A 57,671-nucleotide genomic window follows, 5' to 3' on the forward strand; every position below is an offset into this window, starting at 1 on the left:
CGCATGGCATCGGCACGGCGCGCGCTTTTCAGGTCAGCGAGCAAATGGGTGCGTTCGCGGGGCTCGGCATGGGTCTCAATGGTGTGTTCACCGCGTTCGTGGTTCCCGTGCTGATGCCGTTCATTGCGCGCTGGATCGGCGGCTGACCGCAAGATGTTCATTGTCTCGACGACGCAGAAAAGCCCGCAAATTGCGGGCTTTTTTTCAAAGTGCCGCTAATGCGGCACTCGACGCCACTGCTTAGAAGCGATGGCGGATACCGACGGTGCCAACCACTTGCGAACTGGTGGACGAAGCGCTCACGCCGACGATGTCCGCAGTAATACCCGAGTTGCCGGTGCTGCCGACATGCTGGTATGCCGCTTCAGCATAGACGTCGGTACGCTTGGACAACGCGTAGTCCGTTTGCACGGTGACCTGATGGTACTTCGGGCTCACGCCGTCCAGACGCGCGTCGGTAAACGTGTACGCGCCCGACACCGACAACGCTGGCGTCAACGCATAACGGCCGTTCACTTCATAGTTCGTGAAGCGTGCGCTGCCGCCCGTCAGAGCCAACCCGCTGCTCGTGCCCGATGCCGACGAACTGATCGCGCTCGCGCCGTTCAGTTGCGTTTGCGTCACGACGAGACCGACGTTCGCCGGGCCGAACGCATAGCTCAAACCGGCGCCGTACGTGCGTTGGCGCGCCGCCGTGAAGGTCGAGTCGCCAGTCGCAACGGCGCCGCTGGTGTTCGTCGACGAGCCGCCGCCGTTCAGTTGCAGATAGCCCGCCGCGACCTTCAGGCCGCCGAATACGTACGACGCGCCGACGCTGTACGCGCGGCTATCGGCGAAGCTGCCCGCTGCGTTCGAGAATCCGTATAACGCACCGAATTTGAAGCCGGCGTAATCGACGCTCTGGAATTTGACCGCGTTGTTGATACGCACCGAGTTGTTCAGGTTGTCGTTGTCGTACGGGTGTGACGCCAGCGTGCCGCCATACTGCGTGCCGTTTAGCGCAAGCGGCGCGAGATAATCGACCACGCTGTCGTACTGGCGACCCAGCGTGACGGCGCCGTACTGGTTGCTCGACAAACCGACGAACGCCTGCCGCCCGAACTCGCGGCTGTTCTGACCAAGCTTGCCGGTAGACAGATTGAAGCCGTTTTCAAGCACGAAGATTGCCTTCAGGCCGTTGCCGAGATCTTCCGCACCGCGCAGGCCCCAGCGATTGCCGTTCAGAATGCCGCTTGCCTGCTGGAAGTTGCTGCTGCCGCCGGAATTGCTCGTATAGGTCAAGCCTGTATCGATCAGGCCGTACAGCGTGACGGAGCTTTGTGCATGAGCGACGCCCGCGGCGCCGGCAAGAGCGAGCGAGAGGCTCGACAATACGTATTTGTTCATTGAATATCTCCTGAATCCAATAGCGGCTGCTATTGAGCGGCGGAGAATACCGCAGAAATTCAAAACCTATTTTTCACTATATTACGACGTTGCTTTTTAGCGACGTCATTGCGATTTAACTTTCGTTTTATTTCCTTTAACACGCTTAACCTCCGCGCCAAATGAAATGGGGCGGGTCTCGCGGAAGACGCGCCCCAAGTGCCTGATCTAGAAAAGCGCTCGGAATCTCAGGCAAAATCGAGAATAGCATATGGACAGTCTCACAACAACGCAGATCCAATCGCTTTATTCTTCCACATTATTGCATTCGTAAGTTATGGGAATAATGAATCAGCGATTGAAACAATTCCATTGCTTTTTCTTTAACATAAAAGACATTTCGCCTGATTCGAAAAGCGGCGAAAGATGTGGGCGCGTCAGTGGCAGCAGCTACGGCGTCGATCAAAGTTCGCCGACACAGACATTCGACGCAATCGTTTCGGCATCCGAACTAAACGAACGTGAACCATAACTCTTCGACGATGCGCGAAGCGCATTCACCATGCATAGTTTGAAGCGCGCCCGGTTTTATGCCATGCTAGCCACGCCCCAACGCGGGCCATGAAAACAGAGGGCGTAAGAGGCAGACCAATCCTGTTGTCCATTCCTCAGGAGGAGACATGATTGTGTCATCGCAAGTGCGCAGCATTAGCCGTGCCGGGAATGTGTCCGGCGTTCCCGGCGTCCTCGTTCAGCCCTCCCTCCCCGCCGCGCGATTGAAGTACTTGCATCGCGCGGTTGCTGTTTCAGGCTTTGCCTTCCTCGTTGGGCTGTCATCGGTCTGTCGAGCCGACACGCAAGTAGGCGGCACTCTGCCGCCCGCGCCCGATATTCTGTACGGCGACCTCTTCGTTGCCGTGCAAACCGCGCAGATCTATCCGGACCAGAAGACCTTCGTCGATGCAACGCCAAATGCGGACCCCGCCGTCATCGTGCAGCTTTATCAGCAGCAGCGAGGCAAGCCCGGGTTTTCGCTGGCGAATTTCGTGAACCAGTACTTCACGCCGCCGAGCGAGCCGGTCATCACACCGCCCGCCAATCAGACGCTGCGTGAGCACATCAACTGGCTATGGCCTGCCCTCACCCGCACGACCACGAGCGCGCCGCCGAACAGTTCGCTGATTCCGTTGCCGAAGCCCTATGTCGTGCCGGGCGGCCGTTTTCGTGAGGGCTACTACTGGGACACCTACTTCACGATGCTCGGCTTGCAGGAAGCGGGCCGTGAGGACCTCGTCGACAACATGCTCGACAACTTCGCGTACATGATCGACACGTTCGGCCATATTCCAAACGGCAATCGCACCTACTACCTGGACCGCTCGCAGCCGCCCTTCTTCTCGCACATGGTGGAACTCGCGGCGAAGGTGGAAGGCCACGGCGTCTATCAGAAGTACCTGCCCGCGCTGCGCAAGGAGTATGGCTACTGGATGCAGGGCGAAAAGTCCACGCCGGCCGGCTCGGCGACCCGCAATGTCGTAGTGATGCCCGACCGGACCGTGCTGAACCGCTATTGGGACGAACTCGACACGCCTCGCGACGAATCGTATCTGGAGGACATACAGACCGCGCAGAAAGCCACCGGGCGCAATCCGAACGACGTCTACCGCGAACTGCGCGCCACTGCGGAAAGCGGCTGGGATTTCAGCTCGCGCTGGTTCGGCGACAACATGACGCTCGCGACGGTGCGCACGACGTCGATCATCCCTGTCGATCTGAACAGCCTGATGTTCCACCTGGAGATCAGCATTGCGAAAGGCTGCAGCGAGACGCGCGACTTCCGCTGTGTCGGCGAATTCGCAGGACGCGCCGCGAAGCGCGCGCTCGGCATCAATCGCTACCTGTGGAATCCGAACGGCTACTACGGCGACTATGACTGGCAGCTCGCGAAACCGCGCGACAACAAGACCGCCGCCATGGTGTTCCCGTTGTTCGTGGGCGCGGCATGGCCGGAGCGCGCGCAAAAGACTGCACAGCAAGTGCAGTCGACGTTATTGCAGCCCGGCGGACTCGCGACGACAACCTACAACACCACCCAACAGTGGGACGCGCCGAACGGCTGGGCGCCGCTGCACTGGGTCGCGATTCAGGGCTTGAAGCGCTATGGCCACGACGCCCTCGCGCAACAAATCGGCACGCGATTCCTTACCGACGTGAAAGGCGTCTATGCGTCGGATAAGAAACTGGTCGAAAAATACGTGGTCGAGGGAGCGGGCACGGGCGGCGGCGGTGGCGGTGAATATCCGCTTCAGGACGGCTTCGGCTGGACCAACGGCGTAACGCTCAAACTGCTCGACCTGTACAGCCCCGGCGAGTAGCGGCGTTCCAGGGACGCAAACAGGCTCAAGCGCGGACACGGGCAAGAGGTCCAGCCTGCGGGCAAGAATACTGTATAAAAACACAGTATAATGCTTTGCATGAACCGACTATTTGCCGGCCGGGCCGCTCGCGCCCGGCATTGAACCATGGCGTCCCAGCAAGGCCTGTTTGCTCCTGAACCCGTTGCGCTACTCGGCGACAGCGACGGCGGCATACGCTACCTGCCCGACTCTGTCCCGCCCGAGCTCGCGCAACGGTGGTTCGACGAGGCGTTACGCAACATAGGCTGGAGCAGCTATCAGCGCATGATGTACGAGCGCGAGGTGCTCGTGCCCCGTCTGATCGCGACCTTCCTGCGCGAAGCGGCGGACCTGCCCGCGCCGCTTGGCGAAGCGTTCGAGATGGTGCGTTCGCTGGTCGGCGCGCCGTTCAATCGCGTGGGGCTCAACCTTTATCGCGACGAGCACGACAGCGTCGCGCCGCATAGCGACAAAACGGCGAATCTGGTGCGCGGCGAGCCGATCGCGATCGTGTCGCTCGGTGCAAGCCGCCGCATGACGGTCCGTCCAAAGAAAGGCCCGGGCCGCGCAGTGCATGTCGAACTCGAACCGGGCAGTTGCCTCGTCATGAGCTACGCATCGCAGTTCACCCATGACCACGGCATTCCCAAGCTCAATGAGCGCGTTGGGCCGCGCATCAGTCTTGCGTTCCGCTGCTACAGCGGCTAGCGGCACTGGCTACACGCCGCATGCGCGGCGCACTGAGACGCCGTCAATCAGACCGCGTAAATGTTCGGATTCTCGAGCAGCGGCACGAATTGGCCGGTGCGGCCGTCGAGTGCAAGCATTACGCCGCTTTCAATCTGGAAGATCCAGCCGTGCAATTGCAGCGTCTTGTTCGCGAGCCCGACAGCGACCGACGGATGCGTGCGGATATTGGCCAGTTGCACGACCACGTTGTCCTTGACGAGCGCGTCCAGACGCTCTGTGGGCGACTGATAGGTGCGCGACGCATTGATCGCCTTCGCCGCATCGGCGTGACGCAGCCAGCCGGCCACTGCCGGCAAATGGTCCAGGTTCGTATTGGTCGTAATTGCGGTCATCGCGCCGCAGTTCGAATGGCCGCATATCACGATGTCGCGCACCCCGAGCACGGCGACCGCGTACTCGACTGTCGCCGATACGCCGCCAGGCTCCGGACCATACGACGGCACGATATTGCCCGCGTTGCGGATCACGAAGAGCGCGCCCGGCTCCGCTTGCGTCAGCAGTTCAGGAACCACGCGGCTGTCCGAACACGTCACGAAAAGCGTGCTCGGACTTTGCGCGGTCGAAAGGCGCTTGAACAAAGCACTTTGCTGTGGAAACACTTCACGTTGAAAGCGGATCAAGCCCTCGATGATTTCCTGCACGATGTTCTCCCGATAATCGAAGATACGCGGCACGCCTTGCATGGCCGCGGCGGTTCGCGCGAACTATACCGCGTTGCCGTGGCGTCGGCAGGATGGCGGTGTGCTATCGGGGCGGCGCAATCGGCCAGGCACTCGTGAACTCGCCGCTTGGCGCATGGACTGGCTACAAGTGCTGCAACGGCTCGCAGCATAAGCGCCGCCGAGCCGCTGAGCCGCATCGCCAAGCCACCGCAGATTCATCGGCGAGAACAACCGTCGAGCCCGACGCATGCCGGACCCGTCGACGGCAATGACCGCGGCAGCGCCAATGCTAAGGCCCCGTCTTGTCGAAGTCGCGCGTCTCCAGTTCCACCGACTGCCCGCCGTTCTTTTCCAGCACCCGCTGGGTAGCCTTTTCAATCTGCGCGCGATTGGCTTCGAACGTACCTACGAGATCGTGAGCCGACGGCCCGCCGTTGCCGAAATGGTCGTTTAGCGCGTCGAGCGAGACGCTGCACCAGACGTCTTTTCCATCGACATTGGCTTCGAAGGCGACGCGTGCCGCCGCCACCACTTCACGGCGTCCGGTGAATTCGATCCTCATAATGACCCTCCATGTGTCGAAAGAACCTTGCAAGTCGCAAGTGCTGTGCCAAACGGCGCAGGGCGCCGATGGCGCCGCTCGCATGCGAAGATTCTGTGCAAGGTGCATACTCGGGGTCGGCCGCCTCCGAACGGCCGTGCTCATGCGTCGCCGCGTGCAGGTCGAGCGCCAGGCGGCCGGACGCACCCACTATTCTGATCCAACTTCGCCCCATGTCCCGCAATCCGCAATCGTCGCGTCCTTTAGTCATTGCCGCCGTGATGGCTTCCATGGCGATGGTCGCCATCGAAGCCACCATCGTTTCCACCGCCATGCCGCAGATCGTCGCGCAACTCGGCGATCTGCATCTGTATAGCTGGGTATTCTCTTCGTTCCTGCTCACGCAAACGGCAATGACCGTGGTGTTCGGCAAACTCGCCGATCTGTACGGCCGCAAGCCGGTCATGCTGGCCGGCATTGCGATCTTCCTGATCGGCTCCGTGCTCGCGGGCTTCGCGTGGTCGATGCCGGCCATGATCGCGTTCCGGCTGATTCAAGGCATCGGCGCGGGCGCGATCCAGCCGGTCACGCTGACCATCGTCGCGGACCTCTACCCTGCGCGCGAACGCGGCAAGGTGCAAGGTTATCTTGCAAGCGTGTGGGCGATTTCAGCGGTGGTGGGACCGATGGTGGGCGGCTTCATCATCCACAACTTGTCGTGGGCGTGGATTTTCTGGATGAACGTGCCGATCGGCCTCGCATCGGCAGCAGGATTTATCGCGTTTCTACGAGAGTCCGAGCGGCATGCGCGCCCTTCTATCGACTTCGCGGGCGCGGCGCTTTTCATGGCCGCGATAGCCGCGTTGATGACTGCGCTTACCTGTGCGGGCGACGACGACCTCGCGCACGCATCGATGGCCGGCGGTGCATTCGTCGTGTGCCTGCTGCTGTTCGTGCTGCAGGAGCGCCGCGCAAAAGAACCGATGATCTCATTCGCGCTCTGGAGCCGCCGCCCGATTGCAGCGTGTAACGGCGCGACCTTGCTGTCCGGCATGATCCTGATGGGATCGACCACGTTCCTGCCGATGTATGTGCAAGGCGTGCTCAATCGCTCGCCGGTGATAGCGGGCCTCGCGCTCACGATGATGATGGTCGGCTGGCCGGCCGGCGCCACGCTCGCCGCCAAGTCGTTTCATCGCATTGGCTTGCGGCGCATGCTGATTGGCGGCAGTGCTTTCATTCCCATCGGCGCGGTGCTGCTGCTGTTTCTCGCGCCGGGCGGCTCGCCGCTCGTCGCCGCATTCGGTTCGCTGATCATGGGTTTCGGCATGGGCACGTCGAGCGTCAGCTGTCTCATCCTGATTCAGGAAATCGTGAAAATGGACGAACGCGGCAGTGCAACGGCGTCGAATCTGTTCTCGCGCAATCTGGGCAGCACGCTAGGCGCCACGCTATTCGGCGCCGTGCTCAACTTCGGCCTCAGCCACTCGCACGGCGTCGCCGTCGTAACGTCGGACCAACTGAAAAGCCTGCTGCAAAATCAGGCCGCGAGCCTCGGTGGTAGCGAAGCAATCCGCATGGTGCTGCATCAATCGCTGCACCTCACGTTCATTTCGATCTTCGCAATCGCGATTTTCGTGGTGCTGCTGCTGACTCTCGTGCCGGCCATCATCATCGGCACGGAGAAAAAGATGCCGGTCGAAGCGCTTGCGCCGCTCGAAGACTAGCTGCTGCCGGTAGAAGGACGGACGTGTATGTCGACTGGCCGACGCGCGAACGCAATCGAAAGCCTTCCGATACGTCAGGCTTTCGCGTACAGCGTCGAATTCGCAAAGCCTTCGGCCGCGAGCACCTGTCCGACCAGAATCAACGCGGTGCGCTCGATCTGCGTGGACTGGACCTTCCCGAGAATGTCGTCGAGTGTGCTCGTGATCTTTTCCTCGTCGGGCCAACTCGCGCGATAGATCACCGCGATCGGACATGCGCCGCCATAATGCGGCCGCAGTTCTTCGACGATGCGCGCAAGGTGCCGCACGCCGAGATGAATAGCCATCGTCGCACGATGCCGCGCCAGATCGGCAAGCTGTTCACCCTCAGGCATCGTGGTTTTGGTCGCGTACCGCGTGAGAATCAGCGTCTGCGAAATGTCTGGCAATGTGAGTTCGCAGCCGAGCGCCGCCGCGCAAGCAGCGGTTGCGGTCACGCCCGGTACGATTTCGTACGGAATCGCGAGCTCGCGCAACCTGCGAATCTGTTCGCCGATCGCGCCGTATAGCGAAGGGTCGCCGGAGTGCACGCGCGCTACGTGCTGACCTTTATCGTGCGCGCTTTTTAGTAACGCCACGATCTGGTCGAGGTCGAGTTCGGCCGTGTTCACCACCTGCACCGCCGAATGCCCTTCGAGCACCGCAGACGGCACTAACGAACCCGCATAGAGAATCACGGGACAACTGCGCACGAGACGCTGCCCCTTCACCGTGATCAGCTCCGGATCGCCAGGACCCGCGCCGATAAAAAACACCGTCATTCAATACTCCATTGATGCAAGCGGACGACTCAACTTGACAGATGCAGCGCGTCAAGCAACTCCGCCACGCTTTCGAATTCACGATCCGCCGCGGGCAACGAAGGCCGGCGCAGCATCACGACAGGCAGGCGGCGCTCACGTGCGACTTCGAGCTTGGCCTCGGTTGCACTGCCGCCGCTATTTTTGCTGACCACGACGTCGACGTGTTGCAGCGCGAAGAGCGCACGCTCGCCTTCGAGCGTAAACGGTCCGCGCGCCGCGATTATGCGGGCGCGTTCCGTGTCTTCGTGCGAGTCGAGACAGCGCACGAGCCAGAATTGATGTGGCGGAATCTCGTTGAGATGCGAGAGCGGTTCGCGTCCGAGCGTGAAGAGCGGTCGCCTGAACGGCGCGAGCGCCATGGTGAGTTCGTCCCAGCCGTCGACCATGCGCCAGTCGTCGCCGGCGCGCGGCTGCCACGCCGGTCGACGCAGCGCCCAGCACGGCACGCCCGCGTGACGAGCCGCATTCACAGCATTCGCACTGATCTGCGCCGCGTACGGATGCGTCGCATCGATCACGAGGCCGATCTCTTCATCTGCGATATAGCGTGCCATGCCTTCGCTGCCGCCGAAGCCGCCGACCCGCACGCTGCATGGCAGATCGTCGGGCACCTTGCCGAGTCCCGCGAGACTGTACACGTCGACGGAAGTAAGTTGGCGGCCAATGCGTAAAGCGTCGCCGGTGCCGCCGAGCAGCAGAACCTTTGTCATCGCGCGACTCCGATCAGCTTGCCCGCGCGGTCGATCGCGAACATCTCCACGTTCACCTGCGGCGGCACGATTTCGCGTGCGACGGCAAGCGCGTGCGCACAGACAATGTCGCCGAGCGGCACCTGCTCCGCGTGCGCTAGCGCGACGGCTTGCTGACTCGTATTGGCCGCGCGGATCGCGGATTGCAACGCGTCGTCGGCGCCCTGTTCGGCGGCCCATGCGGCGAGCCGTTCAAGATCGATGCTCGAGTTGCGGCTATGCAGATCGAGATGGCCCGCCGCGAGCTTGCTCAGCTTGCCGAAACCGCCGCAAATACTCAGGCGCTCGACCGGCGCGCGCTTCATATGCTTGAGCACCGCGCCGACGAAGTCGCCCATTTCGATCAGCGCGATATCGGGTAATGCGTAGTGCGAGCGCATCGCGTCTTCGCTCGCGTTACCTGTACACGCGGCGAGATGCATATAGCCGTTAGCGCGCGCAACGTCGATGCCCTGATGAATCGACGCGATGTAGGCCGAGCACGAAAACGGCCGCACGATGCCGGTCGTGCCCAATATCGACAGGCCGCCCACAATCCCGAGCCGCGGGTTCATCGTTTTGAGCGCGAGCGCTTCGCCGTCCTCAACGCCGATCGTCACTTCGAAACCGCCGCCATAGGCATGCTCGGCAGCGAGTTCTGCAAGATGCTCGCTCATCATTTTGCGCGGCACCGGGTTGATCGCCGGTTCGCCGACGGCGAGCGTCAACCCCGCACGCGTCACCGTGCCCACGCCCGGCCCGGCGCGGAACACCACACCTGGCTCAGGGACCAGACGCACGCGCGCGAACACCACGGCGCCGTGCGTGACATCGGGATCGTCGCCGGCATCCTTGATCGTGCCCGCTTCGGCGCCGTCATCGGTCAACCGGCAGAAGACGAGCGGCATCGGCACATGCTGGCCCTTGGGCAACACGATTTCGGCCACCTCGCTGACCACACCCGCGAGCAGCAGACGCGCGGCCGCCAGCGACGTGGCGGTTGCACAACTGCCGGTCGTGTAGCCGCTGCGCAGCGGTGCGGGTTGTTCAGGCGTTTCGTCGCGCATGAGCGTCACGCCGATGAAGCAGCGTTGGTGTTATCGGCAACACTATGGACACCATCGGCAGCGCAACGCTTCACCACATCGTACAAGGTGATCGGCAGCGCTTGCCGCCACGTATCGAAGCCACCGAGCGGCTGAGCGTCCGCAAGCGCAATTCGCGTGAGCGTGCCGCCATGTTTGTCACGCCATGCGGCGAGCGCCGCCTCGCCTTGCAGCGTGACCGCGTTCGCGACCAGCCGGCCGCCGTCGCGCAAATTGTCCCAGCACGCTTCGAGCACGCCGGGCACCGTCACGCCGCCGCCGATAAACACCGCATGCGGCGCGGCCAACCCTTCGAGCGCTTGCGGCGCGCGGGCCGCTACGAGTTGCAAGCCCGGCACGCCCAACGCATCGCGATTGTGCTCGATGAAGCGCTGACGCTCAGCGTGCCCTTCGATGGCGATCGCCCGGCAAGTCGGATGCGCGCGCATCCACTCGATGCCGATCGAGCCGCTGCCCGCACCCACGTCCCACAACAATTCGCCGGGCGTCGGTGCGAGTCGCGCGAGCGTGATCGCTCGCACATCGCGTTTGGTGAGCTGGCCGTCGTGACGGAACGCGTCGTCGGGCAGGCCGCAGGTGAGCGGCAGGCGCGGCGCGCCTTCGGTGGCGCGGCATTCGAGCGCGACCAGGTTCAGCGCGGCGACATCGCCCGGGGACCATTGATCCGCACGGCCGTCGATGCGCCGCTCATCGTCGCCGCCAAGGTGTTCGAACACGGTCATCCGCGTTGCGCCGAAACCTCGCGCGCTCAGCAGGTCGGCAAGCGCGGCGGGTGTGCGCCCGTCCGCGCTGAGCACGAACACGCGCGCGCGGTCATGCAAATAAGCGTTCAGCGTGGGCAACGGCCGCCCAACCACCGACACCGTGGCCACATCCTGCAACGGCCAGCCGAGGCGCGCCGCCGCGAGCGATAACGATGACGGCGCGGGCAACACGCGCAGTTCGCTGGGCGGCAACTGTCGAGCCAGCGTCGCGCCGACGCCGAACAGCATCGGATCGCCGCTCGCCAGCACGCAAACGGGGCCGCCGCGCTCGGCCAGAAGCGGCGCGAGATCGAATGGGCGCGGCCACTCGGCGCGCCGCGCGGCCAGCCGCGCGGGCAACATCGACAGATGACGTTCGCCGCCGTAAATCACCGACGCCTCGAGCAACGCACGCCGTGCGGGCCGCCCCAAACCGGCGAAGCCGTCGTCGCCAATGCCCACTACCGTCAGCCACGCCGACATGCACCCTTCCTCATTTTGTATCTCAAACAATGCACTGCGCCACGCCGGTCAAAGCGTCCAGCCTCGTTGTGCTATCCGAAAAAAGGCATAATACAGCCGCCGGTGCCCTTCGGGGCCTAACAGGGAACACAGCGGGAAGATTGCCGCTGTGGCTGCCCCCGCAACTGTATGCAGCGAGTCCGCCTGCGCTTGGCGCCACTGGTTAAACCGGGAAGGCCGCGGCGGACGACGACCTGCCAGCCAGGAGACCTGCCGGCCAGACTGTTCGTGCCAGCCAACATCGGGCGGGGTGTACCGATGCCGCAGCAATGCCGTTTTGACCGCTTGCTCGGGCCGTCGCGCGACGCTAACCCGGTGTCCGTCTTGAATCCAGCTTCGCCCTCCACTGTCTTGCCCGACGCGGCATCTGCGCTGCGGCCCTCGGCGTGTCCGGGCCTGCTGCGGATCGTGGCGGCGCGCGACGGCGGGATTTGCCGGATCAAGCTGCCAGGCGGCGAATTGAGCGCGGCTCAGGCCGAGGCGATCGCCAACGCGAGCGCGCAGCATACGGCGGGTGTGATCGAACTGACGAATCGCGCGAATCTGCAATTGCGCGGTGTTCGGGCCGGACATGAAGGTGCGCTGGTCGCCAAGCTGATTGATGCGGGGCTCGGACCGGGCGCTGCAAGCGGCTCTGAAAGAATGGGCGATAGAGCGCCGACCGATTCCGCCGAAGACGATCACCGTCACGATCGCGATCACGGTCACGATCGAAAAGCGCACGCCCTCGATGCCGCCGCCGCTGACGACGTGCGCAACGTCATGATCAGCCCCGCTGCCGGACGCGACCCGTGCGCACTGTTCGACACCAGACCTCTGTGCACCGCCCTTCTCACGCTATTGCAAAGTGAACCGCGTTTTGCGGCGCTATCGCCGAAATTCGCGTTGTTGCTCGACGGCGGCGAGCGGCTCGCGAGAGTGGACCACCCGCATGACGTGTGGCTCGCGGCAGCACAAGATTCGGCCGGTGCGGCGCGCTTCGTGTTCGGGCTCGCAGGCTGCCCGACCGTGGATGCAAACGCGAGCGCAAACACGCACATCGGCGGGAAGTCACCATCGTCATCAGGCAACGCTGCGAACTCGTCCGAAAGATCGCATGCGGATGCGACAGGCGCGCTGGCCTCGGTGCTGCCGTCGCAAGTTCCGGCGCTCGTGCGCGCGCTGCTGCATACGTTTCTAGATCTTGCCGCTGCCGACGCCACGCGTATGCGTCATCTGCTCGACACGCATTCGGCGGACGCAATATTGCAGCAGGCGCAAACCTACATGGATTTTCCATTGACACGCGACGCGACGCTCGCCGGCTGGCGTCGCAGCACCACTGCCGATGCCTCGCTGCGCCTCGGCGCACATGCGCAACGCGCCGCGGATACATGGCATGCCGGCGGTCAACCGCCGCTCGGCCGTATCGATGCGACCACGCTGCACGGCCTCGCCGCGCTCGCGCAACAACATGGCGACGGCACGCTGCGCATCACGCCGTGGCAAAGCGTGCTGCTGCCCGATATCCGGACGCTCTCAGTGCCCGTTGTGCTTGCCGCGCTGAACGCGCTGGGCCTCGCATGCGATTGCGCCGAAGCCATCACACACCTGATCGCGTGCGCCGGTTCCACTGGCTGCGCGAAAAGCCTCGCGGATACCAAAGCCGACGCATTGGATCTCGCGAAGCGCCTGCCCGCCGGCGTCGACGTGCATTTGAGCGGATGCCCGCGCTCATGTGCTGCCGCGCATTGCGCGCCGTTTACGATGCTCGCCGCGGCGCCCGGCATGTACGACCTTTTTCGACGCGACCAGGGCCCCGGCTTCGGTCGATGCGTCGCGCGCCAACTGACAGTCGAACAGGCCGCCGACACGATCGCGCGCCTTGTTCGAAGCGACACATGAGTGACACCGATGCTTGATTACATTCGCGACGGTCAGGAGATCTATCGCCAGTCTTTCGCGACGATCCGCGCCGAAGCCGACCTGTCGCGCATTCCTGCCGACCTCGAAAAACTCGCGGTGCGCGTGATCCACGCGTGCGGGATGGTCGATGTGATCGACGATCTCGCGTTCTCCGAACATGCCGGCACAGCAGGCCGCACGGCGCTCGCGCAAGGCGCGCCGATTCTCTGCGACGCCGGCATGGTGGCGCAAGGCATCACGCGCGCGCGGTTGCCGGTGAACAACGACGTGATCTGCACGCTCACCCATGAACGAGTGCCTGCACTCGCCCGCGAACTCGGCAATACGCGTTCCGCCGCCGCGCTCGAATTGTGGCGCCCGCATCTGGGCGGCAGCGTCGTCGTGATCGGCAATGCGCCGACTGCCCTCTTCCATCTGCTCGATATGCTCGACGCCGGTGCGCCGAAGCCCGCGCTGATTCTGGGCTTTCCGGTCGGCTTTGTCGGCGCGGCGGAATCGAAAGCGATGCTCGCAGAGAATAGCCGTGGCGTGCCGTATGTCGTCGTGCATGGCCGGCGCGGCGGCAGCGCGATGGCTGCGGCCGCTGTCAACGCGCTCGCAACGGAGATCGAATAAATGACGGCGCAACAACGTGCAGGGCGTCTATATGGACTCGGTGTCGGTCCAGGAGATCCGGAACTCATCACGCTAAAGGCACTGCGTCTGCTCAAGGCAGCGGCCGTGGTCGCCTACTTTGTCGCAAAGGGCAAGAAGGGCAACGCGTTCAGCATCATCGAGGCGCATTTGCACGACACGCAGCAGCAACTGCCGCTCGTGTATCCCGTCACGACCGAAGCGCTAGAGCCGCCACTGTCGTATGAAGCGATCATTGCCGACTTCTACGACACTGCGGCCGACATAGTCGGGGCACATCTTGATGCGGGGCGCGACGTCGCCGTGATCTGCGAAGGCGATCCGTTCTTCTACGGCTCGTACATGTATCTGCACGACCGGCTCGCGGCGCGCTACGAGAGCGAAGTGGTGCCGGGCGTCTGCTCGATGCTCGGCGGCGCGGCCGTGCTCGGTGCGCCGCTCGTGTATCGCAACCAGAGCCTGTCGGTGCTCTCGGGCGTGCTGCCGGAAGACGAACTGCGCCGCCGTCTTGCGGATGCGGACGCCGCTGTCGTGATGAAACTCGGGCGCAATTTCGACAAGGTGCGGCGCGTGCTCGGCGAACTCGGACTCGCGCACCGCGCGCTGTACGTCGAGCGGGCGACGATGGGCAACCAGCGTATCGTCCCGCTCGCTGAAGTGGACCCGATGGCGTCGCCGTATTTCTCGCTGCTCGTCGTGCCGGGGGAAAAATGGCAAGGATGATGCCGCCCGCCATCGTCATTCTCGGCGCAGGCGCGCTGGATACCGCGCGGCGCATCCAAACGCTGTATGCGGATTCGCAGGTGCATGCGCTGCAAGGCCGCGTTGAAGCCGACGTCGCGTACGCCGAACTGAGCCCGCATCTGCGCGACCTGTATGCACGAGGCACGCCGATTGTCGCGCTGTGCGCGGCCGGCATCGTGATTCGCTGCGTGGCGCCGCTGCTGTCGAACAAGGGCGCCGAGCCGCCGGTGCTCGCCGTTGCCGAAGACGGCAGCGCCGTCGTGCCGTTGCTCGGCGGCCTCGCCGGCGTCAACGTGATGGCGCGCGAGATTGCCGCCGCACTTGCCATATCGCCTGCAATCACCACGAGTGGCGAGTTGCGGTTCGGCACCTGTGTGCTCAATCCACCGGATGGTTATGCGCTTGCCGATATCGGCCAGGGTAAGCGTTTCGTGTCGGACCTGCTCGCGGGCGAAAGCACGCGTATCGAGGGCGACGCGCCGTGGCTCGACGATGCACAACTGCCGCGCTCGCCATCCGCGCGGCTGGCGATTCGCATCACGCCTCGCGCGTGGAATGGACGCGACGACGAGCTTGTGATTCACCCTCGCAGTGTGGTCGCAGCGGTGACGCTTGAGGCTGTCGCTTCAACGCCCGCACAGGCGAACAGCGCCGCGACATCAACTGCGGACAAGAACCCCGCCGCCGAAATCGCGGCTCGTGTGCGCAGCTCACTCGAAGCGCACGGCCTCGCGTCTCTTTCGCTTGCCGCGTTGCTTGGCTCATCGGAACACATGGCAGAACCGGCGCTTGCCGAAGCGGCCGCGCTGCTGAACGTGCCGCTGCGTTTTACGGATTGCGACGCAGCAATCGGCGAATCACCGGCCAGCCTTTTACGCGCCGCCCTGCGCATTCCATACGAAACGTTGTACGACGATCATGTGCAAGGCATCGCCCTCGCTCTATCGCCGCTCGCGGTCGATCCCGACACGATAGGACGGGCGCGCGGCCGGCTGACGGTGATCGGCCTCGGCCCCGGCAGCGCGGAACTGATGGTGCCCGCGGCGCGTAAGGCGCTCGACCAGGCCACCGATATTCTCGGCTATGAGACGTACGTGAAAATGGCCGGCCCGCTGCGCGCCGGCCAACGCGTGCACGGCACCGATAATCGCGAGGAAATGCAGCGCGCGCGCCATGCGTTCGAACTCGCGAGCGCGGGACGGTCAGTGGTGATGGTGTCGTCCGGCGACCCCGGCGTGTTCGCGATGGCCGCGGCCGTGCTCGAAGCGCTCGACGCCTCTGAGGACAGCGCGTGGGCCGCTGTCGAGCTCAGCATCGTGCCGGGTGTATCGGCGGCGATGGCTACCGCCGCGCAAGCCGGCGCGCCGCTCGGCCATGACTTCTGCATGCTGTCGCTGTCGGATAACCTGAAGCCCTGGAGCATCATCGAAAAACGCTTGCGACATGCCGCGCAAGCGGACCTCGTCATGGCGTTCTACAACCCGATTTCGCGCGCGCGTCCGTGGCAACTCGATAAGGCGCTCGATATCGTTCGTGAATATCGGGCGGCGCATACGCAGGTCGTGCTCGGCCGCGACATTGGCAGGCCGGGCGCAACGCTGCGCACGGTGACCTTAGGCGAACTGCGCTCAGCGGCTGTCGATATGCGCACAATGCTGATCGTGGGCTCCTCCACCACGCGCCGCTTCACCAAGGGCGCGCAGTGGGTCTACACGCCGCGCTGGTACGAGTAAGCCCCGACGGATAGTTACGCCGCGGCCTTCATATCGTCGATCGCGCGCTGCCTCACGCCCAGGTCGTCCCACAGTTCCGGATGGCAGGTGAACACCAGAATCTGATGCCGCGTGGCAGCGTCGATCAGCGCCCGCTTGATCGCATCCCGCCGTGCGGCGTCGGTATGCACGGCCGCATCGTCGAGCATCAGCAACGTCGGCCGGCCGGACGCCTTCAGCAGATCGGCATACGCGAGCCGCGTGAGAATGCCGAGTTGCTCGCGCGTGCCGAAGCTCAGCGCTTCGAGCGTGTCTGCGCGGCCAAAACGATCGAGCGTCGCGGGACTCAGATCGTCGCCGAGCGCGATGGTCGACTGCGGAAAGATCCGCTTCAGATAGTGGCCGAGCCGTTCCGTTAACGGCGCACGCAATTGGGCGACCGCCGCATCGCGTTCCGCGACGAGCACTTCGTCGAGCAGACTCAACGCGCCGGCGCGCAAGCTCAGCTCCTCTTTGCGGCGGGTGGCCTGCTCCACTTTTGCGTCGAGCGCTGCAAGACGCTCGCCGAGCCCTGACGCGCCCACGGTCTCCAGCTGGCTGCGCAAACGCGCGATGCTGACCTGCCGCTCGTGCTGGTCCTGACGCGCAAGTTCCGCCGACGCGCGATAGCGCTTCGCCTCGGCCGCCGGGTCGTCCAGACGCACGGCTTCGAGTTCGCGCGCCCGCGCTTCGCGTTGCTTCGTCAGCGCCTCGACCTGCACGCGTTGTTCGACAATCTTCGCCTGCCACTGTGCGCGGTTGCGGCAGAACGCCGGGGCGCTCAGTTGCGCTTCCTTGCGCTGCAATTGGAGCGCGAGCGACTCAGCCGTCGCAATGCCGGTGGAACGCTTCTCGGTTGCCTCGTTCAGTATCTTGCGGGCACTCTCCAGCGCGGAGGCTGCGATTTCGGCGCTGCGCCGCGCTTCGTCGAGCGGCAGCGCGGCCGAGACGTCGGGCAAACTCGTCAACCGCTCGTTGGCGGCCTGCGAGCGCGCGGTGGCCGAAGCCAACGCGGCACGCAGCGCGTCGATGCCCTGCGGCGCGTACGCTTCCAGCACCTTCGCGTAACTTTTCTGCTGCGCGACGAGCGCCTTCCACTGTTCGTGCCTCGATTCGGCTTCGGCAAGCGAAGCGACGCCGAGTGCTTGCAACAACTGCGCATGCTGCGCTTCGAGCGCGGCGAGTTCCGACAGTCGCGCGGACAGATCCGAAACGCCCGGAATCACGCGCAGTTCGCCAAGCTGGCCGAGGCCAATCCGCTTTTCTTCGTCGACACGCAATACGCCCGTGCCGCTGATGGACGCATCGTCCACCGTAATCGGCCCACTCAACCGGTATTCGATGCGCGTCATCGCCGCTTCGGTGCGCGCACGCAACACGGTCAGCGACGCATCGAGCGATGCGAGGCGCTTGAGCTTCGCCTCGTCTATTTCGAGGGCGGCTGCAGCGCGCGCGGCTGCTACGAGCGCTTCGTTGGCTTCGCTCGCGGCGGCAATCGCCGTTTCGAGCCGTTCCAGTTCAGCACGATGAAGACCGATCTGGTTGCGCAGATCTGCGGCACTCACCGCCGCGTTCGCCAGTTCGAGCGCGCGGTTTGCATCGGTAAAAGCCTGCTCCAGTTGCGCCACGCGGGTTGCCGCCTGCGCATATCCGGTTTCGACCGACGCCACGTTCGCGCGCGCCGTGTCGAGTTGTTGACGCTCTCGCGTCACCGCCGTTTCCAGTTCCACCGCGGCCTGTTCGTGCTGCAACGGCAGCGCAAGCTCAGCCTCGCTGACTTTCAACGCCTGCGCGAGTTGGTCTACGCTGCGTTCGAGTTCCGCAGCCGCATCGGCGCGCTGTTGCGCGAGCACGGCCTTCTGCTCGTGAAGTTCCCACGGCCGTTTGCGTTCGGTTTCTTCAAAGGCCTGCTGCTGCGCGGCAAGCCGCGCGATGTTTTCATCGAACTGTTCGCGCTGCCGGTTCAGATCGTCGCGCTCAGCGATCAGCGCAGCGAGCGCGACTTCGGCTTCCGCGAGCGGCCCGGTGGATTTCTGCGTGCGTGCGGTCAGCAGTTGCCGAAGCTCGCGTTGCACGGCGGCGATCAACGCATCCTCGCCCGCCGATTCGCGGCTGCCGGACAATTGCGACAACGCATCGCGTAGATACTGCGCCGCGTGACCGGTCGAGTCGCGCATATCCTGCGTGCCGCCCTGCTGCACCCACAGCAGCCCCGGAACGCCCGCGTTTTCCGCCTTCAACGGCCCGCGCGCGGCACGCGAAAAGCCGAGCAGTGCGGCGAGCTTGTCTTCCGCTTCGTCTTCGCCGAAAACGGCCTGGCCGATCTTCAACTCGCAGCGCTGACGCGTGACGAACTGCTTCGACAGGCGGCATGCAACGCCGTCGAGGTCGAAGCTCACCTCGACCGACGGCTGCCCGCTCGCCTTGCCCCAAGGCAGCAATTCCTTCAGATGCGAGGCCTTGTAGCGTTCGAGAAATACCGCACGCACGGCCTCGGCAATCGTGCTCTTACCGGCCTCGTTCGGTCCCACGAAAAGATTGAGACCGGGCTGCAGGTCGTCGATAAAAAGACGCCCGGTGAATTGTTTGAATTCCTCTATCGCGATGCTCTGAAGCTTCATGCGGACCTCGCTTCACGCGGCAATACACGTTGAAAACGCGCCAGCAGCAATAATGCCTCTGCCGCGCGCTTGACCTGTTGCGGGTCGGACTGCGGGTCCTCCTGCATGCCTCGCAAACGCGCGACGACTTTTGCCAGATAGCCGCTTTGCGCGCCGAGTTCTGCGAGATCCTCTGTAGTGGGTAGCACCTGCAAACCGCTCAGATCGACACGCAATGCACGCACGCGCGCACGGGTCTCTTCGACGGCGACATGAAGCGCCTCGGCGTCGGCCAGCGCGGCCGTGCCGGTCACCGAAACGCGCAGCACGTCGCTGCTGCCCAACGTGGCGAGGCGCGTCTTCAGCGAATCCACATCGGTCGGCACGGAAATCGTTTCGTCCCAGCGATGCCACTGGTATTGCCCGACTCGCACCGCCTCGACCGCGGGTTGTGCGCCGGGCTCGCTCAGCGTGACGTCGAGCATGAAGCCGGGATCGTTCGCGCGAAAACGGTCCTGCTCATGCGTGCCCGCGTACCAGGTGCGCTCGTCGACGCGAAAGTGGCCGTGCCAGTCGCCGAGCGCAAGATAGTCGAGACGCGCGCTCGCGGCGCGCGTCGGCGAGATCGGGTTCGAGGAGTCGATGCCTTCCTGCAGAATGCCGCTCACGCTTCCATGCGCGAGGCCCACACGGTGATACCCCGGCGGTGTCTCGGCGGTATCGAAAAAGCCGGTGGTGTCGTCGTAAGTAATGCGCTGCGTGAGCGGCGCGCACAGCACCGCGCAACGGCATGCGTCCAGTAACACGACGCCGGGCGCGAGCACGAGGCGCACGTTCGGCGGCACGCAATTGAGGCGCTGCGCACGCGTCCAGACGCTTTCCACGAGCGCGGCGTCGTGGTTGCCAGGCAACATGATCCATGGACCTGCGAAGGCTTGCAGTGCGGCGAACAGGCGGCGGATTACCGTATCGGATACCGTCTGCAGATCGAACACGTCGCCTGCCACCAGCACCGCGTCGACCTGGCGCGCGGCTGCTTCGTCGGCGATGCGGCGCACGGTGTCGAAGCGCGCCTGTGCCAGATGCGCGGCCTCCTCCGGCTCGAACTGGCCGAACTGCGTGCCGATTTGCCAGTCTGCGGTATGCAGAAACCTGATCACTGTGCCTCCATTGCGTTCAAATGCATTGCCGCGCGGCGCATGCTGCTCACGCCGCCGTGGTTCAACCCTCGATGTTACCGCGCCGGCGGCGCAAACAGCGACCGATACGGCCGGATCGCGTTCAAGCGGCGCGATTCCGCGCTCTTCAACGTCATTCGCGATCATCCGGCATCATTCAGCGCGGCTCGAATCGCCCTACACACCGCGCGGCGCGCGGCGCTAAACTCGCGTTTCCGGACCTTGGCTCTCTCGCCGATGAATAAAGCACTCGAACTGAAGAAGGCCAAACGCACGCCGCTGCTGCTCCTTGCCGCGGCGGCCTGCGTTTTCGTCGTCACGGCATTGATGCCGCGCGGCGTCTGGATCGACGGTATCAAGGCAGTGGCCGAAGCCGCGATGGTCGGCGCCCTCGCCGACTGGTTCGCAGTCGCTGCGCTGTTCAGGCGCGTGCCGATTCCAGTGGTATCGGCTCACACGGCGATCATTCCGCGCAACAAGCACAAGATTGCCGACAACCTCGCCGTGTTCGTGCAGGACAAGTTTCTCGACGTGCCGTCGCTCGTCGGTCTGATCAAGAAGCACGATCCGGCACAGAGCATCACGCGCTGGCTGACCGAGCCCGCCAACACCGCGCGCCTCGGCAATTACGTCGTGAAGCTGACGAGCGGCATTCTCGATCTGACCGACGACGTGCGCATTCAGGTGTTCATCAAGGACGCATTGCGCGATGTGCTCGCCAAGGTCGACCTCTCGCAGTCAATGGGCTCGATTCTCGACACGCTCACCAAAGACGGCCGCCACCAGGAACTTCTCGACGCGGGCATCGAACAGGTCGTCGCATTGCTGCGCGAACCGCAGGCGCGCCAGTTCATTGCGGAACGTATCGTCGATTGGGTCAAGAGCGAGTATCCGAAGATGGAAAAAATCCTGCCCTCCGCGTGGCTCGGCGAGAAAGGTGCCGAGACTATCGCGAACGCGGTGAACCGGATGCTCGAACAGGTCAGCGAAAACCCCACACACCAGTTGCGCCAGAAGTTCGACGACGCCGCGCACAAGCTGATCGTCAAGCTCAAAAGCGATCCGGCCTTTCTGGAAAAAGGCGAGGAATTCAAGCGTTATCTGGTGGAAGGCGAAGCGCTCGCCTTGTATGTGAAGGACATGTGGGGCGAACTTCGCGCGTGGCTCAAGCGCGATCTGCAAAGCAGCGACTCGGCGTTGCATGCGCGAGTCGTGGCGGCGGGCCAATGGGTGGGCCGCGAACTCGCGAACGACCCGGCGCTGCGCCAGTCGCTCAACGATCACCTCGAAGACGCAGCACGCGCAATGGCGCCCGAGTTCGCGCAATTCCTCACACGGCATATCAGCGACACCGTGAAGAACTGGGACCCGCATGAGATGTCGCGGCAGATCGAACTGAACATCGGCAAGGACCTGCAATATATCCGCATCAACGGGACCGTGGTCGGCGGCTTCATCGGCTTGCTGCTCTATGGAAGCTCGCTAGTATTCGACTTGCTGCGCATGCATATCGGCTGAGCCGGCAGTTCTGGCGAACCGCGACGCAAAGCGCCTACAATCCAGGCATAGGGTTTGCTCAGCCGCAGTGGCCCATACGGCACCGTGCCGCCGCCGCATCTACCGCGCGCGAGACTACAAGCGACCGCGGACGCGGCCGCGCCACTCAAACGGACAGTGTGCTCATGAAAATATCCTTACCGCCGCATGGGCGGTCGAACCGCGTTTATCCGCCCGCCGCTCCGAGTTTGCATGGTCTCGCGTCGGTGATTACCGGCGTGGTGGTGGTCTGCGCGCTTTACTTCGGCCGCGCGGTGCTGATTCCGATCACGCTCTCCGTGCTGCTCAGTTTTCTGCTCGCGCCGCTCGTGCAGATGTTGCGGCGGCTGCATATGGGCCAGTTGCCGTCCATTTTCATCGCGGTGCTGTTCGCCCTGGCCGCACTGCTCGCCGTGGGGGCGCTGATCGGCGCGCAGCTCGTTCAACTGGCGGGCGACCTGCCGCAGTACCAGGTCGCCATCGAACGCAAGATCGAAACCGTGCAGGAGAAAACGATCGGCCGCGCCGATTCGCTGATGAGCCGCGCGGCGGCCACGCTGCAACGCGTTGCGCCTTCGAAGCCGCCGCCGCGACCCACTGGCCGGGCCGCGCGCAACGCCCCTGCTGTGCCCACGCCTGTCGAAGTCCACGAGCCTTCGCCCACGCCGTTGCAACTCGCGCAGCGTGCGCTGTCGCCAGCCATCGCGCCGATTGAAACCACCTTCATCGTGCTGGTGGTCACGATCTTCATTCTGCTGCAGCGCGAGGACCTGCGCGACCGCCTGATCAGCCTCTTCGGCTCTCGCGATTTGCATCGCACGACGACAGCCATCAACGACGCCGCGGTGCGCCTGAGCCGCTATTTTGTCGCGCAACTCGGCGTGAACCTGAGCGCAGGCGGTGTGATTGCCATCGGGCTCGCTATCATCGGCGTGCCAGGCGCGTTGCTGTTCGGCGTGATAGCGGCGCTGCTGCGCTTCGTGCCATATATCGGCATCTGGATCGCGGCGATTCTCGCGGTGTTTCTCGCGGCAGCCATCCAGCCGCAATGGACGATGGCGGTCTACACACTGATTCTTTTTATCGTCGTGGATGTGGTCGCCGGGCAGATCGCGGAGCCGCTGCTGTACGGCCACCGTTCGGGGCTGTCGCCGCTCGCGGTGGTCGTCGCGGCGATTTTCTGGAGCTGGCTGTGGGGGCCGATCGGCCTCGTGCTGTCCACGCCGCTCACGCTGTGCGTCGTGACGCTTGGGCGCTACGCCGATCGTCTGAACTTTCTAACGGTGCTGCTCGGCGACCAGCCGGCGCTCACGCCCGCGCAGAACTTCTATCAGCGGCTTCTTGCGGACGATCCGCATGAGGCGATCGTGCAGGCGGAGCGTCTGCTGCGCGAGATGTCGCTAATCGACTACTACGACACCGTCGCGCTCGAAGGACTCAAGCTCGCGCGCAACGACGCGATGCGCGGCGTCCTGATGCCGGACCAGTTGGCCCGCGTGAACGAAGCGCTGGTGGACATCGTCGAAAATCTGGAAATCGCCGATGGTTTGCCGGACCGGCTGACCCGCGCCGAGTCTCCAGAAGCGCTCGTCGCGGCTTCCTCAGCGGATCTTTCCGAGCGGAACGATAGTGCGACGCGAGCGCATGCTTCACCACAGAGTGACAGCGAAAAAGCGGCGGTGCTCTGCGTGCCCGGACGGGGCGCGTTCGACGAAGTCACGACGGCCATCGCGGTGCAACTGCTCGGACGCTTCGGTTTTGCGCCGATCATGGCGACGCACTCGGGCTACCGCAGCGCGCACGCCGACGAGCCGAGCTACAAGAATGCGCCGATCATCTGCATCGTCACGCTCGACGCTCCGGAATCGCCGCCGTATCTGCGCAATATGCTTCGACGCACACGCCAATGGCGGCCGAGAGCGGCGCTCGTGGTCGGCGTCGGCGGCACCGCGGAAAACGGGCATGAGACAGGAACGGGTGCGACTGCCGCTTCACATTCGGCACCGACCTTCCGCGCGATGATCGAGGAATGCCAGTTGGCCGCGTCGTCGCTGCACACGCGTCAGCATTCGCACGTGGCGAGCAGCGCGGATTGAGCACGGTGATGGGCCTACCGCGCGCCCGTTAGCGTGGATCGAATCGTGGCGCGCCTGTACCCAAAATGAGGACAGGCGCGCGTAAGCTCTCCTCCATACTTCGCTCATCGCTTTTTTCGTATCGCCGCGCGTCTAAAACACTCACAGGCGCGGCGCACCCGAAAACGCGGCGAAAATCGAGGAGACATGCATGACGCGCAGTTTCAAACCCTACCCCTTTGCGCCGCGCCATTACGAGGGCGCGGCGCCTCCGCTCATCGACGGAAACGATCCCGTGCGGCGGCCCGTGGCGATAGTCGGCGGCGGGCCGGTCGGCATGACGCTCGCGCTCGCCCTCGCCCGGCAAGGCGTGCGCTCGGTGCTGATCGAGGCCGACGACAGCGTATGCACCGGCAGCCGCGCAATCTGCATTTCGCGGCGCAGCCTCGAAATATTCAAGCGCCTCGGCGCCGTGCAAGGCTTCCTGCAAAAAGGCCTGCCGTGGACGGGAGGCCGTAGCTTCTATCGCGACACCGAAGTGTTCCGCTTCACGATGCATCAGGACGACGAGCAATCGTTGCCGCCGATGATCAACATCGCGCAATACCAGATCGAGCAGTTCCTGCTCGACGAACTGGAGCGGCATGCGGATCTCATCGACATCCGCTGGCAAACTCGCATGACCGGCATCGAGCAATCCGACGGTTCCGACGCCCAGCGTGGCGCAACACTCGCGCTCCGTACCGGCGACACCGCGTGGCGCATGCACGCCGACTGGGTCGTCGCGTGCGACGGCGGGCGCAGCACCGTGCGTGAAGCGCTCGGTCTGAAGCTCACCGGCACTACGTACGAAGGTCGCTACGTGATCGTCGATATCGCCTTGCACAGCGAGCGCGCGACCGAACGTCTCGCCTACTTCGATCCGCCGTCGAATCCCGGTTCCACGGTGCTCGTGCACAAACAGCCGGACGACGTTTGGCGTATCGACTACCAGCTTCGCGACGACGAAGATCCACAGGCAGCCATCGAGCCGGATAACGTAATTCCGCGCGTTCAGAGCGTACTCGACGCAATGGGCGAAACGGGCGAATGGTCACCGATCTGGATCACTGTCTACAAGGCAAACGCGTTGACATTGGAGCGTTATCGCCACGGCTCGATACTGTTCGCCGGCGACGCGGCGCATCTTGTGCCGATCTTCGGTGTGCGCGGCGCCAATTCGGGCATTGACGACGCCGACAACCTCGGCTGGAAACTCGGCTGCGTGGTCAACGGCATTGCATCGCCCGATCTGCTCGACAGTTATAGCGACGAGCGCGTGTTCGCCGCGCGCGAGAACCTGAGCTACGGGATGAAAAGCACCGAGTTCATGGCGCCGCCCACGTTCGGGTTCGAGTTGATGAGAACAGCGGTGCTGGGGCTCGCCGAACATCATCCCGCTGTGCGGCCGCTGATCAATCCGCGGCAAACGCACCCGATCGCGTATGTCGAATCGCCGCTCAATCGCGTTGCGGCAGACGGCGTGCAGGCGGCCGGCGCAGTGCCCGTGGCGAGCCGATTTGCCAGCGGTCCCGCGCCTGGCAGCGTGTTACCGGAGTGCAGGCTGCAGCGCATTAGCGACGGCAAGAGGGTCGATATGCACGTTACCGATCTGCTGGCACCCTGTTTCACGGCGCTGCGCTTCGGCATGGATTCTTCGCAAGATGCCGAGTGGCAGCGTATACGGGACGATCTGAAGAGTCGTGCGATTCCATTCAACACGATCATCGTCGTCGACACGAACGTCAAGCTGGGTGCACACAGCACTGCCGTTATCGATCACAACGGCCGCCTGCATCACATGCTCGACGCAACACCGGGCACCGTCTATCTGATCCGCCCGGATGGCCATGTGCTCGCGCGCTGGCGCGACGGCACGGCAGCCGCGACACACAGCGCGCTTATCGCCGCACTGAACATTCGGAGCAAGGAGAGACAGTCATGACCGATATCGATCTCGAGCGCATCTATACGACGCTTTGCCAGAACATCACGGCCGAAGGTGAAGCGCAGGCACCGCTGTATCTCGCCCGCCTTGCACTGCTCTGCATGACCGAACTCGATGACACGCAACGCGCTTTGTCCCTGATCGAGGCAGCTCGCCTGCCTTCGCCGGGAGCAGTCACGGCGACATAGGTTGAAGAGAGCACGACGAACCAGGCGCAAAAAAGCCGCCGCGAGTTGACCCGCGGCGGCTTTCTGCTTCAGCGAAGCACTACTGCTATATCTGCTAGATCGGCTATACCGGCTTCAGTACAAACCCAGCGTGCTCGCATGCAAACGCGCGAGACCGAGCAGCGCGTCCGTGTACGGCGTTTGAACACCGGTCAGTTGTCCGAGTTCGCGCACCGCGCTCACGAGTGCGTCCAGTTCCACCGGCTTGCGCGCCTCTACGTCTTGCAGCATCGACGTTTTCATCGCACCGAGTTTGAGCGTGACCGCATGCCGGTCCTGCGGCGCCTGATCGATCGGAATGCCGAAGCGCGCGCCGATCTCCTTCGCTTCGAGCATGATGCTCGTGACGAAGTTGCGCACCAGTTCGTCGCTGAGAATGCGGTCGGTAGTCGCGCCGGTCATTGCGCTGATGGGGTTCATTGTCATGTTGCCCCAGAGCTTGTACCAGACATCGCGCTGGATCTGGTCCGACATCGACGCATTGAAGCCCGCGGCGACGAGCGCTTCGGTCAACGCCTTGACGCGTTCGCTCGGCCGGCCGGCAGCCTCGCCGACGATCAACCCATTGCCCTGATGATGCCGGATCACGCCAGGCGCCTCGACGAGGCAGCTCGCATGCACCACGCAGCCGACCGTCTGCTCGCCCGGAATCGCCGCGGCGATGGCGCCGTCGGGATCGACCGACTTGAGCCGCTTGCCCGCGAAATCGCCGCCGAGCCCGTCGCAGAACCACCACGGCACGCCGTTCATGGCGGTGAGCACGAGGGTTTGCGGCCCGAGCAGCGGCGCGATATGCGCGGCCACCGACGCCATGGCAGGACCCTTGACCGCCACCACCACGAGATCCTGAACACCGAGTTCCGCGGGATCTTCGACCGCTCTCACGCGAACCGTCTGCGTCTCGCCGCCTTCGATCAAACGCAGGCCATGCTCGCGCAACGCGGCGAGCGTCGCGCCGCGTGCCACCACGCCGATATCATGGCCCGCCTCCGCGAGCTTCACGCCCATCCATCCGCCAATCGCGCCTGCGCCGTAAATCACTGCTTTCATTGATTCATTCCTTGTAACTCGCGTCGATGCGTTCCACGCGACGCACCAGCGCATCGTACACATCCTGCCCCGCGCCGTGACGCGGATCGAACTGGAGCGCGTCGCGCGAGCAGCGGATCGCCACTTCTTCGGGGACCGGCCGCGCCTTGCCCATCGAGAACGTCGCCATCTGAATTTCGCACGCGCGGTTCAGTGTCCAGAGAATCGCAAAAGTCTGCGGCAACGTGCGGCCCCACGCAAGCAGTCCGTGGTTGCGCAGAATCACCGCCTGCCGGTTGCCGATATGTTCGACGAGCCGCGGCCCTTCTTCCGCATGCACGGTGATGCCCTCGAAATCGTGATACGCGATCCGGTCGTGCAACTGAGCGCTGTAAAAATTGGTCTGCTGCAAGCCGTCTTCGAGACACGCCACCGCGACGCCCGCCGTGGTGTGTGTGTGCATCACACAATGCGCGTCGGGCACGCCTTCGTGGATCGCCGCGTGCACGACGAAGCCGGCCGGATTGACGGGATAACGCGAGTCGTCCAGCACGCGGCCCTGCGCGTCGATCTTCACGAGATTGCTCGCCGTGACTTCGCTGTAGTGCAAGCCGAACGGATTGATCAGGAACTGCCGCTCGCCGCCGCTCACGCTTTCCGGCACACGCAACGTGATGTGGTTGTAGATCATCTCGGTCCACCCGAGCATGTCGAAAATCCGGTAGCACGCAGCCAGCTGAACGCGCGACTGCCATTCGTCGGGGTGCATTCCGGTGCTCTTCGGCGCACTCGCCACTGGCACATCAAGTGTCGTCATCGATCTCTCCATGGTTATCTGCTGGCTGCAAATGTGCGTATCTGCCGTTATGCGCCGTCGTTACGTGCCGTCGTTACGTGCCGTCGTTACGTGCCGTCGTTACGTGCCGCCGTTATGTGCCCGATACGACCACGGCAATGGACGATGCGACGTAGTCCGCATTGCGCGCATTCAAGCCTGCTACGCACATGCGCCCTGAGCGCAAAACGTACACCGCGTGTTCGTCGCGCAAACGCTCGACCTGGCTTGCGGTCAAGCCCGTATAGGTGAACATGCCGCGTTGCGCGACGTAACGTGCACGCATCACTTCATCGACGCGGCCGGCGAGCCCCGCGTGAATCGTGCCGCGCATCGCAAGAATGCGTTCGCGCATGCTGGCGAGTTCCGCTTCCCACGAAGCGCGTAACGACACATCGGACAGCACGTTCGCGACGAGGCGCGCGCCGTGCGTCGGCGGATTGCTGTAGTTCGCGCGCACGGCGGACATCAGCTGACCGAGCACGCGGCTCGCTTCGTCGGCGTTCTTGCAGACAACGCTCAGTGCGCCGCACCGCTCGCCGTACAGCGAAAAATTCTTCGAGAACGAATTGGCTGCGATCAGCGGTACGCCGGCCTCGGCCAGCATACGAACGCAAGCTGCGTCTTCTTCGAGGCCCGCGCCAAAGCCCTGGTAAGCCATATCGACAAACGCGATTAGCTTGCGACGCTGCAGCACCGGCACGAGTTCGGTCCATTGCTCGACGCTGAGATCGACGCCGGTGGGGTTGTGGCAGCACGCATGCAGCAACACGACACTGCGCTCGGGCAAACGGTCGATCGTGTCGATCATATCGGCGAAACGCAGGCCGCCCGTCTGTTCGTCGTAATACGGATAGGTGTTGACCGTTAGGCCCGCGCCCTCGAATACGACGCGGTGATTCTCCCAACTCGGGTCGCTGATCCACATTTGCGAACCGGGAAAATAGCGTCGCAGGAAATCGGCGCCGACTTTGAGCGCGCCGGAGCCGCCAATGGTCTGCAACGTCGCGATGCGGCCCGCGGCGCGCGCCTCGCTGTCTTCGCCGAATACCAGCGCCTGTGCGGTCTCGCGATAGAGCGGCAAGCCCGCCATCGGCAGATAGGAACGCGGGCCGATTGCGTCGAGCAACGCGGTTTCCGCGCGGCGCACCGCGTCCATGACGGGCAGCTTGCCGGCGTCGTCGAAATAGATGCCGATGCTCAGGTTGACTTTGTTCTGGCGTGGATCGAGCTGGAAGTCTTCGTTGAGACTCAGAATCGGATCGCCGGGATAAGCGGGGATATGTTCAAACATGGCATTTCCTTGAAAGGAGCCCTGAGATGTTGCGCCGACATTGCGTCGACGGCCGGGCGAGACTGAAAGTCTAAGCGTCTTTACGTGCTCCCGTCGATTGGGACAAGTGTCGACGAACGCGCCCCAATCCACAATCAACGGATTTTTCACGATTCGTAAGTTTTTCTTTAGAATCGAGCGATGGCACTTACTCGCATCACCATCCGTCAATTCGAGGCGTTTCTCGCCATTGTCGATCTTCAAAGCATCGGCGCGGCGGCGCAGCGGCTCGGCCTCACTTCGTCGGCAGTCAGTCAACTGCTCGCCGAGCTTGAAACGGAACTGGGCTTTCGCCTGTTCGACCGGACCACGCGGCGCGTGAATCTGTCGAGCGCGGGGCAAGACTTCCTCGCGTCGGCGGAATCCGTGTTGCGTCACGTGCGTGCTGCCGCCCAATCCGCCGACGATATCCGCAACCGCGCTGCCGGCATTGTCCGGATCGGCGCGCCGCTGGTGCTGGCGTCCACTGCGTTGCCGGAGGCGATTGCCGAGTACGCGCGCGACAAGCCGAAGGTGGTCGTGCGCATTTGCGACACGGTGGTCGAGCAACTCGTGGAGCGTGTGGAGAGCGCGGACGTGGATCTCGCGGTTGGCCCCGACAGGCCAAGCGGTGCACGCGTGCGCCGCGACTCCGCATTCGCAAGTCCGTGGGTGATGTGGTGCGCGCCGTCGCATCCGCTCGGCACGCGAAGGCGTGTGCAGTGGCAGCAGTTGCGCGATATACCTATCGTGGCTACAGGCCGCGATCACGAACGCGCGGTCGACCAGATGCTTGCAAACCTGCCGGTCGAGGCACGCATCGTTCCAGTCGATGTGGTGGACAACGTGACGACCGCTTTCGGCATCGCTTCGCGCGGACTTGCGGTGACGCTCGCGCCGGCCTACGTCGCACCGCTTGCGCGCACTTTCGGGCTGGTCATGAAGCGGATCGTCGAGCCGGAGACCATCCGCGAGGTTTGCGTGTATCGCTCGACCGAACGCGCGCTGTCACCGCCTGCGGCCGGCTTTGCTGATTTCCTGTTGCCGTGGCTCAAACGCTGGGACCGCGAGACGCAAGCCGATGCACGCGCGAGACGCGGTTGAAAAAGCGTTGAGTACGGCTCGGAAAGATCCCAATCTCAGCCACGTTGAGGCGCTAAGCACAGCGCGAACAGTTGCCTCTGACTGGAAATGCCAAGCCGCGCGTATGCACGCTTCTGATAAGTGATAACGCTCGTGGGCTTGACGCCCATTTGCGCGGCGATCTCGACCGCTGTCGCGCCTTCGAGCGTGCCGCGAAGCACGTCGAGCTCACGTGGCGTAAGCGCGGGACAGATTCGTCTGATGCGTGCAAGCATGGCCGCTGCCGGGCCTTCCTGATGCTGCCCATGAAGCGCGTAATGCCCTTTCGCTGCGTGCGCGAACAGATGCGCGAGGCTCTCGACCCGTTCCAGCTCGCCCGCGCTGAACGCGCCGTACGCGCGGTCACGGTATAGGTTGATGGACAGCCACACGTTTTCCACGGGCTGCAGGAGCAGCGACAAGCGGTCGGATACGTTGGGCTGCGAGTAGCACGCTGCGCGATACGCTTCGTTCGGGATTTCTTCGCTTTGCTGCTGATGCAGAACTAGCGCGTCGTTCGATCGCGCACCGCGCGCGTTTCCGATGATCGCCCTATTGCCGTCCAGTGCATAAAAGTGCGTCGCGTAGCGGTCTGCAACGTCGCGCAGAAAACGTCCGCCCCGATGATCGGCGGCGGAAATAGTGCGCGGTCGCGCGTCGAATTCGTACGCAAACACGGTGCACTGCGAAACCGGCAGCATATCGCCCACGGTTTTGAGCATGCTGGCGGCGAGCGAGTCGGCGTCGCCGTGCGAAATCGACATGACGAGCTCGGCCGCACGCGCGGTGCTGACCTGTTCGCTTCGATGCGGCGGGGAAATGCGCCATGAACGCATGATGGCTTCGTGCTCGCGCGGCGTGGATTGTGTTGCGCCAAGCGTAGCACAGCGCGGCGCTGGTATCGACGACAGTATTCGCAGCGCCGTTGCCGCCTACGCGCTGCATTTGTGTTCGCGCTTATTTCCCTGAGAACGAGCCGCGTTGCAGCGTCACCATTCGCGGGAGTTCGATCGTGAACACCGTGCCGTCCGCTTCGTCCGACTTCACGCTGACGCCACCGCCGTGCATCCGCGCAATCTCCTGCACGATATGCAGACCGAGCCCGAGGCCTTCGCGTGAGCGGGAGCCGCTGTTGTTCGGGCCGAATGCCTTGAACAGATGCGGGAAAACTTCAGCGGGAATGACGCCGCGATTGGCGACCTTCAGGCGGACGCAGTCGGCGGCTTCGCCGTCCACCTCGACGCTGACGTCGCCGCCTTCCGCGCCGTGATGCAGCGCGTTGCTCACCAAATTCGACACTGCCTGCCAGACGAGATCCGTATCCCATGCGCCGGCCGTGTTACCGCGGCTCGCGAACACGATACGCTTGCCGTTCTCGCGCGAAGTAAACTCGTCGATGACCGATCTGCATAGCGTCGCGAGTTCGATCGAACGAGGTTGCAACGGCAGACGTCCGCCTTGCAGACGCGCGAGGTTCAGCAACTGCTCGACCATGCGCGCCATGCGCAGCGAACTGTTTTTCACACGCGCGGCAACCGTTGCCGATTGCGGGTCGGCAGCGGTGCGCATCAGATATTCCGCAGACGCGAGCACCGCGCCGAGCGGCGTACGCAGATCGTGGCTAAGCACCGCCATCAACATCTCATTCGCTTCGAGCATCTGACGCGTGGTCACGAGTTGCGCGGCAAGCTGGCGCTTCTGCTGTTCGAGCTGAACGAACACGTCCACCTTCGATTGCAGAATGCGCGGGTCGAACGGCTTGTAGAGAAAATCGACCGCGCCTGCTTCATAGCCGCGAAACGTGCGCGACGCGTCGTGCGCGGTTGCCGTCAAAAAGATGATCGGCACATGCGTCGTGCGAGGGCTGCCGCGCATCAGCGCCGCCAGTTCGAAACCGTTCATGCCGGGCATGTTGACGTCGAGAATCGCGAGCGCGACTTCGTGCTTGAGCAGCAGGTCGAGCGCGGCGGTGCCGGAATCGGCCACCAGCACGGCGACGTCTGGCCGTGTCAGCAACGCCTTGAGCGCAGTAATATTGTGAGCGATGTCGTCGACAATCAGAATGTTCACGGGTGGGTTCGACATGGCATCGGGTCAGAGAGAGGCCGGCAGAGCTGCAAGCTGCCGTGCCATTGTTTCGGGAGAGAAGATGTAATCGGCCGCACCGCGTTCAATTGCGGTACGCGGCATTTCCGGCGAACTGGCGGTGTCCGGTGCCTGCACCCACGTAAGGCCGCCGAACGCGCGCACTCGCTGCAGACCGCGCGCGCCGTCGTCGTTGGCGCCCGAGAGCAGCATGGCCAGCAATTGATCGCGATAGACGCTCGCCGCGGACTCGAACAACACGTCGATGGAAGGCCGGGAGAAGCGCACTGCTGCATCCGTTGACAGTGCAACCGTCCGGTCCACTTCCACCAGCATGTGATAACCGGGCGGTGCTACATGCACGCGGCCCGGCATGATCTGTTCGCCCGCGTCGGGCTCAACCACGGGAAGCAGGCAGCGGTGCGCCAACGCGTGAACGAGATAGCTCGGCGGATCGGGCGGCAGATGCATGACGACCATCACGGCGGGCGCAAAACTCGCTGGCAGCGCGGCAAGCAGCAGGTTGAGGACTTCCATGCCGCCTGCCGAGCCGCCGATCAGGACGAGCTCGCAGGTGCGCCCATTTCGCGCGCCTCGCGGAGCGTCTTCGGGCGACTGGATCGATGTGCGTGGGATCACGGTGGTGTCAGCGTTTCTGGTAAATACGCTCGCCCGGACGAAACTCGTCGAAGGCTTCGTAATGGCTTGAAAAACGCAGCGTCTCCTTGCTGCCCAGACCGAGAAAACCGCGCCGTACCAGCGCATTCTCGAAGAGTCCCAACGCGCGGTCCTGCAAACCGCGATCGAAATAGATCAGCACGTTGCGGCACGACACGAGATGCGCTTCGAGAAAGACCTCGTCGGTCGAGAGGCTATGGTCGGCGAACACCACGCGGCCTTTGAGCGAACCGGCAAAGCGCGCACCGTTATAGGCCGCGTGATAATAATCCGACAGCGAGCGTTTGCCGCCGGCCGCGAGGTAATTCTGCGTGAAGCCCTGAACGCGATCCAGCGCGTAGATTCCTGCTTCGGCACGCGCGAGCGCGTCCGGGCTGATATCGGTTGCATAGAACAGCGTGCGCTCGGTCAAGCCCTCTTCGTCGAAAAGAATTTTTAGCGACCACAACTCCTCGCCGGTGCTGCAACCGGCCACCCACACCTTGATGGACGGATACGTGCGAAGACGCGGCAACACGTGCTCGCGCAGCGCGAGAAAATACGCAGGATCGCGAAACATATCGCTCACCTGCACAGTGAGGTATTGGAACAGCCGCGAGAACTGGTCGCTATCGCGCATGATGCGGTCCTGCAATTGCGATAACGTGCTCAGTCCAAATTCATCCAGTGCCTGAGACAGACGGCGACGCAGCGACGACATCGCGTAGTGACGGAAATCGTGCTGGTATTTGAGGTAGATAGCCTCCAGCAGCAATTTCAACTCGATGTCGAAATCGCTCATGCGTTGCCGTGCGTCTAGTTCGAACTGGCTCATTGCTTTTCCGTGTCTGGACCGTTGTTTCAGCCTGTCAGCGTTGGCGCAGCCAGACACGGCAGAGCGCAACGAGCTTGTCCACGTCGATCGGCTTGGACACGTAGTCGTCGGCGCCGGCTTCGAGACAACGCAGGCGATCGTTCGCCATCGCCTTTGCCGTCAACGCGATGATCGGCAGATGCGCAAAGCGCGGATTGCGCCGAATCTCGCCCATCGCGGTTAAACCGTCCATCTCCGGCATCATGATGTCCATCAGTATGAGATGCACTTCGGGGCCGTTTTCCAGCGCTTCGAGCGCTTCGCGGCCATTGCGCGCAATCTGCAACTTCGCACCGAGCGGTTCGATCACATGCGAGAGTGCGAAGATATTGCGCACGTCGTCTTCGGCAAGCAGGATCGTGCGGCCTTCGAAGGCGTTGTCGCGTTGCCGCACGGTGCGCAGCATGCGCTGCTGCTCCGGCGCGAGCGACGACTCCACGCTGTGCAGGAACAGCGTCACTTCGTCGAGCAGGCGTTCGGGCGACTTTGCGCCTTTGATAATGATGGATTTCGAATAGCGGCGCAGGCGGTGTTCGTCTTCATCGGAGAGCATGCGCCCCGTGTAGACGATCACCGGCAATGACGCATGCTCGGCGTTTCCGGCCAGGCGTTCCAGCAGATCGTAGCCGGTGCCGTCGGGCAGCGCGAGATCGGTTACCACGCAATCGAACGAGAAAGTTTCGATGTGTTCGAGCGCTTCGGCCAACGTGGCGACCGCCACAATCTCGGTGTTTTCACTTTGCAGCAACGCGCGGATGCTTTCGCGCATCGCTGCGTCGTCTTCGATCACCAGTACGCGTTTGAGGTGCTGCTGCAAGCGCGCTTCGAGCCGGCGGATCGCGGCTTCCATCGTGGAGCGCGCCGTCGGCTTGAGCGTATAGCCGATTGCGCCGAGATGCAGCGCCTTGTCCGCGTGGTCAGTGGCAGACACGATGTGGATTGGAATATGACGCGTGAGCGGATCGTTCTTCAGCCATTCGAGCACGGTGAGGCCCGAACGATCCGGCAAGCCCACGTCGAGCAGCACCGCCGCAGGGCGCATGTCGCGCACGAGAGCGAGACCGCTCGCCGCGCTGCTCGCATGCACGAAGTCGAAGTCGAGTTCATGCACGAGATCGCGAAGGATTTCGGCGAACGCGAGGTCGTCTTCCACCGCGACGATCAGACGGCCCGCACGCGTGCGGTTGTTGCGGTCGTCGGCAATCGACGCCGCGGCCGAATCCGGCGCGCTCCCCGCATCGCTAACATACCCCACGCTTGCTCCGTTGTGACGCGCTTCTGTCATCAATCCGTTGGCCGGAGTAATGACCGTCGACGCACCGCCGCTCCATGACGTAGCAGCAAGCAGCGGCTCGCCCCGCGTGTCACCGGCGGTCTCTGCGTTGCCTGCCGTCCGACCCTGCGCCGCGGCGGTTGCCGTAGCCGTACCCGCCGCGGCGGCTGTGTTCTCCCCGTCGGCCGCCAACGCTGCGCGCGCGTCGAGCGGCAACCACAGCGTGAAGACGCTACCCTTGCCCACTTCGCTGGCAACGGTGATCCGGCCGCCCATCAGTCGCGCAAATTCCCGCGAAATGGACAGGCCGAGTCCGCTGCCGCCGTACTGCCGACTGGTGGATCCGTCAGCTTGCTGGAACGCTTCGAAAATCATCTCCAGCTTGTCGGCGGCGATGCCGATGCCGGAATCGCGCACATCGATACGCAGCATGTCGCCGTCCGCAGGCGCGACCGATAGCGCAACCTCGCCGCGCTGGGTGAACTTCACCGCGTTGGACAGCAGATTGCGCAATATCTGCGTGACACGCTGGCCGTCGCCGATGAACGTATCCGCCACACCCGGCGAGCGGTCGAACGCGAGGCTCAGGTGCTTTGCATCCGCCATCGGCTTGAACATCTCTTCGAGCGATTGCAGCGTTGCGTCGAGCGACACGGTTTCGAGTTCGACTGTCACCTGCCCCGCCTCGACCTTCGACAGATCGAGAATGTCGTTGATCAGCACCAGCAGGTCGCTATTGGATGCGTGGATGGTTTCCGCATAGCGCACCTGCTCCTCGGTCAGATTGCCGCTGCGGTTCTGTTGCAACAGCTTCGCGAGAATCAGCGAACTGTTCAGCGGCGTGCGCAACTCGTGCGACATGTTGGCGAGGAACTCGGATTTGTAGCGGCTCGATTGCTCGAGGCGCTCGGCGTTTGCCTCAAGGTCGTCCTGTGCGCGCAGCAGATCCGCTTTCTGCCGCTCGAGGCGCTGCGCATACTCCTCGAGTTGCACGTTCGTCTGTTCGAGCTCGGCCTGCTGCGCTTCAAGGCGCGTTTGCGATTCGACCAGCGCGCGGCCGCGCTCTTCGAGCCCTTCATTCGAAACACGCAGTTCCTCCTGCTGAACCTGAAGCTCCTCGTTCAACTGCTGCGTTTCGATCAGCGCATCTTGCAGGCGCTCGCGATACAGCGCCGCTTCGATGAAATCGCCCATGCTGTCGCTGACGAATTCGATGAACTCTTCGTCGCGCGGCGCAAGTGCGCGGATAAAACCCAGTTCCACGACGCCGTTGACTTCGCCTTCGCTCCTGATCGGCATGATGATCAGGTTCTTCGGCGCAGCTTTGCCGGTTGCAGAAACGACTTGCACATAGTTTTCCGGCACGTCGCGCATCACGACCATACGGCGCGAGAGTGCGGCCTCGCCGACCAGCGTGTCGGCCTCGCTGAGATCGCGCCCGGTGGCCTGCTCGCCCTCGCGGCTGAAGCCGTAAGTCGCGATGCGGCGCAACGTGCCGTGTCGCTTGTCGCGCACATAAACGGCGCCGACGGCAGCCTCCATGTACTGCGCAAGGCAGTCGAGCATCGCACGGCCGACGAGTTGCGGCGTGGCCGCGCCAACCACTCGCTCGGCCAGCATGCGTTGACCGGAGCGCAACCAGACCTGCTTTTCCAGCGCTTCCGTCTGTTCGGCTTGCTGGCGTATCGCTTTGTCGTAGGTCCCCGCCAGGTTGAGCAGTTCGCGCCGGCCCATCCATGCAAGCAGACCGTTCACGCCGATGCTGAAGATCAGGAACACGCTGACCAGTATCCCGGTGACGCGGCGCGATGCCTCGCTGCGCTCCTGACGCAAGCGCAATTCGACTTCGAGAAAATCGTTGAACTCCTTTCGAGTCTCGTCGAATTCCATCTTGCCGCGACCGCTCGCCACGGCACTCGTGACGTCCTGCATTCTGCGGCGCGCATCGATCATGCTTTCGGCGAAGCGAGTCCAGCGGTCCTGGATTGCCTGAATCTGCCTGAGCTTCTCGACTTGCGGCGGATTATCGGCAACGAGGCGCTGCAGGTCTTCCATTTGCGCCTTGAACTGCGGTCCGCCGTTTTCGTACTGCGCGAGAAAACTTTCGTTTCCGGTGATCAGAAAGCCGCGCATCGACGATTCGCGATCGACGGCGAGCCGCAACATTTCGTTGGCCTTGCCGACCACGCGCTCGGAATGCTCGGCCCAATTCGTGGTGGAAACCAGGTATCCGATGAGCCCGACGAACACGGCTATCGTAATCAGGCCGACAAAGAGAGGTAAGGCGATGTTGCGGCGGACGATGCCGCGAAAGTAACGTTCGTCGACAACCTGAGATGCGGTCATTTTTTCTATATTCAGCAAAACGGATCATTGCGATCCGGAATATTTTTCGGATTTTCCGCGTGGCGTTTTCGGGTTCTTACACAGCCGCATAATCATACAGGACGGGCTTTGCAATTTGCGTGCGCCACCGCGCTCCGCCTTGCTGGGCAAGGCCGAGCAGATACACGCAACTTTGCCGGGGCGCGCGCGGTCAATGATGCGAACCCTGTCTCCACCTCTTTGACCCATTCATGCTTCGACGTCCTTTCTCCTGCCGATGACAGTTCACGCTTTCGCCGCTGTTGCCCGTCACCATCTGCGTCGCGCGCTGGGCGCCCTGCAGGTCTCCTGGCCTGGCGCCTGGCTTGATACCACGCCTGTGGCTGCCCATGTCGCCGCGCTCGCCGCTGCGCTCATGTTGCATGCGTCGATCGCGGCTGCAGCCCCGGCTGCCGATGCAGCGCCGCGAGCAAGCGGCATCACGCGTGTCGCACTGCATGTCGAGCCCCCCGTGCAGGCGTCGCCGGTGGTGCCGGTGCCGCCCTCCGAGCAATACCCCGACCTCTATCGGGACGTGCAACTCGCTCACCTCTATCCCGACAGCAAGACCTTCGCCGACATGGTGCCGCTCGCGCCGCCGGCACAGATTGCCGCGGCGTACGAAACCGCCAGGCAGCAACCGGGTTTCAACCTCGGCGACTTCGTGAAGCGCAATTTCACGCTGCCCGTTCGTATGTCGAAGAGCTACGTGTCCGATCCGAACGAGGACGTGGTGAGTCATATCGATACGCTGTGGAACGTGCTGCGCCGTGAGCCGGATGCCGCGGCGAGTCCGTGGTCGTCGCTGCTGCCGCTGCCCGATGCCTACATCGTGCCGGGTGACCGCTTCGACGAGATTTACTACTGGGACTCGTACTTCATCATGCTGGGTCTGGAAGCAAGCGGACACCATGCGTGGGTCGTCGACGAACTGAAGAACTTTGCGACGCTGATCAATCGCTACGGCCACATACCGAACGGCAATCGCACTTACTACCTGAGCCGCTCGCAACCGCCGTTCTTCGCGCAGATGGTGCGGCTCGTGGCCGAGAAAGACGGCGACGCCGTCTACGCGCAATACCTGCCGGAACTGCAACGCGAATACGCTTACTGGATGGACGGCAGCGAGGGGCTGCCCGCGGGTCACGCGAACCGGCACGTGGTGCGCCTCGCGGACGGCTCGCTCCTCAACCGCTATTGGGACGAACGCGCGGCGCCGCGCGACGAGTCGTATCGTGAAGACATTGCGACCTCGCAGCAAACGCCGCAACGCAACGCGGACGATCTGTGGCGCAACCTGCGCGCAGGCGGCGAAACGGGTTGGGATTTCAGCTCGCGCTGGTTTGCCGACGGCAACACGCTTGCCACGGTCGATGTGACGTCGCTCGCGCCGATCGATCTGAATTGCCTGATCGTCGATCTCGAACGCGCACTCGCAAAGGCGTACCGCGTGCGGGGCGACGTCACGCATGCGGAGAACATGTCGCAGCGCGCCGCCACACGAGCCGACACGATTCGACGCGTGCTGTGGGACCCGCAATTGCAGGCATTCGGCGACTACGACTTCGTACATCGCACGCTCACGCACAGGCTTACCGCGGCCACTGTTTATCCGTTGTACACGGGGGTTGCGAGCCGTCAGCAGGCTAAGGCCGTGGCCGCGACGTTGCAGCGCGAGCTGCTGCGCCCCGGCGGCCTTGCAACCACCAGGGTCGCGACCGGTCAGCAATGGGACGCGCCGAATGGCTGGGCGCCGTTGCAATACCTCGCGGTGATCGGGCTGCGTCGTTATAGCGAACCGGCGCTCGCGCAAACCATCGCGACGCGCTGGATCAGAACCAACGTCTCGTACTATCAGCACACGGGTAAGCTCGTCGAAAAATACGATGTGGACGCAGCGTCGCCCGGCGTGTCCGCGGGCGGCGGCGAGTATCCGTTGCAGGACGGTTTCGGCTGGACAAACGGCGTGTTGCGCACATTGCTTGCGCTTTATCCGCAAGCCGCGGGCACTTCACGCCCGAGCGATATTCCAGCGGGTCCGGCGGGTGTATCGGCAGCGGCAGCGTCCGCCGCTGCCGCGTCCAAAAACACGCACCGGCTGCAGGGCACGCGCGTGAATCCGTAACCGTGACGGTTGCGCAACCGCCACGGTTGCGCTTCGCTCAGAACCGGTAGTTGATCGAGACGTCCGCAACGCCATTGGCCTTGCGGTGCGTGATCGGGCTATTCCCGGCACTGCCGACGAGTTGCTGGAACGCGCCGTCGGCGGTAGCAAACCAGTGCTTGTCGAACAGCCATACAGCACTAACGCCGAAGCCAACCGACTTGAAACCCGCACTCGCGTGGTACTGCGGGAAGTTGGAATGGGCGGCCTGGTTCTGGTTCACGCCGAACCAGCTGTTCATATAAGTGGAGTCCGCGAGCGTCACGTTGGGGCCGGCGAACCAGAAGAATTTCTTCGAACTGCCCGGCATTGGCATATACGCTCCGAGATCGCCGATCCACCCGTTTGAGCCTCCGAAATAGCGGCGCACGGCTGCGCGCAGCACGAGCGGAAAGTCTCTCGATACAACGTATTCGCCCGAGAGCTTCAAACCCGGCGCCGGATTGATGTTGCCGAGACCGTTCAGTTCCTGCGGATCGTCGTGAGCGCGACGACCGAGGTCGTACACCACGGCGAGGCTTGCACGCCAGTTCTCGCCTTGTGCGAAGTTCGCCCCGAAACCTTCGCCGCTCGACAGGAAGAACAGGTCTTTATAGCGGACGTCGATGCTGGGACCCGCCATCAGGTGATACCGCTCCGAGCCTTCGTAGCGCGGCTGGAAAGACGTAGCGGCGCCAACGCGCACCTGCCAGTCGGGAATGTTCGGCTGCCACATCTTTTGCAGCGGAATACCGACCGAGTATTGCCACTCGCCCAACGGCGAAGGCGTCTGCGCAGACGCGACCCCCGGTAACGCGGCAAAGCCGCCAATAGTCATGGCCACCATGGAAGTAGCCGCGATGCCTGTTTGTTTATTGCGGACCTTGCCGATCCGCTTTCTACGGCTGTTCAACACCAATGCCTCCAATCTCGCGTATCGCGAAGAGGGTTTATCTTTTCCGGCCCGGCTCACCCGCGCAGCACAAGAGCCTGGCCGACCGCCGCGTTGCTACGCGCAGCATGTAAGTTTTTCAGCAACCGACACGCATTGCACGGCAAAACGCGCACATTCAAGGTCTGTCGATAGGAGGAACAAGCTTCCTGCCCACGTATTCGTCATAACAGACCATGCGAAAGTTTTGCCGACGGACGAGCTAGTGCAAGATATGGGCCCAAGCGATTGAAGCATGCCTCCATTGCCTTGCAGACGGTGCCTGGCGGGTCACGGTCGATGGCTGCCGCGCGCGGCGGCGATCGTCGGCAGAAAGCCTTGTAATAGAAAAGCGCCGCCTCAGGGGCGGCGCTCCTACACGCGCACAATAAGCACGACTTCAGCGAATCGAGCGTTTCTATTGCGCTGCCTGAACCAGCACCGGCGTGTCGCGATACAGATTGGGGAACATACGTTTCAGATTGGCCACCTTCGGCATGTCGTACAGCGCGATGTACCCCGAGTTCGGATGCTGCGTCAGATAGTTCTGGTGATAGAACTCCGCGGGGTAGAAGCCTTTGAACGGCTCCGCCTTCGTCACGATTGGCGCTGCGAATGCATGCGCCTTCTGGAGTTGCGCGATATAGCCCTGTGCGACGCGCCGCTGCATATCGTTCAGCGGAAACACCGCTGAGCGATATTGCGTGCCGCTGTCGGGCCCCTGGCGATCGAGTTGCGTCGGGTCGTGAATGACCGAGAAATACACCTGCAGCAACTGGCCGTAGGTGACCTGAGTGGGGTCGAACGTGACCTGCACGGATTCCGCGTGCCCGGTCGCGCCGCCGCTCACCGTTTCATAGTTGGCGGTGTCGCGCTGGCCGCCCGAATAGCCTGACACGGCCTGCTTTACGCCCCGCACATGCTGGAATACGCCCTGCACGCCCCAGAAGCAGCCGCCCGCAAACACTGCGGTTTCTTCGTGAACCGTGGCCGCGGCGACCGGCTCATCGAGCGCGGGGGGCGCGATGGCCACTGCGCCCTCGGATGAAAATGCCATTCGTTGTGCAAGCAGCAGCGCGAGTGCACCGAAGCCAACGGAGAGTGAAAGTCTGGCCGCGCGCGAGCGGACGCTCTTGCGGTCGATATGTTTGTCCATGTTCATGATGTCCTGTCCTGATTCCGCCTTCGCAAAGGCACGCGGTTCACTCTTGCCGGCGCGGATTGCGTATGACCCGAGTGTCCACAGTGTTAGTCGCACATGCGGCGCGTTAATGACATGCACCCCGACAGCATGCACCCCGACAGCATGCACCCGGACAGCATGCGCCCGTTTGCGGCTTCGTGCCTGATGACCACTGGCGTCAGAGCGGGAACCGGGTGGTCGACAAAATCTCCTTGAGCACCATAAACGAGCGAATTTGCCGCACGCCCGGCAAATAAAGCAGCTGTTCCGCGTGAAGGCGGTTGAAGCTGTCGCTGTCGCGCGTGCGAATCGTCATGAAGTAATCGAATTCGCCGGTCACGACGTGGCACTCCATGCAACCGGCCACCTTCTGCGCCGCTTTCTCGAACTCGGCGAACGATTCGGGCGTTGAGCGATCGAGCACCACGCCGATGATGACGAGCATGCCGGCGCCCGCCGCCTTCGGGTCGATCAACGCGACAACGCCGCGAATCAATCCCGATTCCTTGAGCCGCTCGACTCGCCGCAAGCAAGCCGGCGCGCTCAGTTTCACCCTCGCAGCCAGCGCGACGTTCGAGATCGACGCGTCCGTTTGCAATTGACGCAGGATCGCCCGGTCGATGCGATCGAGCGATTGCAGCGGATCGGCTTCCGCAGTTGCCGTGGCGCGGGTTGCGGCAAGGCCGCGAACTTTAGTTTTGTTCATCTGCTTCCGTGCACAATTTCGATAGGCCTATCTCATTGTTACATTACCAAAATTTTGCTTGCGCGGTTATATTCGCAAGCTCATTTCCCGGCGTTTTTCCTACCATGTGTTGACCGCGGTTGCCACGCACCGCGCCGAACCAACCGACACCGGAGATACCATGAACTTGCAACGATTTCCCCGCTATCCGCTCACCTTCGGGCCAACACCCATCCAGCCGCTCAAGCGGCTGAGCGATCATCTGGGCGGCAAGGTGCATCTCTATGCCAAGCGCGAGGACTGCAACAGCGGCTTCGCGTTCGGCGGCAACAAGACGCGCAAGCTCGAATACCTGATTCCCGAAGCGCTCGCGCAAGGTTGCGATACGCTCGTGTCGATCGGCGGCATCCAGTCGAACCAGACGCGCCAGGTCGCGGCGGTTGCCGCGCATCTCGGCATGAAGTGCGTGCTAGTGCAGGAAAACTGGGTCAACTATTCGGACGCCGTGTACGACCGCGTCGGCAACATTCAGATGTCGCGCATTCTGGGCGCGGACGTGCGCCTCGTGCCGGACGGCTTCGACATTGGCTTTCGCAAGAGCTGGGAAGACGCGCTCGAAAGCGTGCGCGCCGCCGGCGGCAAGCCATACGCGATTCCGGCAGGCTGCTCCGATCATCCGCTGGGCGGTCTCGGCTTTGTCGGTTTCGCCGAAGAAGTGCGCCAGCAGGAGGCGGAACTCGGCTTCAAGTTCGACTACATCGTGGTGTGCTCGGTGACGGGCAGCACGCAGGCAGGCATGGTGGTGGGTTTCGCCGCCGACGGCCGCGCAGATCGCGTGATCGGCATCGACGCATCGGCGAAACCGACGCAGACCCGCGAGCAGATCACGCGAATCGCGAGCCGCACCGCGGAGAAAGTGGGCCTCGGACGAGATATCACGGCTGAGGACGTCGTGCTCGACGAACGCTTCGGCGGCCCCGAATACGGCCTGCCGAACGACGGCACGCTAGAGGCGATCCGCCTGTGCGCCCGCCTGGAAGGCGTGCTCACCGACCCGGTGTACGAGGGAAAGTCGATGCACGGAATGATCGACATGGTGCGCAACGGCGAGTTTCCCGAGGGCTCGCGCGTGCTCTATGCGCATCTCGGCGGCGTGCCTGCTCTGAACGGCTATAGCTTTATCTTCCGCGACGGCTGATCATTGCAAGACATACAGCGGCCCGCGTCCGTTTTCGAACGTGGGGCCGTTGCCGCCGGTCGCTACGCTGCAAGACGCTTTTTCAGATGTTTGTGCAGAAAGTCGACGAACGCACGAATGGTGAGCGAGCTTTGCCGATGCTGCGGGTAGACGGCATAGACACCCGTCGCGCTCGGCAGGAAGTCATCGAGCACGGTGACGAGCTGGCCGCTTCGCAGCGCGTCGGCGACAATGAAATCAGGAAGCCGAACTATTCCGAGGCCGGCTACCGCCGCATCGCGGATCAGGTCGCCATTGTTGGCGCGCAGCGGCCCGTGTACTTCGAAGCCCTTCAACGCACCGTCTACTGCAAAATCCCACGTCACCACGCCGCCGTGCCCGTACAGCAGACATGAATGGCGCGCGAGGTCGGCAGGCGTAGCGGGCGCGCCGCGACGGCGCAGATAGCCCGGGCTGCAACACGCGACGAGATTCACATCCACCAGTTTTTGCGCGATGAGCGTGGAGTCAGGCAGCACGCCGATTCGCACCGCCATGTCGAAGCCCTCGCCGACCACGTCGACGGTGCGGTCGCTCAACTCCATGTCGAAGCGCACGTCGCCATGCTCGCGCAGGAAGTCGGCGACGAGCGGCGACAGATGCATCATGCCGAACGACATCGGCGCGCTCACCCTCAGCAGCCCACGCGGCCCGGCTCGCCGCAGCGACATGGCCTGCTCCGCTTCCTCCACCTCGCCCAGAATGCGTCTGGCGCGCTCGTAGAACTCCTGCCCCAGTTCCGTCACGGCCAGCTTGCGCGTGTTGCGGACGAGGAGCGGCACGCCGAGCGCTTCTTCGAGCGCCATAACCCGGCGGCTGACGAACTGCTTCGACAGCGACAGGCGCTTGGCGGCAGCGGTGAAGTTATGAGCGTTGACCGCAGCGACGAAGATCCGCATGTCATCGAGTTGCATTGTCATTGTCCACTGATATGAGACGGTGTTTCTGATTTTAGCCTGATTAAAGCCGTTCAAGTTGACCTAAACTGTCGTTCATGGATCACGGATAAGCGGTTGCCCGGATCGCCCGCAACGAAAGTTGCATGGACCCAGAACATGCGCGTCGCGCAACCTCTGGTCGACAGGAGAAAGAGATGCTTGAAATCAGACACGCCAATCAACGCGGCCGCGCGGAACACGGCTGGCTCAGCTCGCGTCATACGTTTTCGTTCGCGAACTATCACGATCCGAAGCAAAACGGCTTCTCCGATCTGCTCGTGATCAACGACGACCGTGTCGCGCCGGCTCAAGGCTTCGGCAAGCACCCGCATCGCGATATGGAAATTTTCTCGTACGTGCTGGAAGGCGCGCTCGAGCATAAGGACACCATGGGAACCGGCTCGGTGATCGTGCCCGGCGACGTCCAGTTGATGAGCGCAGGAACCGGCGTGGCGCACAGCGAATACAACCATTCGAAGAGCGAGCCGGTGCACTTCCTGCAGATCTGGATAGCGCCGGCGAAAAAGGGAACCGAGCCTCGCTATCAGCAGCAGCACTTCAGCGCGGACGCCAAACGCGGTGTGCTGCGCCTCGTTCTGTCGCCGGACGGCGCGAACGGTTCGCTGGTGTTGCAACAGGACGCACGCGTCTATGCCGGACTCTTCAACGGCGACGAAACGGCGCAGCTGCAACTGGCGAGCAACCGTTATGCATACGTGCATGTGGCGCGCGGCAGCGTGACGGTGAACGGCGTGGAACTCGGCGAGGGCGACGGCGCCCGTGTGCGCGGCGAAGAAGCACTGACCTTCACCCAAGGCCGCGACGCAGAAGTACTGGTGTTCGACCTGCGCGATAACGAATTGTCGGACTTGTGGGGCTAAGCCGTTCGTCTTCACAGGCTTACGCTTGAGCAAGAGCCGCCCGGTTTCATAACCGGGCGGCTTTTTTTGCGCGTTGGCGCTGGGATCTCCAATCCACATCCGCGTCCACAAATGAAAAACGGCGGCCCGTGGGCCGCCGTCTTTCATTACCAGCTAAGTCTTATCGTCAAACCGCAGCTTCGGCTTCGACTTCGCTAACGGTGTCCGTTTCTTCGCTGTTGCGGATCAGGTGATCGAACGCGGAGAGCGATGCTTTCGCGCCCTCGCCGACTGCAATCACGATCTGCTTGAACGGCACCGTGGTGACGTCGCCGGCCGCGAACACGCCCGGCACCGACGTCGCACCGCGTGCGTCGACGACGATCTCGCCGTGCTTCGACAACTCCACCGTGCCCTTCAGCCACTCGGTGTTCGGCACCAGACCGATCTGCACGAATACGCCTTCCAGTTCGACGTTCTTCACTTCGCCCGAACGCAGGTCCTTGTAGACGAGACCGTTGACCTTCTTGCCGTCGCCGGTGATTTCGGTAGTCTGCGCCTGCGTGACGATGGTCACGTTAGCGAGGCTGCGCAACTTGCGCTGCAGCACTTCGTCGGCACGCAGCGTCGCGCCGAATTCGAACAGCGTGACTTCACGCACGATACCCGCGAGGTCGATTGCCGCTTCCACGCCCGAGTTGCCGCCGCCGATCACCGCGACGCGCTTGCCCTTGAAGAGCGGACCGTCGCAGTGCGGGCAATACGCCACGCCGTGATTGCGGTACTCGCGCTCGCCCGGCACGTTGATTTCGCGCCAGCGGGCGCCCGTGGCGAGAATGATCGTTTTGGCCTTCAGCACCGCGCCGTTTGCGAGGCGCACTTCGTTGATGCGGCCGGGAATCAGCGCTTCAGCGCGCTGCACGTCCATGATGTCGACTTCATACGTTTTCACGTGCTGTTCGAGCGCCGTAGCGAACTTCGGCCCTTCGGTTTCCGTAACGGAGACGAAGTTCTCGATCGCCAGCGTGTCGAGTACCTGACCGCCGAAGCGTTCCGCGACGACGCCGGTCGCAATTCCCTTGCGCGCCGAATAAATCGCGGCAGCCGCGCCAGCGGGACCGCCGCCGACGATCAGCGTGTCGAACACCGGCTTATTTTCAAGTTCCTTCGCGGCACGTGCACCGGCGTTGGTATCGAGCTTTGCGAGAATTTCCTTCACGCCGCTACGACCCTGGCCGAACACTTCGCCATTGAGAAACATGGTCGGCACGGCCATGATCTGGCGTGCGTCGACTTCGTTCTGGAACAGCGCGCCGTCGATCGCCACGTGGCGAATGCGCGGGTTGATGAGCGCCATGACGTTCAGCGCCTGCACGACTTCCGGGCAGTTCTGGCACGACAGCGAGAAATACGTTTCGAACTGGTAGTCGCCGTCGAGACTGCGGATCTGTTCGATCACCGCGTCGTCGAGTTTGACCGGATGGCCGCCGACCTGCAGCAATGCGAGGACGAGCGACGTGAATTCATGCCCCATCGGAATGCCCGCGAAGCGGATGCCGATGTCCTTGCCGGGCTCGCCGATCGAAAACGACGGCTTGCGTTCGCTGTCGCCGCGACGCTCGATCACGGTGACACGTTCCGACAACGTCGCGATATCGTTCAGCAATGCCAGCAGCTCTTGCGATTTCGCGCTGTCGTCGAGCGAGGCGACGATCTCGATAGGCCTGCTAACCTTTTCGAGGTACGTTTTCAACTGAGTCTTGAGATTGGCATCAAGCATGGCTATTCGATTCCGTGACGATGGGGTGTTGGGTTCCCGGCCCCGCCTGTGTCCGATAGAACACAGGCGAACCGGGGACGCGCGAACCGCTGTAAGAAGCGGCCCGCACGCCGATGCGCCGCTAGGGCGCTAGTTTTGCCTGAGGCTTTGAAGCTGCTGAACCTTAGATCTTGCCGATCAGGTCGAGCGACGGGGTCAGCGTTTCAGCGCCCGGCGTCCACTTGGCGGGGCAGACTTCACCCGGATGTGCTGCGATGTATTGCGCAGCTTGCACCTTGCGCAGCAGTTCGCCAGCGTCACGGCCGATGCCGTTGTCGTGGACTTCGCACAGCTTGATCTCGCCTTCCGGGTTGATCACGAACGTGCCGCGCAGCGCCAGACCTTCTTCTTCGATCAGCACGTCGAAATTGCGCGAGATCGCGAGGGTCGGGTCAGCGATCATCGGATACTTGATCTTCTGGATCGTGTCCGACGTGTCGTGCCATGCCTTGTGCGTGAAGTGCGTGTCGGTCGACACGCTGTAGATTTCAACGCCGAGCTTCTGGAAATCGGCGTAGCGATCGGCCAGGTCACCCAGTTCGGTCGGGCAAACGAACGTGAAGTCGGCCGGATAAAAAACGAAAACCGACCACTTGCCCTTCAGGCTTTCTTCAGTGACGGTCACGAAATCGCCGTTGTGATAAGCCTGTGCCTTGAACGGTTTGACTTGACTATTGATGATCGGCATTTACTGAGTCCTCTTTCTGAGTGGTTGGAAAGTGGAGTCAGTATGTCAGACAGCGCTTAATAGGTAAAGTGGATTGTTTTAATTATATTGATAGATTTGTGCTATCTGATCCGGCCCCGTCGGCTATCGCGCCATCCGCTTTAAGCAGCCGCCACAGCGTGGTGCGGCCGATGCCCAGCGCCCGGCTTGCCGCTGCACGGTTGCCGCCGCAGCGTGCCAATGCTTCCAGCGCGTCGTCGCGGCTCGGCGCGGCGCGGGCGGCGCCAGCGGAAATTCTAACAAGCCTCCCGTTGCCGCCCGCATGCTCCATACGGCTGAATTCTGGAAACAGCGACAACAGGTCAGGCTGAACGCTGCCGTCAGGATCGGCGCGCTGATCACTCGCTGCATCGCCGAGATAGATCGCTGCGCGCGCCAGCAGATTTTCCAGTTCCCGCACGTTGCCTGGCCACGCGTAGCGCTCGAAGAGCGGCGTCAGAAACTGCAGAACCCGGTCGCTTGCCGCTTCAGACAATCCATATTGGAGCGCATTGCGGCTTAACAAGTGCCGCGCCAGCAAAGCGACGTCGGCACGCCGCTCACGCAGCGGCGGCAATTCTATCTGAAGCAGATTCAGACGAAAATACAGATCCGCGCGAAACCCGCCCTCGTCGACGAGCGCGTGCAGGTCGCGGTGCGTGGCGGCTATCACCCGCACGTCGACGGGTGTCGCGCGGCCCGAGCCGAGCTTCATCACCTCGCGTTCCTGGAGCACGCGCAGCAGCCGGCTTTGCAGCGCGGGCGGCATTTCGCCGATTTCATCGAGAAAAATAGTACCGGTGTGAGCCATTTCAAACAGGCCGGGCTTGCCGCCGCGCCGCGCGCCGGTGAACGCGCCTTCCTCGTGACCGAAGAGTTCGCTTTCGATCAGCCCCTCGGGAAGCGCCGCGCAATTGAACGCGACGAACGGATTGCCGCGCCGCGGGCTTGCATTGTGGATGCCCTGCGCCACCAGTTCCTTGCCGGTGCCGCTTTCGCCGGTCAATAAGACGGTGACGTCGTGCGCCGCGCCGGCGCGCGCGAGCCGGCGCACGCGTTCGAGCGCCGCCGATTCGCCGATCAGATCGTCCAGCCGATGCCGCGCAACCAGATGCCTCGGCCGCTGACTGGTGCGCAACGACCGGTCGATCCGCTGCGCGACCAGCGCATCCTGCACCGTCACGACAACGCCCGAGCGCGCGCCCTGCTCGACTATCGGCACACAATTGACGATCAGCGAGCGCTCGCCGATCTGCTCGATGCGCTCGTCGAGCGCGCCGTCGCCTTGCAGCGCCTTGCGCAGCCACGGGCCGACCGTCCGCGCGAGTTGCGCCGAAACGTCCTGGTCACGGTCGAGGCCCAGTAGCTCGAGCATCGCGGGGTTGACCGCTTCGAGCTGGCCTGCGTCGTCGAAGGCGGCCACGCCGTCGCGCAGATGAGCGACGATCGTGTTCAGGCGCACGCGCTTCGACTCCTTCTGGCGGCTCACGCGCGCGAGTTCGACCGAGCGCTCGAACGCTTCCTCGACGGCGCCAAGCGAGTACAGGAACACGCTCTCCAGACCCTCCTGCTGCGCGAGATCGCAAGCCATGCCCGGCCCGATGATTACGCGGCAGCCTTCGGCGGCGAGATCCCTCACTGCGGTTCTGACTTCATCGACCGAGCGGTAGGCGCGCTGTGTCAGGCCGACGCTCAGCCAGCCGCTGAGATCGGCCAGTTCATGCGAGATCGTTTCGTGCAGCACGAGCCCGATCGGCTCGCTGGGCCAAACGGTGGTGGCGCGGGTGATCGCGCTCAGGACGTCGAAGCCGTTCACCTTCACCATGACGACAGGCACGCTCAGGTGGTCGCGCAAATACGCACCGTTCGAGCCCGCCGCGAGGACGACGTCGACGGAGCCCGCGTCGACGTATGCCTGCAGCGCGGTCACAGCCGAGCCATAGCCTTCGCGAATCGAGAAAAATCTCGCGCGGCCGGCGTAGCGCGGTGCAATCGTCTCGCAAAGCGATTTGAGGCGGCTGATACTTACCAGTGCAATCCCCGGGCGGCCCGAATCAGCGTTGACAAGAGACGGCGCAAAGGTCGACATGTGAAACGCTCCAGAAGAGGCGGTTGAAACGTTCCGCAATCGTTTCTGGAAACGTTTCATGGAACGGTCAACCATTCTGCCACGAAACGCCGACTGCGAGCCTTGCTTCCCTAAGCGATTGATTTCACTACGTTACTTGTCAGCGCCGACTCGTTGGCATACTTTCTGCCTTTCAAAGCCACCCTACTCAGCTTTCCTTCGGAGACAACCGTCATGACAACTTCCGCCGCGCGCCGCGCCGCCTTCCGCGCCAAGGTCAACGAACGCCAGGGCCTGCTCGTGCCAGGCGCGTTCAATGCGATGAGCGCCCGCGTTATCGAGGACGCCGGTTTCGAGGCGATCTACATCACCGGCGCGGGCGTCACCAACATGTCGCTCGGCTTGCCCGATCTCGGCTTCATTGGTCTTGCCGAGGTCGCCGAGCACACCGCGCGAATCCGCGATGCGGTTGCGCTACCGCTGATCGTCGACGCCGACACCGGCTTTGGCAACGCGTTGAACGTACGCCAGACCGTGCGCGTGCTGGAGCGCAGCGGAGCCGACGTGATCCAGTTCGAAGACCAGGTGATGCCGAAGAAGTGCGGGCACTTTTCCGGCAAGGAAGTGATCGGCGCCAGCGAAATGGCAGGCAAGATCCGCGCGGCGGTCGACGCCCGCGAGGACGGAAACCTGCAGATCATGGCGCGCACCGACGCCGCGGCAGTCCACGGTATCGAAGACGCGATTGAGCGCGGTCATCGCTTTATCGAGGCGGGCGCGGACATTCTTTTCATCGAAGCGACGGAGTCGCTGGCGGACATCGAGCGTCTGCCGTCGCTGTTCGACAAGCCGCAGCTGATCAACATCGTGATCGGCGGCAAGACACCGGTGCAGTCGCGTGAAGCGCTCGCGAAGCTCGGCTACGGCATCGTGCTGTACGCGAACGCCGCCTTGCAAGGTGCGGTGCTCGGCATGCAACGCGCGCTCGGCAGCCTGAAGAGCAACGGCCGCCTCGACGAGGACGCGACGCTCGTCACGCCGTTCAGCGAGCGCCAGCGTCTCGTGAACAAGCCGTTGTATGACCGGCTGGACCGCGAATACGCGGCGAAGGACTGAACCGCGGGTCGTATCGAAACGTGTTTGCTGACCGCCGGGCACGGCACGCGACGTGCTCGGCATGACTCATACATGAGTCAGCACGAGCCAGCGCGCTGTTTGGACGGACGCATTGGTCTGTGCCACGCATCACCTATGCAGCGCCCCCGATTGCGATAGGATTCAGAGCCGGCGATATATCACCGCGGCACGCGCCCAGTGCAAGTCATTCTGCTAGCAGCATGACCGACGCGTTCCCCGGGCCCCGTTCCTGTCGCTCGTCCGCTTTGCAGGGACGGCGAAAACACGTATTCGAGAGAAAGTCAAAAACATGAAGTGCATAGCATTGCGTATTTCGCGTGGAATTCGCCCATGCGCTCGCGGCCTTCGCGACGTACACACGCGCACGCTGCCGGGGGCCATGCAATGAACGCAAGCAGCACGCCTCTGAAGCATGCCGGCTGGTTGCCGTATATCGTCGCGGCGACGTTTTTCATGGAATACCTCGACACCACGGTGATCGCAACTGCGCTGCCGCAGATGGCGCACTCGTTCGGCGTCGGGCCCAACAGCATCAGTCTCGGCATGACGGCCTACATGCTGGCGCTGGCGATTTTCATCCCGGCGAGCGGCTGGGTCGCCGACCGCTGCGGCTCGCGCACCGTGTTCTTCAGCGCGATCGGCGTGTTCACGGTCGCCTCGGTGCTGTGCGGGCTGTCGCAGAACGTCGCGGAATTCACCGCCGCGCGTTTGCTGCAAGGCATCGGAGGCGCGATGATGGTGCCGGTCGGCCGGCTGATCGTGGTTCGCAGCACCGAGAAAAGCCGCATGATGCAGGCCATTTCAACGATAACGTGGCCCGCAATCGCCGCGCCGGTAATCGGCCCGCCAGTCGGCGGCTTCATTACCACTTATGCGTCGTGGCGCTGGATTTTCCTGCTCAATGTGCCGTTCGGTCTCGCGGCCATGGCCGTGGCGCTCGCGTTGGTGCCCAACCTGCGCGGCAGCGAACGCAAGCCGCTCGACGTCGTCGGTTTGCTGCTGAGCGGCACCGCGCTCACTGCGATTCTGTACGGCGCGGAACTGGCAAGCCAGCCCGCCGAGAACCCGTGGATCGGCGGGGCGATCATCGTCCTGGGCTTGGTGGTGGGCGCCGTCGCGTTCCAGCATGCCAAGCGGCATCCGCATCCGTTGATCGACGTTTCCACGCTGAAAATCCCCACGTTTTCGGTGACGGTGATAACGGGCTCCTTCACGCGCATTGGCATTGGCGCCGTACCTTATCTGATGCCGCTGCTGTTCCAGGTCGGCTTCGGCTTGTCGGCGTTCAAGTCCGGGCTGCTGCTGCTCGCCAGCGCGCTCGGCAATCTCGGCATGAAGGCGCTGACCACGCGAATCCTGCAGCGTTTCGGCTTTCGCATGGTGTCGATCGTAGATGTGACGGTGGCCGGCATTTTCATCATCGCGTGCGGGTTGCTGACGCCGGACGTTCCGCTTGCGCTCGTGCTGATCGTCGTGTTCGTGTACGGCGTAGCGCGCTCGATGCAGTTTTCGACACTCGCCACGCTGGCCTACGCCGACGTCGCGCAGCCGCAAATGAGCGCGGCCAGCACGCTATGGAGCGCGGCGGCTCAGATGACCATCGGCCTCGGCATTGCGTTCGGCGCAGTTTCACTGCGGGCCGCGGCGTTCTTCAACGGCGAGACGACGGGCCGCGTGTTCACGCTCGACGATTTCCGCCTCGCGTTCTTGCTTGCGGGCGTGTTGACGCTCGTGTCAGTGATCGGCTACATGGGTCTTTCACGCGATGCGGGCCAGAGCATCGGCGGCGGTTCGCGCGGCGCGGAAGGCCCGGCCAAGGGTTAACAGATTTCAGGAGACGGCGTGGCGACCCCTAATGAACTGAGCGAACTTGAAATTTCCAGCGACAAGGACAAGCTCGACGTCGCAATGGTGCACGCGTTTCTGTCGCAGGAAACGCCGTGGGCGAAAGGCATGCCCCGCGAAACGCTCGAACGCGCGATTGCCGGGTCGCTGTGTTTCGGCGGCTATGTCGGGGGCAAGCAGGTCGCGTTTGCGCGCGTGGTCACGGATCACGCGACTTTCGCGTACCTGTGCGATGTGTTCGTGCTGCCCGAGTATCGCGGCAACGGATACGCACACGCGTTGCTCGCGCAACTTTTCGCGAGCGAGTCGCTGCAGGGTTTGAGGAGAATCATGCTGGCAACCACAGACGCGCACCACGTGTATCGGCCACACGGGTTCAAGGCTTTGTCGAACCCGGCGCTGTTCATGGAAGTACACGACCCGGACGTCTACGGCAGCACCTGAGCACGAAGTTCAAATGCGCCAACGCGCGCCCAGATATTGAAATCAGACGTACGCGCGCTCACGCACCCACTTGGTCATGATCCACTTTTCGCCGGCAAGCACCGGTGCGCCGCCGTGCAAGGTCAGCGGGTCGAGTTGGCGCTGGCGGTTCATGTAGCGGAAATACACGGCACCGCCGCGGTTCGCCGCCACCGACAAGCCCGCTTCAGGGAAAATCGTTTCGCCGCCTTCAGGCACGTCGTTCAGATAGATGACGAGCGTCGCCACGCGCTGGCCGCCGCGCGCCGTATGGACCGCGCTGCCCGGTTGATCGGGCGGGAAATAGTCGTAATGCGGCCGGTATTCGCCGGTAGGTCCATAGTGCAGAACCTGCAGACCTTCGCCGTTCTCGACCGGCCAGTTCATCAGGCTCGCAATGCGCTGTTCCAACCGTTCGATCAACGGGTCTTCGCCGCGTTGATACCAGATGCCCTCACTCGTGCGGTTGCGGATCACGTCTTCCTTTCCGGTCGCGGGATTGACGGTGGTCGATCGTTTCAACCGATGCCGCGAGCGCTCGATCATCTCGCCGCACTCCTGCGCGGACAGCACGTTCGCGAACACGATCACCTGCGGCCGCTCGCAGCGCGCCAACACCTGCACGTCCCGGTCATGGGCGTGCATCGTATTGCCGTGCGCGACCGGCGCGTCGTCGTACCGGTACGTATGGGGCGTCTTTTGCGGCAACGCCGCTTCGGTACCGCCCGCCGCTGAGACCGCCGCCGTGGCCGCGCTCGCAACGTTCGCAGCACTCGATCCGAAGGCGGCGCGCACCGCTTCGCCGGCTGCCTCGGCGGCAAAACCGGCTTGCGTCATGGCCTCGATCATCGAGTCGATCGTGCAGCCACGCGCTGCGTTCGTGCGCAGCCATTCGTGCCACGCGGCATCCACTACCGGCATACGTGTCCCCGCTAATCGATGAAACAAGGATACTGCATCGGCCTCAACCCACGCGCTCAGGTGTTATGGTCCTGGCGCCGATAGAGCGCGAGCCCTCTTCTCGCCCGCGAGCGGATCGAGCGATGCACGAGCGGCGACCATCCGAGCAGCGCGCCTCGTGCGCCCAGCGCCTGACGCATCCACGCCCACAAATCGAAACTGTCGCGATGTTCGACGATCAGCCCATCGCGGAATGCAAAGCGCGCATCGATCTGGTTGACCACCGGCCGGCCCGTCTGGCTAAACACGTAGCCTGCGGTCCAATGCGCGCGGCCGTTGTGTTCGTCGGCTTCGATGCTGTCGAATGTCAGCGAAAAATCCTGCGCGCGCGTGACGAGCATGCGCCACATGTCGCGCACTTCGTCGCCGTGCAGTTCACCGAATGCGGGGTCGCTGAAGACGACGTCGTCGGCGTAGCAGGCGATCATGGTGTCGGCGTCGCGCCGCTGAAACGCGGTGTAGAAGCGCTCGATCAGTTGAATATTGGAGTGGCTCATTGTTCTGGTATTTGCGTTGCCCGTATTGGAGCGCGAGTTGAAGCCGCGTAGCAGCCAACGATAACCGCTAACCGCAACTCGCCGGATTGTATCGAATCCTCGCCGCTGCGGGCCTGAATGCGCAGCTGCTATGCTTCGTGCGCATGGGCGCGAGCGCGGATTTCCGACAGCGAAACGTCGACCAGCAGCTTGCCCGAATCGAATACGGTGATCATCGCATCTTCCCAATCGCCTTCGCCTGCCGCCGCGTTCACTGCTGGCGCGAGCGGCAGCGTCGCCGTGCGGTAGTCGCCCGTTCGACGGTTGCGCAACAGCGTGAGGCGTCCTTTCATCGACCGTTTGCTCGTGTCCGTCACCGGATCTTTCGATACGTCGTGCCATGTATCCCCGAGGCGGATTGCCGAGCACTTCATCGCAAAACGCTGCGTGTCGCGATTGATCTGCTGCAACAGCGCGCCGCCCATGCCGAACACGATGTTGTCCGCCGCGAAACCCGCATGGTCCATTGCGGCGAGAATGGCCTCGAGCGAGTCGGGATTCACGCCGTCGCCCTGAATCACTCGCACGTTGTTGAGCACGCGCCGCCCCTTGCTGTTCAGCACCGATCCAAACGACGCCTCCAGCGCATGCAAGGTCTGCAAGACGATAGTTTGCGGATCGCCCGAATCCGGCCTGATGACGAGCGTGCCGCCGGAATCGAGCACGGCCTGCTTCAGATCGGTGCCCCAAACCTTGAGCGCCGCGTACAGGTCGTAGGAGTCCGATACCATCGAAACGATTGCGCCCGGTCTTGCGAACTTCGCGATCATGTTCCGATACGCGTCGGTCTCGCGCTCGCGGCCCCATGAGGTGACCGTGCTGTGCTCGGCGGCCGGCACCGAGAAAGCGGCCATGCTCTCGTTGTAGTAGTGATTCGCCGCGACCACGCCGAGCACCGTGTCGGAGCCCATGAAGCTCACGAAATGCGCGGCGCCGCCGATTGCCGCCGACTCCGCGCTCGACACGCCGCGCGCGCCGAAATCATGCAGCTTGAACGGCAGTTGCGTGAGGTCGTCGCTCGTCTTTGCCAGATAGGCGTGAATTGTCTTGCGCAGATGCCAGCTTTGGGTCGCTACCGTGACCGGATACCACACGCGCAGCAGCATGGTTTCCAGATATGAGGCGAGCCAGAATGCCAGCGGATCGTCGCACTCGACGGTGACGAGCACGTTATGCGTAGGCACCACCGAACCCTCGGGCACCGCGCGAATCCGCACCGGCAAATACCCGTTGTGATGCTCGACGATATGGCGCCAACCGGCTTCGTTGAACGGCTCGCCATGCGCGCTGAAAAACGCCTTCGCCTGTTCGATCATTGCCGCTGTGATGGGCCGGCACAGATACTCCTTGATCAGCATCTGCAGGCCGAAAAAGAGCGTGCAATCGTAGCGCCCGCCGCGCGATTCGATGTACGAGAACATCGCCGACGCTCCCGGCGGGTACTGCAGATAGTGCGACGCCTTATACGAATCCGTGTTGAGAATCGGATTCGAGAGGATCGAAGAAATGCCGTTAAAACCGCTGGATTCGTTGGCCATGGAGGACGCCGCGCCCGGCTCGCTGACTGTGGCAGTCTTTACATGATGCCACGAAGCGTGAAGCGGCCAGCACGCGGGCGCAGCGGGTTGAATGTTCTGTCATCGTTCGGATGCTCGCGCAAGCTGCCCTCGATTCCTTTAACCCACCAGCAGCGCTCAGTCCGATTCGTCGTATTCCCGCTCACTTATGTCCGCATCGCGATCGGCGTTCCTCTCGCGCGAAACCGGCATCTCGTATGCATCGCGCAATTCCGGGCGCTGGATCTCCGCCTGCGCCTTGCGCTTCATTGCGTCGGCAATCACGAGCGTGAGCAGATCCACCGGCGGTGCGGCAAACAGTCCGCGCGGCGCACCAACGTGCACCCGGTAACGAAGACGGATAACTTCGCCATTACGTGCCGTGGCTGGATGGTCGTGGCGCGGCCTGCACACCGGGCCGATAACGTGCGTTTTCATGACATCCCCCGTTCGGTGACATGCTGACGGCTGCATGCAGCCTTCCAGGTCCGCCGTGCTCACGCTACACACGCGAACACGGCGCCCGGTCCACCTCGCTTGTGCGCTTCTCTGTGGAAGCTCTGGCCTTCTCCCCGTTTCGTCGCGCCGGTTGGTCCAGACCGTGCGCTGCCCTTTCCCCGTTTGCATGTCGCTCGCGCAAACGTTGCCGCGCGAGGTACCTGTCGTTATGTCTCCGCCACCTTCACCTCCACAGACGAAAAAATCGACGAGGTCAGAGATTTGCGTCGCTGGGTGGCGAACGACCGTTTCGCATCGGTCATTCGCCCCGTGTTATGTGACGTCCGCTTGTCCATGACCCCGCCGCAGCCTCGCAGAACGCATTGGCTTTCCCCGGCCGCGTCCGCGAGTCGTTGTGCCGCCGGTCGTTTTTTTCGACTTCCCCTCTCCCTCACCGACCGGCAGCAACAGATTCGCTGTGACTCGCTTATTGCAATGGCCATGCCATGCGGATCAAAGTCCTGTGCCACAAGGCGTTTGCCGGAATGCGCGGCTTTGGCCGGTTTTTTCGCCGCCGTGCCATAGCTCCGATGATTCG

Annotated in this window: 47 protein-coding genes and 1 riboswitch; of the genes, 19 read left to right on the plus strand and 28 right to left on the minus strand. The window is 63.1% G+C overall.

Annotated elements, in window-relative coordinates:
* Window positions 1–146, plus strand: a 146-nt coding sequence (locus ACTJLB_RS17780) for an LrgB family protein (RefSeq protein WP_440784231.1), incomplete at its 5' end; no start/stop codon positions are given.
* Between the two features lie 94 nt (window positions 147–240).
* Here the strand turns inward: ACTJLB_RS17780 and ACTJLB_RS17785 are convergent.
* A complete protein-coding gene (locus ACTJLB_RS17785; RefSeq protein ID WP_020067885.1) occupies window positions 241–1,386 on the minus strand; it encodes a porin in 1,146 nt (381 codons plus the stop codon).
* A 659-nt stretch (window positions 1,387–2,045) separates the two neighbouring features.
* Between ACTJLB_RS17785 and treA the strand changes: the two genes are divergently transcribed.
* The gene (treA, locus tag ACTJLB_RS17790; RefSeq protein ID WP_440784022.1) at window positions 2,046–3,740 is read left to right on the plus strand and encodes an alpha,alpha-trehalase TreA; all 1,695 of its coding nucleotides are present in this window, start codon (window positions 2,046–2,048) and stop codon (window positions 3,738–3,740) included.
* A 147-nt stretch (window positions 3,741–3,887) separates the two neighbouring features.
* Entirely contained in the window at window positions 3,888–4,469 is a 582-nt protein-coding gene (locus ACTJLB_RS17795) for an alpha-ketoglutarate-dependent dioxygenase AlkB (protein WP_440784023.1), read from the plus strand.
* A gap of 47 nt (window positions 4,470–4,516) precedes the next feature.
* Here the strand turns inward: ACTJLB_RS17795 and ACTJLB_RS17800 are convergent, their stop codons facing one another.
* Window positions 4,517–5,152, minus strand: a complete 636-nt coding sequence (locus ACTJLB_RS17800) for a carbonic anhydrase (RefSeq protein ID WP_440784232.1) — start codon at window positions 5,150–5,152, stop codon at window positions 4,517–4,519.
* Between the two features lie 310 nt (window positions 5,153–5,462).
* Window positions 5,463–5,735 carry a DUF1488 domain-containing protein gene (locus ACTJLB_RS17805; protein ID WP_020067889.1) on the minus strand — a complete coding sequence of 91 codons (273 nt, stop codon included), beginning with the start codon at window positions 5,733–5,735 and terminating at the stop codon, window positions 5,463–5,465.
* A 212-nt stretch (window positions 5,736–5,947) separates the two neighbouring features.
* Here ACTJLB_RS17805 and ACTJLB_RS17810 point away from each other — a divergent pair, with 212 nt between their 5' ends.
* Window positions 5,948–7,441, plus strand: coding sequence for an MDR family MFS transporter (locus tag ACTJLB_RS17810; RefSeq protein WP_088173714.1), 1,494 nt, complete (start codon window positions 5,948–5,950; stop codon window positions 7,439–7,441).
* A 74-nt stretch (window positions 7,442–7,515) separates the two neighbouring features.
* On the opposite strand, the gene cobM is transcribed toward ACTJLB_RS17810, so the two are convergent.
* The 4 genes from cobM to cbiE are packed head-to-tail and all read right to left on the minus strand — an operon-like array spanning window position 7,516 to window position 11,343.
* The gene (gene cobM, locus ACTJLB_RS17815; RefSeq protein WP_440784024.1) at window positions 7,516–8,241 is read right to left on the minus strand and encodes a precorrin-4 C(11)-methyltransferase; all 726 of its coding nucleotides are present in this window, start codon (window positions 8,239–8,241) and stop codon (window positions 7,516–7,518) included.
* 29 nt (window positions 8,242–8,270) lie between these two features.
* Window positions 8,271–8,993 (minus strand): cobalt-precorrin-6A reductase, encoded by a 723-nt coding sequence (locus tag ACTJLB_RS17820; RefSeq protein ID WP_440784025.1) that lies wholly within the window; start codon window positions 8,991–8,993, stop codon window positions 8,271–8,273.
* Window positions 8,990–10,078 carry a cobalt-precorrin-5B (C(1))-methyltransferase gene (locus ACTJLB_RS17825; RefSeq protein ID WP_020067893.1) on the minus strand — a complete coding sequence of 363 codons (1,089 nt, stop codon included), beginning with the start codon at window positions 10,076–10,078 and terminating at the stop codon, window positions 8,990–8,992. The genes ACTJLB_RS17820 and ACTJLB_RS17825 overlap by 4 nt, the downstream gene beginning before the upstream one ends.
* Window positions 10,079–10,083: 5 nt before the next feature.
* Window positions 10,084–11,343 (minus strand): precorrin-6y C5,15-methyltransferase (decarboxylating) subunit CbiE, encoded by a 1,260-nt coding sequence (cbiE, locus tag ACTJLB_RS17830; RefSeq protein ID WP_440784026.1) that lies wholly within the window; start codon window positions 11,341–11,343, stop codon window positions 10,084–10,086.
* 85 nt (window positions 11,344–11,428) lie between these two features.
* Window positions 11,429–11,614: riboswitch (cobalamin riboswitch) on the plus strand.
* Window positions 11,615–11,697: 83 nt separating this feature from the next.
* Between cbiE and ACTJLB_RS17835 the strand changes: the two genes are divergently transcribed.
* The 4 genes from ACTJLB_RS17835 to cobJ are packed head-to-tail and all read left to right on the plus strand — an operon-like array spanning window position 11,698 to window position 16,397.
* Complete coding sequence (locus ACTJLB_RS17835) at window positions 11,698–13,266, plus strand: precorrin-3B synthase (RefSeq protein WP_440784027.1); 1,569 nt, start codon at window positions 11,698–11,700, stop codon at window positions 13,264–13,266.
* Between the two features lie 9 nt (window positions 13,267–13,275).
* Entirely contained in the window at window positions 13,276–13,902 is a 627-nt protein-coding gene (locus ACTJLB_RS17840) for a precorrin-8X methylmutase (RefSeq protein ID WP_410798749.1), read from the plus strand.
* The gene (locus ACTJLB_RS17845; protein WP_020067897.1) at window positions 13,903–14,643 is read left to right on the plus strand and encodes a precorrin-2 C(20)-methyltransferase; all 741 of its coding nucleotides are present in this window, start codon (window positions 13,903–13,905) and stop codon (window positions 14,641–14,643) included.
* Window positions 14,640–16,397, plus strand: a complete 1,758-nt coding sequence (cobJ, locus tag ACTJLB_RS17850; RefSeq protein WP_440784233.1) for a precorrin-3B C(17)-methyltransferase — start codon at window positions 14,640–14,642, stop codon at window positions 16,395–16,397. Before ACTJLB_RS17845 ends, cobJ begins: the two co-directional genes overlap by 4 nt.
* A gap of 14 nt (window positions 16,398–16,411) precedes the next feature.
* Here cobJ and ACTJLB_RS17855 read toward each other — a convergent pair whose 3' ends face one another.
* Both ACTJLB_RS17855 and ACTJLB_RS17860 read right to left on the minus strand, forming a co-directional pair.
* Complete coding sequence (locus ACTJLB_RS17855) at window positions 16,412–19,036, minus strand: AAA family ATPase (RefSeq protein ID WP_440784028.1); 2,625 nt, start codon at window positions 19,034–19,036, stop codon at window positions 16,412–16,414.
* Window positions 19,033–20,175, minus strand: a complete 1,143-nt coding sequence (locus tag ACTJLB_RS17860) for a metallophosphoesterase family protein (RefSeq protein ID WP_440784029.1) — start codon at window positions 20,173–20,175, stop codon at window positions 19,033–19,035. The genes ACTJLB_RS17855 and ACTJLB_RS17860 overlap by 4 nt, the downstream gene beginning before the upstream one ends.
* Before the next feature lie 255 nt (window positions 20,176–20,430).
* Between ACTJLB_RS17860 and ACTJLB_RS17865 the strand changes: the two genes are divergently transcribed.
* The 4 genes from ACTJLB_RS17865 to ACTJLB_RS17880 all read left to right on the plus strand — a co-directional run bounded on the left by ACTJLB_RS17865 (window position 20,431) and on the right by ACTJLB_RS17880 (window position 25,979).
* Window positions 20,431–21,711, plus strand: coding sequence for a DUF445 domain-containing protein (locus tag ACTJLB_RS17865; RefSeq protein WP_408173274.1), 1,281 nt, complete (start codon window positions 20,431–20,433; stop codon window positions 21,709–21,711).
* A gap of 164 nt (window positions 21,712–21,875) precedes the next feature.
* On the plus strand, window positions 21,876–23,825 hold the full coding sequence (locus tag ACTJLB_RS17870) for an AI-2E family transporter (protein ID WP_440784030.1): 1,950 nt from the start codon (window positions 21,876–21,878) through the stop codon (window positions 23,823–23,825).
* A 190-nt stretch (window positions 23,826–24,015) separates the two neighbouring features.
* Window positions 24,016–25,788 carry an FAD-dependent oxidoreductase gene (locus ACTJLB_RS17875; protein ID WP_440784031.1) on the plus strand — a complete coding sequence of 591 codons (1,773 nt, stop codon included), beginning with the start codon at window positions 24,016–24,018 and terminating at the stop codon, window positions 25,786–25,788.
* A complete protein-coding gene (locus ACTJLB_RS17880; protein ID WP_440784032.1) occupies window positions 25,785–25,979 on the plus strand; it encodes a hypothetical protein in 195 nt (64 codons plus the stop codon). The genes ACTJLB_RS17875 and ACTJLB_RS17880 overlap by 4 nt, the downstream gene beginning before the upstream one ends.
* 114 nt (window positions 25,980–26,093) lie before the next feature.
* On the opposite strand, the gene ACTJLB_RS17885 is transcribed toward ACTJLB_RS17880, so the two are convergent.
* The 3 genes from ACTJLB_RS17885 to ACTJLB_RS17895 all read right to left on the minus strand — a co-directional run bounded on the left by ACTJLB_RS17885 (window position 26,094) and on the right by ACTJLB_RS17895 (window position 29,176).
* Window positions 26,094–27,068, minus strand: coding sequence for a 2-dehydropantoate 2-reductase (locus ACTJLB_RS17885; RefSeq protein ID WP_440784033.1), 975 nt, complete (start codon window positions 27,066–27,068; stop codon window positions 26,094–26,096).
* A gap of 4 nt (window positions 27,069–27,072) precedes the next feature.
* Entirely contained in the window at window positions 27,073–27,864 is a 792-nt protein-coding gene (locus ACTJLB_RS17890; protein WP_440784034.1) for a class II aldolase/adducin family protein, read from the minus strand.
* A 112-nt stretch (window positions 27,865–27,976) separates the two neighbouring features.
* On the minus strand, window positions 27,977–29,176 hold the full coding sequence (locus tag ACTJLB_RS17895; protein WP_440784035.1) for an amino acid aminotransferase: 1,200 nt from the start codon (window positions 29,174–29,176) through the stop codon (window positions 27,977–27,979).
* Between the two features lie 180 nt (window positions 29,177–29,356).
* On the opposite strand from ACTJLB_RS17895, the gene ACTJLB_RS17900 reads away from it, so the two are divergent.
* On the plus strand, window positions 29,357–30,298 hold the full coding sequence (locus tag ACTJLB_RS17900; RefSeq protein WP_088173728.1) for a LysR family transcriptional regulator: 942 nt from the start codon (window positions 29,357–29,359) through the stop codon (window positions 30,296–30,298).
* A gap of 35 nt (window positions 30,299–30,333) precedes the next feature.
* Here the strand turns inward: ACTJLB_RS17900 and ACTJLB_RS17905 are convergent, their stop codons facing one another.
* The 5 genes from ACTJLB_RS17905 to ACTJLB_RS17925 all read right to left on the minus strand — a co-directional run bounded on the left by ACTJLB_RS17905 (window position 30,334) and on the right by ACTJLB_RS17925 (window position 37,551).
* Complete coding sequence (locus ACTJLB_RS17905) at window positions 30,334–31,152, minus strand: helix-turn-helix transcriptional regulator (protein WP_440784036.1); 819 nt, start codon at window positions 31,150–31,152, stop codon at window positions 30,334–30,336.
* Window positions 31,153–31,273: 121 nt separating this feature from the next.
* Window positions 31,274–32,401 (minus strand): hybrid sensor histidine kinase/response regulator, encoded by a 1,128-nt coding sequence (locus ACTJLB_RS17910; protein WP_027804612.1) that lies wholly within the window; start codon window positions 32,399–32,401, stop codon window positions 31,274–31,276.
* Window positions 32,402–32,410: 9 nt separating this feature from the next.
* The gene (locus ACTJLB_RS17915; RefSeq protein WP_440784037.1) at window positions 32,411–33,040 is read right to left on the minus strand and encodes a chemotaxis protein CheB; all 630 of its coding nucleotides are present in this window, start codon (window positions 33,038–33,040) and stop codon (window positions 32,411–32,413) included.
* A gap of 7 nt (window positions 33,041–33,047) precedes the next feature.
* Entirely contained in the window at window positions 33,048–33,893 is an 846-nt protein-coding gene (locus ACTJLB_RS17920; RefSeq protein WP_020067912.1) for a CheR family methyltransferase, read from the minus strand.
* Between the two features lie 34 nt (window positions 33,894–33,927).
* On the minus strand, window positions 33,928–37,551 hold the full coding sequence (locus ACTJLB_RS17925; RefSeq protein ID WP_440784039.1) for a response regulator: 3,624 nt from the start codon (window positions 37,549–37,551) through the stop codon (window positions 33,928–33,930).
* A 394-nt stretch (window positions 37,552–37,945) separates the two neighbouring features.
* On the opposite strand from ACTJLB_RS17925, the gene treF reads away from it, so the two are divergent.
* A complete protein-coding gene (gene treF, locus ACTJLB_RS17930; RefSeq protein ID WP_440784234.1) occupies window positions 37,946–39,694 on the plus strand; it encodes an alpha,alpha-trehalase TreF in 1,749 nt (582 codons plus the stop codon).
* Between the two features lie 37 nt (window positions 39,695–39,731).
* On the opposite strand, the gene ACTJLB_RS17935 is transcribed toward treF, so the two are convergent.
* The 3 genes from ACTJLB_RS17935 to ACTJLB_RS17945 all read right to left on the minus strand — a co-directional run bounded on the left by ACTJLB_RS17935 (window position 39,732) and on the right by ACTJLB_RS17945 (window position 42,532).
* Complete coding sequence (locus ACTJLB_RS17935; protein WP_087754865.1) at window positions 39,732–40,628, minus strand: MipA/OmpV family protein; 897 nt, start codon at window positions 40,626–40,628, stop codon at window positions 39,732–39,734.
* Between the two features lie 433 nt (window positions 40,629–41,061).
* Entirely contained in the window at window positions 41,062–41,805 is a 744-nt protein-coding gene (gene msrA, locus ACTJLB_RS17940) for a peptide-methionine (S)-S-oxide reductase MsrA (protein WP_204521529.1), read from the minus strand.
* Between the two features lie 199 nt (window positions 41,806–42,004).
* Entirely contained in the window at window positions 42,005–42,532 is a 528-nt protein-coding gene (locus tag ACTJLB_RS17945) for an Lrp/AsnC family transcriptional regulator (RefSeq protein ID WP_310066792.1), read from the minus strand.
* 160 nt (window positions 42,533–42,692) lie between these two features.
* Here ACTJLB_RS17945 and ACTJLB_RS17950 point away from each other — a divergent pair, with 160 nt between their 5' ends.
* Complete coding sequence (locus tag ACTJLB_RS17950) at window positions 42,693–43,709, plus strand: 1-aminocyclopropane-1-carboxylate deaminase (RefSeq protein WP_131315729.1); 1,017 nt, start codon at window positions 42,693–42,695, stop codon at window positions 43,707–43,709.
* A 62-nt stretch (window positions 43,710–43,771) separates the two neighbouring features.
* Here the strand turns inward: ACTJLB_RS17950 and ACTJLB_RS17955 are convergent, their stop codons facing one another.
* On the minus strand, window positions 43,772–44,662 hold the full coding sequence (locus tag ACTJLB_RS17955) for a LysR family transcriptional regulator (protein ID WP_440784042.1): 891 nt from the start codon (window positions 44,660–44,662) through the stop codon (window positions 43,772–43,774).
* 179 nt (window positions 44,663–44,841) lie between these two features.
* Here ACTJLB_RS17955 and ACTJLB_RS17960 point away from each other — a divergent pair, with 179 nt between their 5' ends.
* Window positions 44,842–45,567, plus strand: a complete 726-nt coding sequence (locus tag ACTJLB_RS17960) for a pirin family protein (protein ID WP_440784043.1) — start codon at window positions 44,842–44,844, stop codon at window positions 45,565–45,567.
* Between the two features lie 166 nt (window positions 45,568–45,733).
* Here the strand turns inward: ACTJLB_RS17960 and ahpF are convergent, their stop codons facing one another.
* From ahpF to prpR, 3 genes are all read right to left on the minus strand, one after another.
* Window positions 45,734–47,326: an alkyl hydroperoxide reductase subunit F gene (gene ahpF / locus ACTJLB_RS17965; protein ID WP_440784045.1), complete on the minus strand. Its 1,593-nt coding sequence runs from the start codon at window positions 47,324–47,326 to the stop codon at window positions 45,734–45,736.
* A gap of 163 nt (window positions 47,327–47,489) precedes the next feature.
* Complete coding sequence (ahpC, locus tag ACTJLB_RS17970) at window positions 47,490–48,053, minus strand: alkyl hydroperoxide reductase subunit C (protein ID WP_020067922.1); 564 nt, start codon at window positions 48,051–48,053, stop codon at window positions 47,490–47,492.
* 82 nt (window positions 48,054–48,135) lie between these two features.
* Complete coding sequence (prpR, locus tag ACTJLB_RS17975; protein ID WP_440784047.1) at window positions 48,136–50,160, minus strand: propionate catabolism operon regulatory protein PrpR; 2,025 nt, start codon at window positions 50,158–50,160, stop codon at window positions 48,136–48,138.
* A gap of 213 nt (window positions 50,161–50,373) precedes the next feature.
* Here prpR and ACTJLB_RS17980 point away from each other — a divergent pair, with 213 nt between their 5' ends.
* From ACTJLB_RS17980 to ACTJLB_RS17990, 3 genes are all read left to right on the plus strand, one after another.
* Window positions 50,374–51,255 carry an isocitrate lyase/PEP mutase family protein gene (locus tag ACTJLB_RS17980; protein WP_440784048.1) on the plus strand — a complete coding sequence of 294 codons (882 nt, stop codon included), beginning with the start codon at window positions 50,374–50,376 and terminating at the stop codon, window positions 51,253–51,255.
* A gap of 405 nt (window positions 51,256–51,660) precedes the next feature.
* Window positions 51,661–53,100, plus strand: coding sequence for an MFS transporter (locus ACTJLB_RS17985; RefSeq protein ID WP_020067925.1), 1,440 nt, complete (start codon window positions 51,661–51,663; stop codon window positions 53,098–53,100).
* Window positions 53,101–53,184: 84 nt separating this feature from the next.
* Complete coding sequence (locus ACTJLB_RS17990; protein WP_440784235.1) at window positions 53,185–53,565, plus strand: GNAT family N-acetyltransferase; 381 nt, start codon at window positions 53,185–53,187, stop codon at window positions 53,563–53,565.
* Between the two features lie 42 nt (window positions 53,566–53,607).
* On the opposite strand, the gene ACTJLB_RS17995 is transcribed toward ACTJLB_RS17990, so the two are convergent.
* The 4 genes from ACTJLB_RS17995 to ACTJLB_RS18010 form a co-directional block, all read right to left on the minus strand.
* Window positions 53,608–54,504, minus strand: coding sequence for a 2OG-Fe(II) oxygenase (locus tag ACTJLB_RS17995; protein WP_440784049.1), 897 nt, complete (start codon window positions 54,502–54,504; stop codon window positions 53,608–53,610).
* Window positions 54,505–54,560: 56 nt separating this feature from the next.
* Window positions 54,561–55,040 carry a nuclear transport factor 2 family protein gene (locus tag ACTJLB_RS18000; RefSeq protein ID WP_408165855.1) on the minus strand — a complete coding sequence of 160 codons (480 nt, stop codon included), beginning with the start codon at window positions 55,038–55,040 and terminating at the stop codon, window positions 54,561–54,563.
* A 128-nt stretch (window positions 55,041–55,168) separates the two neighbouring features.
* Window positions 55,169–56,617: a nicotinate phosphoribosyltransferase gene (locus ACTJLB_RS18005; RefSeq protein ID WP_440784050.1), complete on the minus strand. Its 1,449-nt coding sequence runs from the start codon at window positions 56,615–56,617 to the stop codon at window positions 55,169–55,171.
* Window positions 56,618–56,773: 156 nt separating this feature from the next.
* Window positions 56,774–57,073 (minus strand): hypothetical protein, encoded by a 300-nt coding sequence (locus ACTJLB_RS18010; RefSeq protein WP_440784051.1) that lies wholly within the window; start codon window positions 57,071–57,073, stop codon window positions 56,774–56,776.
* Window positions 57,074–57,671 lie beyond the last annotated feature (598 nt).

Source organism: Paraburkholderia sp. 22098, assembly GCF_052045935.1.
In the GTDB taxonomy this organism is placed as follows: Bacteria; Pseudomonadota; Gammaproteobacteria; order Burkholderiales; family Burkholderiaceae; genus Paraburkholderia; species Paraburkholderia caledonica.

Excerpts from the sequence above, each read along its gene's own strand:
- ACTJLB_RS17785 (WP_020067885.1), bottom strand. The coding sequence starts at position 1,386 with ATGAACAAATACGTATTGTCGAGCCTCTCGCTCGCTCTTGCCGGCGCC.
- treA (WP_440784022.1), top strand. The coding sequence starts at position 2,046 with ATGATTGTGTCATCGCAAGTGCGCAGCATTAGCCGTGCCGGGAATGTG.
- ACTJLB_RS17795 (WP_440784023.1), top strand. The coding sequence starts at position 3,888 with ATGGCGTCCCAGCAAGGCCTGTTTGCTCCTGAACCCGTTGCGCTACTC.
- ACTJLB_RS17805 (WP_020067889.1), bottom strand. The coding sequence starts at position 5,735 with ATGAGGATCGAATTCACCGGACGCCGTGAAGTGGTGGCGGCGGCACGC.
- ACTJLB_RS17810 (WP_088173714.1), top strand. The coding sequence starts at position 5,948 with ATGTCCCGCAATCCGCAATCGTCGCGTCCTTTAGTCATTGCCGCCGTG.
- cobM (WP_440784024.1), bottom strand. The coding sequence starts at position 8,241 with ATGACGGTGTTTTTTATCGGCGCGGGTCCTGGCGATCCGGAGCTGATC.
- ACTJLB_RS17820 (WP_440784025.1), bottom strand. The coding sequence starts at position 8,993 with ATGACAAAGGTTCTGCTGCTCGGCGGCACCGGCGACGCTTTACGCATT.
- ACTJLB_RS17825 (WP_020067893.1), bottom strand. The coding sequence starts at position 10,078 with ATGCGCGACGAAACGCCTGAACAACCCGCACCGCTGCGCAGCGGCTAC.
- cbiE (WP_440784026.1), bottom strand. The coding sequence starts at position 11,343 with ATGTCGGCGTGGCTGACGGTAGTGGGCATTGGCGACGACGGCTTCGCC.
- ACTJLB_RS17840 (WP_410798749.1), top strand. The coding sequence starts at position 13,276 with ATGCTTGATTACATTCGCGACGGTCAGGAGATCTATCGCCAGTCTTTC.
- ACTJLB_RS17845 (WP_020067897.1), top strand. The coding sequence starts at position 13,903 with ATGACGGCGCAACAACGTGCAGGGCGTCTATATGGACTCGGTGTCGGT.
- cobJ (WP_440784233.1), top strand. The coding sequence starts at position 14,640 with ATGATGCCGCCCGCCATCGTCATTCTCGGCGCAGGCGCGCTGGATACC.
- ACTJLB_RS17855 (WP_440784028.1), bottom strand. The coding sequence starts at position 19,036 with ATGAAGCTTCAGAGCATCGCGATAGAGGAATTCAAACAATTCACCGGG.
- ACTJLB_RS17865 (WP_408173274.1), top strand. The coding sequence starts at position 20,431 with ATGAATAAAGCACTCGAACTGAAGAAGGCCAAACGCACGCCGCTGCTG.
- ACTJLB_RS17870 (WP_440784030.1), top strand. The coding sequence starts at position 21,876 with ATGAAAATATCCTTACCGCCGCATGGGCGGTCGAACCGCGTTTATCCG.
- ACTJLB_RS17875 (WP_440784031.1), top strand. The coding sequence starts at position 24,016 with ATGACGCGCAGTTTCAAACCCTACCCCTTTGCGCCGCGCCATTACGAG.
- ACTJLB_RS17880 (WP_440784032.1), top strand. The coding sequence starts at position 25,785 with ATGACCGATATCGATCTCGAGCGCATCTATACGACGCTTTGCCAGAAC.
- ACTJLB_RS17885 (WP_440784033.1), bottom strand. The coding sequence starts at position 27,068 with ATGAAAGCAGTGATTTACGGCGCAGGCGCGATTGGCGGATGGATGGGC.
- ACTJLB_RS17890 (WP_440784034.1), bottom strand. The coding sequence starts at position 27,864 with ATGACGACACTTGATGTGCCAGTGGCGAGTGCGCCGAAGAGCACCGGA.
- ACTJLB_RS17895 (WP_440784035.1), bottom strand. The coding sequence starts at position 29,176 with ATGTTTGAACATATCCCCGCTTATCCCGGCGATCCGATTCTGAGTCTC.
- ACTJLB_RS17900 (WP_088173728.1), top strand. The coding sequence starts at position 29,357 with ATGGCACTTACTCGCATCACCATCCGTCAATTCGAGGCGTTTCTCGCC.
- ACTJLB_RS17905 (WP_440784036.1), bottom strand. The coding sequence starts at position 31,152 with ATGCGTTCATGGCGCATTTCCCCGCCGCATCGAAGCGAACAGGTCAGC.
- ACTJLB_RS17910 (WP_027804612.1), bottom strand. The coding sequence starts at position 32,401 with ATGTCGAACCCACCCGTGAACATTCTGATTGTCGACGACATCGCTCAC.
- ACTJLB_RS17920 (WP_020067912.1), bottom strand. The coding sequence starts at position 33,893 with ATGAGCCAGTTCGAACTAGACGCACGGCAACGCATGAGCGATTTCGAC.
- ACTJLB_RS17925 (WP_440784039.1), bottom strand. The coding sequence starts at position 37,551 with ATGACCGCATCTCAGGTTGTCGACGAACGTTACTTTCGCGGCATCGTC.
- treF (WP_440784234.1), top strand. The coding sequence starts at position 37,946 with ATGTTGCATGCGTCGATCGCGGCTGCAGCCCCGGCTGCCGATGCAGCG.
- msrA (WP_204521529.1), bottom strand. The coding sequence starts at position 41,805 with ATGAACATGGACAAACATATCGACCGCAAGAGCGTCCGCTCGCGCGCG.
- ACTJLB_RS17945 (WP_310066792.1), bottom strand. The coding sequence starts at position 42,532 with ATGAACAAAACTAAAGTTCGCGGCCTTGCCGCAACCCGCGCCACGGCA.
- ACTJLB_RS17950 (WP_131315729.1), top strand. The coding sequence starts at position 42,693 with ATGAACTTGCAACGATTTCCCCGCTATCCGCTCACCTTCGGGCCAACA.
- ACTJLB_RS17955 (WP_440784042.1), bottom strand. The coding sequence starts at position 44,662 with ATGCAACTCGATGACATGCGGATCTTCGTCGCTGCGGTCAACGCTCAT.
- ACTJLB_RS17960 (WP_440784043.1), top strand. The coding sequence starts at position 44,842 with ATGCTTGAAATCAGACACGCCAATCAACGCGGCCGCGCGGAACACGGC.
- ahpF (WP_440784045.1), bottom strand. The coding sequence starts at position 47,326 with ATGCTTGATGCCAATCTCAAGACTCAGTTGAAAACGTACCTCGAAAAG.
- ahpC (WP_020067922.1), bottom strand. The coding sequence starts at position 48,053 with ATGCCGATCATCAATAGTCAAGTCAAACCGTTCAAGGCACAGGCTTAT.
- prpR (WP_440784047.1), bottom strand. The coding sequence starts at position 50,160 with ATGTCGACCTTTGCGCCGTCTCTTGTCAACGCTGATTCGGGCCGCCCG.
- ACTJLB_RS17980 (WP_440784048.1), top strand. The coding sequence starts at position 50,374 with ATGACAACTTCCGCCGCGCGCCGCGCCGCCTTCCGCGCCAAGGTCAAC.
- ACTJLB_RS17985 (WP_020067925.1), top strand. The coding sequence starts at position 51,661 with ATGAACGCAAGCAGCACGCCTCTGAAGCATGCCGGCTGGTTGCCGTAT.
- ACTJLB_RS17990 (WP_440784235.1), top strand. The coding sequence starts at position 53,185 with ATGGTGCACGCGTTTCTGTCGCAGGAAACGCCGTGGGCGAAAGGCATG.
- ACTJLB_RS17995 (WP_440784049.1), bottom strand. The coding sequence starts at position 54,504 with ATGCCGGTAGTGGATGCCGCGTGGCACGAATGGCTGCGCACGAACGCA.
- ACTJLB_RS18000 (WP_408165855.1), bottom strand. The coding sequence starts at position 55,040 with ATGAGCCACTCCAATATTCAACTGATCGAGCGCTTCTACACCGCGTTT.
- ACTJLB_RS18005 (WP_440784050.1), bottom strand. The coding sequence starts at position 56,617 with ATGGCCAACGAATCCAGCGGTTTTAACGGCATTTCTTCGATCCTCTCG.
- ACTJLB_RS18010 (WP_440784051.1), bottom strand. The coding sequence starts at position 57,073 with ATGAAAACGCACGTTATCGGCCCGGTGTGCAGGCCGCGCCACGACCAT.